The organism is Lentzea albidocapillata subsp. violacea (assembly GCF_900100275.1).
GTDB lineage: Bacteria > Actinomycetota > Actinomycetes > Mycobacteriales > Pseudonocardiaceae > Lentzea > Lentzea violacea.
Window position 1 is genome coordinate 1 of sequence record NZ_FNET01000005.1, and the last position, 54713, is coordinate 54713.

The 54713-nt window shown below is 68.1% G+C and carries 63 protein-coding genes, 2 rRNA genes and 3 pseudogenes (1 of these 68 running past the window's edge); 42 read left to right on the plus strand and 26 right to left on the minus strand.

Features of this window, described 5'->3' with window-relative positions; translation table 11 throughout:
* From BLR21_RS12780 to BLR21_RS12790, 3 genes are all read left to right on the plus strand, one after another.
* A 23S ribosomal RNA gene (locus tag BLR21_RS12780) occupies positions 1–89 on the plus strand; the annotation flags it as partial.
* 108 nt (positions 90–197) lie between these two features.
* Positions 198–314 (plus strand): 5S ribosomal RNA (gene rrf, locus BLR21_RS12785).
* A gap of 96 nt (positions 315–410) precedes the next feature.
* Entirely contained in the window at positions 411–1127 is a 717-nt protein-coding gene (locus tag BLR21_RS12790) for a hypothetical protein (protein WP_090006080.1), read from the plus strand.
* Between the two features lie 54 nt (positions 1128–1181).
* On the opposite strand, the gene BLR21_RS12795 is transcribed toward BLR21_RS12790, so the two are convergent.
* Positions 1182–3344: a P-loop NTPase fold protein gene (locus BLR21_RS12795; protein WP_143027696.1), complete on the minus strand. Its 2163-nt coding sequence runs from the start codon at positions 3342–3344 to the stop codon at positions 1182–1184.
* An 89-nt stretch (positions 3345–3433) separates the two neighbouring features.
* Here BLR21_RS12795 and BLR21_RS12800 point away from each other — a divergent pair, with 89 nt between their 5' ends.
* Genes BLR21_RS12800 through BLR21_RS12820 form a run of 5 tightly spaced genes read left to right on the plus strand, consistent with a single transcriptional unit; the run spans position 3434 to position 7927 of the window.
* Positions 3434–5065 carry a circularly permuted type 2 ATP-grasp protein gene (locus BLR21_RS12800; protein ID WP_256334658.1) on the plus strand — a complete coding sequence of 544 codons (1632 nt, stop codon included), beginning with the start codon at positions 3434–3436 and terminating at the stop codon, positions 5063–5065.
* 13 nt (positions 5066–5078) lie between these two features.
* Positions 5079–6026 carry an alpha-E domain-containing protein gene (locus BLR21_RS12805; protein ID WP_090006082.1) on the plus strand — a complete coding sequence of 316 codons (948 nt, stop codon included), beginning with the start codon at positions 5079–5081 and terminating at the stop codon, positions 6024–6026.
* Positions 6027–6028: 2 nt separating this feature from the next.
* Entirely contained in the window at positions 6029–6871 is an 843-nt protein-coding gene (locus BLR21_RS12810) for a transglutaminase family protein (protein WP_030474382.1), read from the plus strand.
* A gap of 59 nt (positions 6872–6930) precedes the next feature.
* Complete coding sequence (locus BLR21_RS12815; protein ID WP_090006083.1) at positions 6931–7776, plus strand: helix-turn-helix domain-containing protein; 846 nt, start codon at positions 6931–6933, stop codon at positions 7774–7776.
* Positions 7751–7927 carry a DUF397 domain-containing protein gene (locus BLR21_RS12820; RefSeq protein ID WP_090006084.1) on the plus strand — a complete coding sequence of 59 codons (177 nt, stop codon included), beginning with the start codon at positions 7751–7753 and terminating at the stop codon, positions 7925–7927. The genes BLR21_RS12815 and BLR21_RS12820 overlap by 26 nt, the downstream gene beginning before the upstream one ends.
* Here the strand turns inward: BLR21_RS12820 and BLR21_RS12825 are convergent.
* A complete protein-coding gene (locus tag BLR21_RS12825; protein WP_090006085.1) occupies positions 7912–8340 on the minus strand; it encodes a type II toxin-antitoxin system PemK/MazF family toxin in 429 nt (142 codons plus the stop codon). The genes BLR21_RS12820 and BLR21_RS12825 overlap by 16 nt on opposite strands.
* A gap of 83 nt (positions 8341–8423) precedes the next feature.
* Between BLR21_RS12825 and lepA the strand changes: the two genes are divergently transcribed.
* From lepA to BLR21_RS12840, 3 genes are all read left to right on the plus strand, one after another.
* Positions 8424–10259, plus strand: a complete 1836-nt coding sequence (gene lepA / locus BLR21_RS12830; protein ID WP_090006086.1) for a translation elongation factor 4 — start codon at positions 8424–8426, stop codon at positions 10257–10259.
* Positions 10260–10291: 32 nt separating this feature from the next.
* Positions 10292–11116 carry a DUF72 domain-containing protein gene (locus tag BLR21_RS12835; protein ID WP_090006087.1) on the plus strand — a complete coding sequence of 275 codons (825 nt, stop codon included), beginning with the start codon at positions 10292–10294 and terminating at the stop codon, positions 11114–11116.
* Positions 11117–11184: 68 nt separating this feature from the next.
* Positions 11185–11796: a class I SAM-dependent methyltransferase gene (locus tag BLR21_RS12840; RefSeq protein ID WP_090006088.1), complete on the plus strand. Its 612-nt coding sequence runs from the start codon at positions 11185–11187 to the stop codon at positions 11794–11796.
* Positions 11797–11849: 53 nt separating this feature from the next.
* Here the strand turns inward: BLR21_RS12840 and BLR21_RS12845 are convergent, their stop codons facing one another.
* On the minus strand, positions 11850–12077 hold the full coding sequence (locus BLR21_RS12845; RefSeq protein ID WP_030474388.1) for a hypothetical protein: 228 nt from the start codon (positions 12075–12077) through the stop codon (positions 11850–11852).
* A 73-nt stretch (positions 12078–12150) separates the two neighbouring features.
* A complete protein-coding gene (locus tag BLR21_RS12850) occupies positions 12151–12582 on the minus strand; it encodes a phosphohydrolase (RefSeq protein WP_256334659.1) in 432 nt (143 codons plus the stop codon).
* 98 nt (positions 12583–12680) lie between these two features.
* On the opposite strand from BLR21_RS12850, the gene BLR21_RS12855 reads away from it, so the two are divergent.
* The 4 genes from BLR21_RS12855 (at position 12681) to BLR21_RS12870 (ending at position 18333) form a co-directional block, all read left to right on the plus strand.
* The gene (locus BLR21_RS12855; RefSeq protein WP_090006090.1) at positions 12681–14150 is read left to right on the plus strand and encodes a chitinase; all 1470 of its coding nucleotides are present in this window, start codon (positions 12681–12683) and stop codon (positions 14148–14150) included.
* A 73-nt stretch (positions 14151–14223) separates the two neighbouring features.
* Complete coding sequence (locus BLR21_RS12860; RefSeq protein WP_090006091.1) at positions 14224–15270, plus strand: NAD(P)H-dependent flavin oxidoreductase; 1047 nt, start codon at positions 14224–14226, stop codon at positions 15268–15270.
* A 10-nt stretch (positions 15271–15280) separates the two neighbouring features.
* Positions 15281–16804, plus strand: a complete 1524-nt coding sequence (locus tag BLR21_RS12865) for a DUF885 domain-containing protein (protein WP_338061043.1) — start codon at positions 15281–15283, stop codon at positions 16802–16804.
* Complete coding sequence (locus BLR21_RS12870) at positions 16804–18333, plus strand: DUF885 domain-containing protein (RefSeq protein ID WP_090006092.1); 1530 nt, start codon at positions 16804–16806, stop codon at positions 18331–18333. Before BLR21_RS12865 ends, BLR21_RS12870 begins: the two co-directional genes overlap by 1 nt.
* Here the strand turns inward: BLR21_RS12870 and BLR21_RS12875 are convergent.
* Together BLR21_RS12875 and BLR21_RS12880 are read right to left on the minus strand one after the other, a co-directional pair.
* Positions 18308–19726: an amino acid permease gene (locus tag BLR21_RS12875; RefSeq protein WP_090006093.1), complete on the minus strand. Its 1419-nt coding sequence runs from the start codon at positions 19724–19726 to the stop codon at positions 18308–18310. The two genes, BLR21_RS12870 and BLR21_RS12875, sit on opposite strands and share 26 nt — an antisense overlap.
* Positions 19727–19836: 110 nt before the next feature.
* The gene (locus BLR21_RS12880; protein ID WP_090006094.1) at positions 19837–20805 is read right to left on the minus strand and encodes a zinc-binding dehydrogenase; all 969 of its coding nucleotides are present in this window, start codon (positions 20803–20805) and stop codon (positions 19837–19839) included.
* Between the two features lie 70 nt (positions 20806–20875).
* Here BLR21_RS12880 and BLR21_RS12885 point away from each other — a divergent pair, with 70 nt between their 5' ends.
* The 4 genes from BLR21_RS12885 to BLR21_RS12900 are packed head-to-tail and all read left to right on the plus strand — an operon-like array spanning position 20876 to position 22254.
* Positions 20876–21088, plus strand: a complete 213-nt coding sequence (locus BLR21_RS12885) for a hypothetical protein (protein ID WP_036013137.1) — start codon at positions 20876–20878, stop codon at positions 21086–21088.
* Positions 21085–21534, plus strand: coding sequence for a guanyl-specific ribonuclease (locus BLR21_RS12890; RefSeq protein ID WP_090006095.1), 450 nt, complete (start codon positions 21085–21087; stop codon positions 21532–21534). Before BLR21_RS12885 ends, BLR21_RS12890 begins: the two co-directional genes overlap by 4 nt.
* On the plus strand, positions 21531–21794 hold the full coding sequence (locus tag BLR21_RS12895) for a barstar family protein (protein WP_051768526.1): 264 nt from the start codon (positions 21531–21533) through the stop codon (positions 21792–21794). The genes BLR21_RS12890 and BLR21_RS12895 overlap by 4 nt, the downstream gene beginning before the upstream one ends.
* A 43-nt stretch (positions 21795–21837) precedes the next feature.
* Positions 21838–22254 (plus strand): hypothetical protein, encoded by a 417-nt coding sequence (locus BLR21_RS12900; RefSeq protein ID WP_143027697.1) that lies wholly within the window; start codon positions 21838–21840, stop codon positions 22252–22254.
* Here the strand turns inward: BLR21_RS12900 and BLR21_RS12905 are convergent.
* Positions 22251–23012 (minus strand): enoyl-CoA hydratase family protein, encoded by a 762-nt coding sequence (locus tag BLR21_RS12905; protein ID WP_090006097.1) that lies wholly within the window; start codon positions 23010–23012, stop codon positions 22251–22253. The two genes, BLR21_RS12900 and BLR21_RS12905, sit on opposite strands and share 4 nt — an antisense overlap.
* A 62-nt stretch (positions 23013–23074) precedes the next feature.
* Here BLR21_RS12905 and BLR21_RS12910 point away from each other — a divergent pair, with 62 nt between their 5' ends.
* The gene (locus BLR21_RS12910; RefSeq protein WP_218130864.1) at positions 23075–23689 is read left to right on the plus strand and encodes a DJ-1/PfpI family protein; all 615 of its coding nucleotides are present in this window, start codon (positions 23075–23077) and stop codon (positions 23687–23689) included.
* 46 nt (positions 23690–23735) lie between these two features.
* Entirely contained in the window at positions 23736–24128 is a 393-nt protein-coding gene (locus tag BLR21_RS12915) for a MarR family winged helix-turn-helix transcriptional regulator (protein WP_090006450.1), read from the plus strand.
* Between the two features lie 30 nt (positions 24129–24158).
* Here the strand turns inward: BLR21_RS12915 and BLR21_RS42440 are convergent, their stop codons facing one another.
* The 12 genes from BLR21_RS42440 to BLR21_RS12975 all read right to left on the minus strand — a co-directional run bounded on the left by BLR21_RS42440 (position 24159) and on the right by BLR21_RS12975 (position 34575).
* On the minus strand, positions 24159–24770 hold the full coding sequence (locus tag BLR21_RS42440) for a hypothetical protein (protein ID WP_090006098.1): 612 nt from the start codon (positions 24768–24770) through the stop codon (positions 24159–24161).
* A 264-nt stretch (positions 24771–25034) separates the two neighbouring features.
* The gene (locus BLR21_RS12925) at positions 25035–25541 is read right to left on the minus strand and encodes a hypothetical protein (protein ID WP_143027699.1); all 507 of its coding nucleotides are present in this window, start codon (positions 25539–25541) and stop codon (positions 25035–25037) included.
* Positions 25542–25797: 256 nt separating this feature from the next.
* Positions 25798–26319: a hypothetical protein gene (locus BLR21_RS12930; RefSeq protein WP_143027700.1), complete on the minus strand. Its 522-nt coding sequence runs from the start codon at positions 26317–26319 to the stop codon at positions 25798–25800.
* A 79-nt stretch (positions 26320–26398) separates the two neighbouring features.
* Entirely contained in the window at positions 26399–27094 is a 696-nt protein-coding gene (locus BLR21_RS12935) for a sirohydrochlorin chelatase (RefSeq protein ID WP_090006101.1), read from the minus strand.
* Positions 27091–27963 (minus strand): ABC transporter permease, encoded by an 873-nt coding sequence (locus BLR21_RS12940; RefSeq protein ID WP_090006102.1) that lies wholly within the window; start codon positions 27961–27963, stop codon positions 27091–27093. The genes BLR21_RS12935 and BLR21_RS12940 overlap by 4 nt, the downstream gene beginning before the upstream one ends.
* On the minus strand, positions 27947–28723 hold the full coding sequence (locus BLR21_RS12945) for an ABC transporter ATP-binding protein (RefSeq protein WP_090006103.1): 777 nt from the start codon (positions 28721–28723) through the stop codon (positions 27947–27949). The genes BLR21_RS12940 and BLR21_RS12945 overlap by 17 nt, the downstream gene beginning before the upstream one ends.
* Before the next feature lie 20 nt (positions 28724–28743).
* Positions 28744–29787, minus strand: a complete 1044-nt coding sequence (locus tag BLR21_RS12950; protein ID WP_090006104.1) for an ABC transporter substrate-binding protein — start codon at positions 29785–29787, stop codon at positions 28744–28746.
* Positions 29784–31112 carry a sulfate adenylyltransferase subunit 1 gene (locus BLR21_RS12955; protein WP_090006105.1) on the minus strand — a complete coding sequence of 443 codons (1329 nt, stop codon included), beginning with the start codon at positions 31110–31112 and terminating at the stop codon, positions 29784–29786. The genes BLR21_RS12950 and BLR21_RS12955 overlap by 4 nt, the downstream gene beginning before the upstream one ends.
* A complete protein-coding gene (gene cysD / locus BLR21_RS12960; protein WP_176929612.1) occupies positions 31113–32012 on the minus strand; it encodes a sulfate adenylyltransferase subunit CysD in 900 nt (299 codons plus the stop codon).
* Positions 32009–32704, minus strand: a complete 696-nt coding sequence (locus BLR21_RS12965; protein ID WP_090006107.1) for a phosphoadenylyl-sulfate reductase — start codon at positions 32702–32704, stop codon at positions 32009–32011. Before BLR21_RS12965 ends, cysD begins: the two co-directional genes overlap by 4 nt.
* Positions 32701–32859 carry an Insertion element protein gene (locus BLR21_RS12970; RefSeq protein ID WP_090006108.1) on the minus strand — a complete coding sequence of 53 codons (159 nt, stop codon included), beginning with the start codon at positions 32857–32859 and terminating at the stop codon, positions 32701–32703. The genes BLR21_RS12965 and BLR21_RS12970 overlap by 4 nt, the downstream gene beginning before the upstream one ends.
* A gap of 36 nt (positions 32860–32895) precedes the next feature.
* Positions 32896–34575 (minus strand): nitrite/sulfite reductase, encoded by a 1680-nt coding sequence (locus tag BLR21_RS12975; protein WP_090006109.1) that lies wholly within the window; start codon positions 34573–34575, stop codon positions 32896–32898.
* Positions 34576–34943: 368 nt separating this feature from the next.
* On the opposite strand from BLR21_RS12975, the gene hemW reads away from it, so the two are divergent.
* Positions 34944–36152, plus strand: a complete 1209-nt coding sequence (hemW, locus tag BLR21_RS12985; RefSeq protein WP_090006111.1) for a radical SAM family heme chaperone HemW — start codon at positions 34944–34946, stop codon at positions 36150–36152.
* Here the strand turns inward: hemW and BLR21_RS12990 are convergent, their stop codons facing one another.
* Complete coding sequence (locus BLR21_RS12990) at positions 36153–36347, minus strand: hypothetical protein (protein WP_090006112.1); 195 nt, start codon at positions 36345–36347, stop codon at positions 36153–36155.
* A 125-nt stretch (positions 36348–36472) separates the two neighbouring features.
* Between BLR21_RS12990 and hrcA the strand changes: the two genes are divergently transcribed.
* The 6 genes from hrcA to BLR21_RS13020 all read left to right on the plus strand — a co-directional run bounded on the left by hrcA (position 36473) and on the right by BLR21_RS13020 (position 41510).
* Positions 36473–37495 (plus strand): heat-inducible transcriptional repressor HrcA, encoded by a 1023-nt coding sequence (gene hrcA, locus BLR21_RS12995; RefSeq protein WP_030474414.1) that lies wholly within the window; start codon positions 36473–36475, stop codon positions 37493–37495.
* Positions 37496–37538: 43 nt separating this feature from the next.
* Positions 37539–38687, plus strand: a complete 1149-nt coding sequence (dnaJ, locus tag BLR21_RS13000) for a molecular chaperone DnaJ (RefSeq protein ID WP_090006452.1) — start codon at positions 37539–37541, stop codon at positions 38685–38687.
* A complete protein-coding gene (locus BLR21_RS13005; RefSeq protein ID WP_090006113.1) occupies positions 38684–39415 on the plus strand; it encodes a 16S rRNA (uracil(1498)-N(3))-methyltransferase in 732 nt (243 codons plus the stop codon). Before dnaJ ends, BLR21_RS13005 begins: the two co-directional genes overlap by 4 nt.
* Positions 39416–39762: 347 nt before the next feature.
* Positions 39763–40419 carry an alpha/beta hydrolase family protein gene (locus tag BLR21_RS13010; protein WP_090006114.1) on the plus strand — a complete coding sequence of 219 codons (657 nt, stop codon included), beginning with the start codon at positions 39763–39765 and terminating at the stop codon, positions 40417–40419.
* A 9-nt stretch (positions 40420–40428) separates the two neighbouring features.
* Entirely contained in the window at positions 40429–41028 is a 600-nt protein-coding gene (locus BLR21_RS13015) for a TetR/AcrR family transcriptional regulator (RefSeq protein WP_090006115.1), read from the plus strand.
* 164 nt (positions 41029–41192) lie between these two features.
* Positions 41193–41510 (plus strand): histidine triad nucleotide-binding protein, encoded by a 318-nt coding sequence (locus BLR21_RS13020; protein WP_090006116.1) that lies wholly within the window; start codon positions 41193–41195, stop codon positions 41508–41510.
* Here BLR21_RS13020 and BLR21_RS13025 read toward each other — a convergent pair.
* Both BLR21_RS13025 and BLR21_RS13030 read right to left on the minus strand, forming a co-directional pair.
* On the minus strand, positions 41507–42289 hold the full coding sequence (locus BLR21_RS13025; RefSeq protein ID WP_176929613.1) for a GNAT family N-acetyltransferase: 783 nt from the start codon (positions 42287–42289) through the stop codon (positions 41507–41509). The genes BLR21_RS13020 and BLR21_RS13025 overlap by 4 nt on opposite strands.
* Positions 42290–42300: 11 nt before the next feature.
* Complete coding sequence (locus BLR21_RS13030) at positions 42301–43047, minus strand: GNAT family N-acetyltransferase (RefSeq protein WP_143027701.1); 747 nt, start codon at positions 43045–43047, stop codon at positions 42301–42303.
* Positions 43048–43192: 145 nt separating this feature from the next.
* Between BLR21_RS13030 and BLR21_RS44535 the strand changes: the two are divergent.
* The 13 genes and pseudogenes from BLR21_RS44535 to BLR21_RS13085 form a co-directional block, all read left to right on the plus strand.
* Positions 43193–43885: pseudogene (locus tag BLR21_RS44535) on the plus strand (PhoH family protein); the annotation flags it as partial.
* Positions 43886–44455: 570 nt separating this feature from the next.
* Positions 44456–44638, plus strand: a pseudogene (locus BLR21_RS44540) (hypothetical protein); the annotation flags it as partial.
* A 330-nt stretch (positions 44639–44968) separates the two neighbouring features.
* A pseudogene (locus BLR21_RS43760) lies at positions 44969–45325 on the plus strand (PhoH family protein); the annotation flags it as partial.
* A gap of 5 nt (positions 45326–45330) precedes the next feature.
* The gene (ybeY, locus tag BLR21_RS13040; protein WP_030474423.1) at positions 45331–45876 is read left to right on the plus strand and encodes an rRNA maturation RNase YbeY; all 546 of its coding nucleotides are present in this window, start codon (positions 45331–45333) and stop codon (positions 45874–45876) included.
* 4 nt (positions 45877–45880) lie between these two features.
* Positions 45881–47170, plus strand: a complete 1290-nt coding sequence (locus BLR21_RS13045; protein ID WP_090006120.1) for a hemolysin family protein — start codon at positions 45881–45883, stop codon at positions 47168–47170.
* A complete protein-coding gene (locus BLR21_RS13050; protein WP_090006453.1) occupies positions 47163–47495 on the plus strand; it encodes a cytidine deaminase in 333 nt (110 codons plus the stop codon). The genes BLR21_RS13045 and BLR21_RS13050 overlap by 8 nt, the downstream gene beginning before the upstream one ends.
* Before the next feature lie 53 nt (positions 47496–47548).
* The gene (era, locus tag BLR21_RS13055; protein WP_090006121.1) at positions 47549–48445 is read left to right on the plus strand and encodes a GTPase Era; all 897 of its coding nucleotides are present in this window, start codon (positions 47549–47551) and stop codon (positions 48443–48445) included.
* A 163-nt stretch (positions 48446–48608) separates the two neighbouring features.
* On the plus strand, positions 48609–49361 hold the full coding sequence (gene recO / locus BLR21_RS13060) for a DNA repair protein RecO (RefSeq protein ID WP_030474427.1): 753 nt from the start codon (positions 48609–48611) through the stop codon (positions 49359–49361).
* 49 nt (positions 49362–49410) lie between these two features.
* Positions 49411–50235, plus strand: coding sequence for an isoprenyl transferase (locus tag BLR21_RS13065; protein ID WP_090006122.1), 825 nt, complete (start codon positions 49411–49413; stop codon positions 50233–50235).
* Complete coding sequence (locus tag BLR21_RS13070; protein ID WP_086667743.1) at positions 50232–50630, plus strand: YbjN domain-containing protein; 399 nt, start codon at positions 50232–50234, stop codon at positions 50628–50630. The genes BLR21_RS13065 and BLR21_RS13070 overlap by 4 nt, the downstream gene beginning before the upstream one ends.
* A 23-nt stretch (positions 50631–50653) precedes the next feature.
* Positions 50654–51091, plus strand: coding sequence for a hypothetical protein (locus tag BLR21_RS42445; RefSeq protein WP_176929614.1), 438 nt, complete (start codon positions 50654–50656; stop codon positions 51089–51091).
* A complete protein-coding gene (locus tag BLR21_RS13080; protein WP_090006123.1) occupies positions 51088–52098 on the plus strand; it encodes a permease in 1011 nt (336 codons plus the stop codon). Before BLR21_RS42445 ends, BLR21_RS13080 begins: the two co-directional genes overlap by 4 nt.
* Positions 52095–52799 carry a TIGR03943 family putative permease subunit gene (locus BLR21_RS13085; RefSeq protein WP_090006124.1) on the plus strand — a complete coding sequence of 235 codons (705 nt, stop codon included), beginning with the start codon at positions 52095–52097 and terminating at the stop codon, positions 52797–52799. The genes BLR21_RS13080 and BLR21_RS13085 overlap by 4 nt, the downstream gene beginning before the upstream one ends.
* A 3-nt stretch (positions 52800–52802) precedes the next feature.
* Here BLR21_RS13085 and BLR21_RS13090 read toward each other — a convergent pair whose 3' ends face one another.
* From BLR21_RS13090 to BLR21_RS13100, 3 genes are read right to left on the minus strand one after another with little or no spacing between them, the layout of a single operon-like run.
* Positions 52803–53201: a Fur family transcriptional regulator gene (locus BLR21_RS13090; RefSeq protein ID WP_030474433.1), complete on the minus strand. Its 399-nt coding sequence runs from the start codon at positions 53199–53201 to the stop codon at positions 52803–52805.
* A complete protein-coding gene (locus BLR21_RS13095; RefSeq protein ID WP_051768539.1) occupies positions 53198–53548 on the minus strand; it encodes an ArsR/SmtB family transcription factor in 351 nt (116 codons plus the stop codon). The genes BLR21_RS13090 and BLR21_RS13095 overlap by 4 nt, the downstream gene beginning before the upstream one ends.
* Before the next feature lie 11 nt (positions 53549–53559).
* Positions 53560–53838 (minus strand): hypothetical protein, encoded by a 279-nt coding sequence (locus BLR21_RS13100; protein WP_090006125.1) that lies wholly within the window; start codon positions 53836–53838, stop codon positions 53560–53562.
* Between the two features lie 17 nt (positions 53839–53855).
* On the opposite strand from BLR21_RS13100, the gene BLR21_RS13105 reads away from it, so the two are divergent.
* Entirely contained in the window at positions 53856–54233 is a 378-nt protein-coding gene (locus BLR21_RS13105) for an antibiotic biosynthesis monooxygenase (RefSeq protein ID WP_090006126.1), read from the plus strand.
* Here the strand turns inward: BLR21_RS13105 and BLR21_RS13110 are convergent.
* Positions 54214–54713, minus strand: the 3' portion of a protein-coding gene (locus BLR21_RS13110; protein ID WP_051768541.1) for a tetratricopeptide repeat protein. 178 nt of this gene lie beyond the right edge of the window; the window shows 500 of its 678 coding nt (coding positions 179–678); the start codon falls outside the window, past its right edge; the stop codon is at positions 54214–54216. The genes BLR21_RS13105 and BLR21_RS13110 overlap by 20 nt on opposite strands.

Here is a 54713-nt window from a genome sequence, read left to right on the forward strand (position 1 = left end):
CCAGCTAGACCACTGGGTTGATAGGCCAGAGGTGGAAGACCGGTAACGGTTGGAGCTGACTGGTACTAATAGGCCGAGGACTTGTTACAAAGACGCTACGCATCCACTGTGCGGTTCTGGAAGAACAACCAGGACCGGTCGAACCCGCCGGCAGGTTGTTTCTGCTGGTTCGGGGTTCAGGTTGAATTCCATAGTGTTTCGGTGGTTATAGCGTTGGGGAAACACCCGGTCCCATTCCGAACCCGGTAGTTAAGCCCTTCTGCGCCGATGGTACTGCACTGGTTACGGTGTGGGAGAGTAGGTCGCCGCCGAACTTAATTTGCCCTGCGGGTTGAGCGCCACAAGCGCTCCCCGCAGGGCTTTTTTTGCGTACAGAACAACGTGCTTGATCAGCCTGGGATGCTGGCCCCGTGAAGTGGTTCGGACTGCTGGGACTCGCCGCCGTCACCGCCCTCGTGGCCGTCACCCATCGGGACATCGGGACGGTCCTGGCCATCTGGTTCTCCGGCAAGCAGACGTCAGGCGCGACACTGTGGGGCCTGTCCATGGTGTGGTGGGGCCGCGCCGGCAAGCTTATGCAGTTCATGGCGGGCTGCGTGGTGATCCTCGACCTGGTCGGGCCGGACCGGCTGCGTGCGATCGGCGCACGGGCCACCGCCAAGGTCAGCGACTTCCGGGCTTGGCGCTCGCGGATGCACGAGGCCGGCCAGCTTCTGGAACTACAAAGAGCTATCTCGGAATGGCTCATCACCAGGATCGGATCCATCAGCAAGGTCAACGGGGACACCCGCCGGTGGCAGCTGGTGCGCCACGGCAGCCGGTACTTGCCGGACCAGCCGTGGTTCACCGGACCCATGATCGAGGACCTGCGGAACACGGTGCTGAGTGACCTGCCGCGAGCGCACGCCTGCACCGACGCCCACGCGGAGGAGCCATGCGCGAAGCAGGTCGGCTACGTATTCGACCGGGTCAAGGAGTTCGTGCGCGACGGCCTGCCGCCTCGTGAGCGGAAGCTCGTCGACCAGCGCGAGGCCGTGTTCCGTGTGGAGAACCACGGCTGCACGGCCATCAGCTGCGCTGGCTCGGGTTCCTCCTGTTCGTCACCGGCTTCGGGCTGGACCTGCTGAGCAGCTAGGGGGCTCGTCATGCATCGTTGGTCGGGTAGTGGGTCCGGTCAACGTTCAGAACAACTTGCTTGCCAGCCTCGCAACCGCTTGCGCATCGCAGTCGAGCAGCAGCTCGCGCAGATTCGCAGCGGCCTCGCGATCGGAATAGGCGAACCCGAGCTTGGCGATCGTTGCGCCCCACTGGACGTCGTCGTCGACCGCGTCTGCCAGGTCCTGCCATCCACCTCGCAGGCGGTGCAGGTAGGCCGGCCACCGGACCGCGATCTCAGCGACGGCGACGAGATGACCTGCCTGCGTGACGTCCACGGTGCTGAGAACGCGCAGATAGAACTGCCACACGTTCAGCAGCCGCTTCTCCTCGCGCACCGAGTGTTCGGGCTGAGCGCTCAGACGGCGACGCAGGTGGTCGCGCACCTCGGTGTGCCGCTCGATGGCGACGATCTCCTGCTCGATCTCGGGCAGCGAAGGGAGGCCGCCGAGGGTGCCGCCGCTACTGTGCTCGGGTTGGGTCAATGTCCGCTCGTCCCTGCGCACCGGCCCGAGCTGGGAGAGCAGGACCTGGCCGATGTCGTCCGCGGTCGTGCGAGGCAGGCGCACCGGGAGCTGGACGAGCTTGCGCAGGAACGTCCAGCCAGGACTCGGGTCGTCCGGGTGCGTCACGATCTTCGCGTCGGCGAGCTCCTTGTAGGCGTGGTCCACGTGCGATGCGACGACGGTGGTGTCGAGGCCGAGCACGAACCTCGTGGCGGGGAAGTCGTCCGACAGGAACACGTTGATCGCCTCGAACACCTGCGCAGTCGTGCGGGGCGTGCACCGGTCCAGGTCGTCGATCAGCTGGATCGGCTGGTAGCCATGCACGTTGAGGTCCTCCAGCAACGCCTGGACGTCGTGCTGCACCAGGTACAGATAGCCGGCACGCGCGTTGTAGTAAGGGTCGCGGATCAACGGATCCGTTGTGGTACCTGCGAAAGCGTTGCTAACGACCGGTCCGGCGAACAGTTCACCCGGCAGGAACGCCGACGCACGCCCGAACAGGTACCTCAGGCCCGTGTGCAGCAATCCGGCCGAGGCCAGACCGACGGTCACCCACCATGCCCAGCCGAGCTTCAGGTTGGTCAACGCGTTCAGCACCGACAGCCCGAAAGCCAGCCCCGCCAACGACAGCAGCGGTGAGAAGATCCGCTTCCACAGCTGGCGCTGGAGGTGCCGGCGGTCGACGCGTTCGGCGTTGCGGGTGAACCAGTACCGCTCGCGTGCGTTCTGATGCGGCATGATCGCCGTTTCCGCCGCTTCGGTCACGGCCTTCGCGAGCCCCGCCCACACCTGTTCACTCGACTGGTGCCGCCACGGGTTGAAAGACACGACCAACGGCTTCGGCTTCGGCTTCGTCGCCACCGGCTGCCGATGCCACCACCGCCACAACCTGCGATCTGCGCCGGCCACCGTCAGTCGTCGTCCTTTCGGAGCCTCGGCAGGCGGCGTGGCCAGTTCACCCTTGACCATGTCCAGCAGGGTGCTCTTGCCCGAACCCCACGCGCCCTCGACCGTGATCACGGTGGGTGGATCGTCGTCCCTCGGGTCGAGCATCTGCTTGAGCGCCTGCACCAGCGCACCGCGGTCGAGCAGGTCCTGGCGCGCCACGCGGTCGCTGAACCCGCGCGTCGACACGAGTCCGGTACGAGGAGGTGCCGCCAGCTGAGGGTCCCAGATGCGCAGCCTGCCGGTGTTGCCACCGGAGGCGATGCGAGTCCGCCCGTCCGGGCCAGGAAACGTGGCCAGTACCGAGACCCTGGTCGACCTGCTCCGGCCGACCTCCTGTCCGGTCCGAGGGTTCCAGATCCGCACCGATCCGCCCTCACTGCCGGACGCCACCAGCGGTCCGCCCGCAGCTGGGAACACGTCCAGCGAGATGACCGGCGTGGTGTGGCCGGTCAGCTCGGTGATCACTTCCCGGCCGCGGAACACGACGATCGCGGTGCCTTCGGCCCGGACGGTCAGTTCCTCGATCCGCACCGACCGCACCGCGCTGCCCGAACGTCGCCTGAACTCGGACGGCGTGTGCTCGCCCGTGAGGGGATCCACGATTTCCGCCCCGCCTTCAGCGAGCTGGACCACGAGCTGCGGCTGCGCCGGATCGAGGACGGTGATGCCGGTGATGGGGGCTCCGAAGCGGATCGTGTGCACGAGTTCCATGTCTGGCGCGTCGGCTGAGATCACGCCTGGAAAGTACCGAGTTTCGTTTCCGGCAGGTTTCTGTCCGGTCGGACTAGTGCGAAATCGGCCTGAACAGGGTGAAGATGTGGACCATGGAGCACCGAGCCCGCACCTCAGGACTGCGCCGCAGCCGCACGGTCACCACGCCGAGGCTCGGTGAGCTTTTCAACGGCTATCTGAATCCCGAACGGCCACATGCCGGCGCCTACGACGAGATGTTCTCCACGGACAACGGGGTGCGGAGTGCGTACCGCGCGCTGTACGAGTCGGTGGCTCCGTCGCAGGTCAACGAGCTGAACGCGCGAAGCGAAGCCCTTGGCAGAGCCTTCGTTGACCAAGGGATCACGTTCTCGCTCAGTGGTCAGGAGCGGCCGTTTCCGCTCGACCTGATACCGCGGATCATCACCGCGACTGAGTGGTCGAAGCTCGAGAAGGGCATCGTTCAGCGGGTGCGCGCGATGGAGATGTTCCTCGCGGACATCTACGGTGACGCGCAGATCGTCCGGGATGGAGTGTTGCCCCGGCGTCTCATCACGAGCTGCGAGCACTTCCATCGGGAGGCGGCCGGCATCAGTCCGCCCAACGGGGTGCGCATCCACGTCTCGGGTGTGGACCTGGTGCGGGACGAGCAGGGGACGTTCCGGGTGCTCGAAGACAATCTTCGGTGCCCGTCCGGCGTCTCCTACGTCATGGAGAACCGGCGGACGATGGCGCGGGTCTTTCCTGATCTGTTCGCACGGCACCGTGTGCGCGCTGTGGGTGACTACGCGGTTCACCTGCTCAGGGCTCTGAGGAACGCTGCCGCGCCCAACGCCGTGGACCCGAACGTTGTTGTGCTTACGCCTGGCCTTGCCAACAGCGCCTACTTCGAGCACTCGCTGCTTGCGCGGCAGATGGGTGTGGAGCTGGTCGAGGGGCGGGATCTGTTCTGCCGCGACAACTTCGTGTACCTCCGGACGACCGAGGGGGAGCGGCAGGTCGATGTCATCTACCGGCGCATCGACGACGACTTCCTCGATCCCGTGCACTTCCGGCCTGACTCGGTGCTGGGCATCGCGGGGCTGTTGAACGCGGCGCGGGCGGGCAACGTCGTTGTCGCCAACGCTGTGGGTAACGGGGTGGCGGACGACAAGCTCGTCTACACCTACCTGCCGGAGATCGTGCAGTACTACCTCGGCGAGAAGCCGTTGCTGCCCAACGTGGACACGTTCCGGTGCTGGCTTTCCGAGGAACGGTCGCACGTGTTCGACCACCTCGACGAGCTGGTGGTGAAGCCCGTCGAGGGGTCTGGCGGGTACGGGATCGTGTTCGGGCCGGACGCTACGGTTCGGGAGTTGAACTCGCTGCGGAAGCGGATCAAGAGCAACCCGCGCGGGTGGATCGCGCAGCCCGTGGTGCAGTTGAGCACGGTGCCGACCAAGGTGGGCGACAGGCTGGCGCCCCGGCACGTGGACCTGCGGCCGTTCGCGGTGAACGACGGCAACTTCATCTTCGTGTTGCCCGGTGGGTTGACGCGGGTCGCGTTGCCGGAGGGCAGTTTGATCGTGAACTCGTCACAGGGCGGCGGGTCCAAGGACACCTGGGTGCTGGCGGCCAAGTCGTCCACGCAGGAACGGGAGCTGGCGCAGCCTGGGCTCGCCGGTCCGTCCGAAATGGAGGCTGCGGCGGCTGAGCAGGGGCCGGAGCTGACCACTTCCCAGCAACAGCAACAACAGCAGCAGTAGGGAGGCGCGCGAAATGCTGGCACGCAACGCTGAGTCGCTGTACTGGATCGGCCGCTACGTCGAACGGGCGGACGACACGGCGCGCATCCTGGACGTTTCGGTCCATCAGCTGTTGGAGGACGCGACCGTCGACCCGGACGCCACGTCACGGCAGTTGCTGACGGTTCTGGGCATCACACCGCCTGAGGGTGCCGACCAGTTCGACGTGTGGTCGTTGACGGAACTGGTGGCGTACAACAAGGACAACCCCAGTTCGATCGTGTCGTCGGTCAACAGCGCGCGCGAGAACACGCGTGGTGCTCGTGAGGTCGTGTCGACCGAAATGTGGGAGTGCCTCAACGCGATGTGGAACGCCGTTGCCGAACGGGAGACCTACGCGCGCACGATGGGGCCGCACGCGTTCTTCAGCTTTGTGGAGGAGCGGGCGGCGATGTTCGCCGGGCTCGCGGACTCCACGATGTCACGGGACGACGGGTGGCGGTTCCTCGTGCTGGGACGCTCTGTCGAGCGCGTCGACATGATCGTGCGGCTGCTGTTGGCTCGTGTGGGCGACAAGGCGTCTTCGCCGGGATGGGTCACGGTGCTGAGGTCGGCCGGTGCGCACGACACGTACCTGAGGACGTACCGCGGCGCGTTGGACGCGTCGAGAGTGGTGCAGTTCTTGTTGTTGGACAGGCTGTTCCCGCGGTCGGTGTTCCACGCGCTGAGGCAGGCGGAGTCGTGTCTGGAACAGCTGGAGAACCAACCGTCCGTGCGCGTCGGTGCGCGCGCTGAGGCGTTGCGGTTGCTCGGCAAGGCACGGAGCGACCTGGAGTTCTTGAGGCCGCACGATCTGCTGCCTGACCTGCCGAAACGTCTTTCTGCGTTGCAGAAGACCGTACGTGACGTCGGTGAGGCCGTGTCGACGCAGTACTTCCACGTGTCCCCGTGGGTCGCCTGGACGAACACCGAGGTGGGCTGACCATGAGCTGGCGAGTGCGTGTCGTGCACACGACGGGCTATCAGTACGAGGCACCGGTCATGCAGTCGTACAACGAGGCACGGCTGACACCGCGCGGTGACCGCCGTCAGAACGTGGTCGTCTCACGCGTCGAGACCACGCCGGCGACTCGTGCGTACCGATACACGGACTACTGGGGCACGGAGGTCACGTCGTTCGACCTCCATGCGCCACACAAGGAACTGCAAGTCGTCGCGTCGTCGGTCGTCGAGACGAGTGCGGTGATCGAGCCGGTGACCACGGGGACGTGGGCGGACATGCGCGAGGAGAACCTCCTCGACCGGTACACGGAGTTTCTGGAACCGACGCGCTACACGCCGCGCAACCGTGAGTTGCTGGCGAAAGCGCGTGAGCTCAAGAAGGGCAAGACGCCGTCCGAGGCCGTGCTGGCTGCCTCGCAGTGGGTATGGGAGCAGCTGAAGTACCAGCCTGGTTCGACCGGCGTGCACAGCTCGGCCGTTGACGCGTGGCACGAACGTAAGGGCGTGTGTCAGGACTTCGCGCATCTGACGTTGGTGTTGTTGCGCGGTATGGGGATCCCGTCGCGGTACGTCTCCGGGTACCTGCACACGAAGAAGGACGGCGCGCTGCGAGAGACGGTGCGTGGCGAGTCGCACGCGTGGATCGAGGCATGGACCGGCGGGTGGTGGGGGTACGACCCGACCAACGCCATGCCGGTCGGGCCACGGCACATCTGGGTGGCGCTCGGGCGCGACTACGCGGATGTGGCTCCGTTGAAGGGGATCTACTCGGGTGGGGCGGCCACCGCGCTGGAGGTGACGGTCGACATCACGCGCCTTGCCTAGGACGTTTTCACCCGAATGAGCGCCTTCTTTGGACCAGGGTCAAAGCCTACTTTCGGGCTATGACTGTGATCACATCGACCGCGCACAGCAGGGAACTCGGCGACGAACTGCGTCGGTTGCGGGAGACCTGCACCGACCTGGGCGGCCGCGCGATGGCCATTCGGCTTGGCTGGGATCCGAGCAAGATGTCGACCATCGAGCACGGCAAAGCCCGTGCGAGCGAGGTCGACCTCGTGCAGTTCCTGACCGCGTGTGGCAAGGACGCCGACTACCTCGAGATGTTCCGGCGCCGCTACGAGAAGGCGTTCGACGAGTACGTCATTCAGATGCACGACGATCTGCGGACACTCGTGTTCGCGGAGTCCACCGCCAAGACCTTGACCAACTACACCTCGAACGGTCTGGCGGGGCTGATTCAGACTCCGGAGTACGCCGATGCCCTCTATCGGCTAGGCGGATTCGTGGCTGAGGAGCGGATCCCGGACCTCGTGCGGTTCCGTGGGGAACGCCAGGCGATCCTGCGGCGGCACAACGGGCCGAAGTGCTTGTTCTACGTCCATGAGCTGGCGTTGAGGCTGCAGATCGGGGACGCCTCGATCATGGCCGACCAGTACGCCCGGCTCCTCTTCGACGCGCATCTCATCCGCGTCGTGCCCGCGCACATCGTGATTCCGTCATCCGGCTGCGTTCTGTGGGAGTACGAGAAGGCGTACCCGGTCGCGTTCGGTGAGACCGACCTCGCAAAGTTGTTCGTGCAGGATCCGGGGGCCATCGCCCGGACCCGGCTCCTCTTCAACCACCTGGATCAGGTTGCCCTGGATGCGGGACAATCGCGGAGCAAGCTGGCGGAGTACGTCGGCCAACCGCGAGGAGATCTCGATGTCTCAGGACCGTACCTGGCGTAAGAGCAGCTACAGCGATGCGACGGAGAGCGGCGACTGCGTCGAAGTGGCGTTCGGTCACGACGTGCTGGTTCGTGACTCCAAGAACGCCGGCGCGGGCACGCTGACCTTCAGCGCACCCGCGTGGCGGGCGTTCGTTCAGCGCCAGCCGTGACGGTCGCGTAGGGCGTCCACGACCAGGCCGAAGGCGGCGGGTGCCAGCACGGCACCCTCACGCCGGATGTCGTCGTCCGAGTCGAGGGCGAAGACGCGGTCGAGGCGCAGGTACGACGGGCGGCCGTCGCGGTCCCAGGCGCCCGCGCCCAGGTCCAGGAAGTCGTCGCGCGGCTCCTTCGAGGAGAGCATCAGCGCCACGAGATCGCCGTTTGCATGCCCCACGACCAGCAGCGGACGGTCCTTGCCGCGGGTGGCGTCCTCCTCGAAGGGCACCCACGCCCACACGACCTCGCCGGGGTCGGCGTCGCCGTCCATGGTGGGGGAGTAGTCCAGCTTGGCGGCCCTTGCCGCGTCGAAAATCTCGCGAACCGCGCCCTTGGCCGGGCGGGGGTCTTCACCGTTCGTCTGCACGGACGCACCCTAGTGGTGCAGAGCACGTCAGCCTCTATGGGACCATAAGGGGACACCCGTCCGATTTCCTGTTGAGGACTGCCTTGACCTCGTTCGCCGACACGACCTTCACGCCGCCGGAGCTCATCCGGAACTTCTGCATCATCGCGCACATCGACCACGGCAAGTCGACGCTGGCCGACCGGATGTTGCAGCTCACCGGCGTGGTCGACGCGCGGGCGATGCGTGCGCAGTACCTGGACCGCATGGACATCGAGCGTGAGCGCGGCATCACCATCAAGGCGCAGAACGTGCGCCTGCCGTGGCAGCTCGACGGGCAGGACCACGTCCTGCACATGATCGACACGCCTGGCCACGTCGACTTCACCTACGAGGTGTCCCGCGCACTGGAGGCCTGCGAGGGCGCCGTGCTGCTGGTCGACGCCGCGCAGGGCATCGAGGCGCAGACGCTGGCGAACCTGTACCTGGCGATGGAGAACGACCTCACCATCATCCCGGTGCTGAACAAGATCGACCTGCCCGCCGCGGACCCGGACAAGTACGCGAAGGAGATCGCGCACATCACCGGCTGTGAGCCGGACGAGGTGCTGCGTGTCTCCGCCAAGACCGGTCTTGGTGTCGGCGCGCTGCTCGACGAGGTCGTGAAGAAGGTGCCGGCCCCGGTCGGCCAGGACGACGCCCCGGCCCGCGCGATGATCTTCGACTCGGTCTACGACACCTACCGCGGTGTCGTCACCTACATCCGCGTGGTCGACGGCAAGATCACGCCGCGCGAGCGCATCAAGATGATGTCGACGGGCGCGACCCACGAGATCCTCGAGGTCGGCATCGTCTCGCCGGAGCCCAAGCCGTCCCAGGGTCTCGGCGTCGGCGAGGTGGGCTACCTGATCACCGGCGTGAAGGACGTGCGCCAGTCCAAGGTCGGCGACACCGTCACGTCGGAGCGCAAGGGCGCCACGGAGCCGCTGGCCGGCTACCGCGAGCCGCGTCCGATGGTCTACTCAGGCCTGTACCCCGTCGACGGCTCGGACTACCCGGAGCTGCGCGAGGCGCTCGACAAGCTCCAGCTCAACGACGCCGCGCTCACCTACGAGCCGGAGACCTCCGCGGCGCTGGGCTTCGGTTTCCGCTGCGGCTTCCTCGGCCTGCTGCACCTGGAGATCACCCGCGACCGCCTGGAGCGCGAGTACGGTCTCGACCTCATCTCCACGGCCCCGAACGTCGTGTACCGCGTGGTGATGGAGGACGGCGCCGAGATCGTCGTGACGAACCCGTCCGACTGGCCGGAGGGCAAGCGCGCCGAGGTCTACGAGCCCATCACCAAGTGCACGATCATCGCTCCGTCCGACTACATCGGCCCCATCATGGAGCTCTGCCAGTCCAAGCGCGGCCAGCTCGGCGGCATGGACTACCTCTCCGAGGACCGGGTCGAGCTGCGCTACACGATGCCGCTCGGCGAGATCATCTTCGACTTCTTCGACTCGCTGAAGTCGCGCACCCGCGGCTACGCGTCGCTGGACTACGAGGAGTCCGGCGAGCAGGACGCGGAGCTCGTCAAGGTCGACATCCTGCTGCAGGGTGAGACGGTCGACGCGTTCAGCGCGATCGTGCACAAGGACTACGCCTACGCGTACGGCACGCGCATGGCGACCCGTCTGCGTGAGCTCATCCCCAGGCAGCAGTTCGAGGTGCCGATCCAGGCCGCGATCGGTGCCCGCGTGATCGCCCGCGAGACGATCCGCGCCATCCGCAAGGACGTGCTGGCCAAGTGCTACGGCGGTGACATCACCCGTAAGCGCAAGCTGCTCGAGAAGCAGAAGGAAGGCAAGAAGCGCATGAAGATGGTGGGGCGGGTGGAGGTGCCGCAGGAGGCCTTCGTCGCCGCGCTGTCCACGGATGAGCCGAAGGGCAAGAAGTAGGCGCGGTGGCACGTCTTCATGTCGGCTGCGCGATGTGGAACCACAAGGCGTGGCTCGGGCGGTTCCTGCCGCAGTCGCACCCTGCCGGGGAGCGACTGCGGGCCTACGCGGGCTGGTGCAACGCCGTCGAGGGCAACACCACGTTCTACGCGACGCCCGCCAGGAAGACCGTCACGACCTGGGCGGGGCAGACCGACCCAGGCTTCCGGTTCGTGGTCAAGCTGCCCAAGGTCGTCACGCACGAGCGACGCCTGGTCGGCGTCGAGGCCGAGATGCGGGCGTTCCTGGACGCGATCGAACCTCTCGGCGAGCGTGCGGTCCTGTGGACCCAGCTGCCCGGCTCGTTCGTCCCGGCGGAGGTCGACGCCCTGGCCCGCTTTCTGCGCAGGCTGCCCGCCGGCCTCCGGCGTGCCGTGGAGGTGCGTCACCCGCTGTTCTTCACCGACGGCGCAGCGACGTCGCTGCTGGAGGGGGCGCTCGCCGGCGCGGACGCCGAGTGGGTGCCGTTCGACACCACCGTCTTCTTCCAGAGCCCGCCGACCAGCGAGGCCGAGCGGGAGGCCTGGGGCAGGAAACCGCGGTTGCCGCGGCGAACGCAGGTGCTGACCGACCAGCCGATCGTCCGCTACCTGGGCCGGGACTCGGTCGAGGAGACGGTCGAGGGGTGGCGGGCGTGGACCGCGGTGGTCGCCGGCTGGCTGCGGGAGGGCAGGTCGCCGACGGTGTTCGTGCACACCCCCGACAACAACGACGCGCCCGCGCTCGCCCGCCGGTTCCACGACGAGGTGCGAGCGCTGGTGCCCAGCCTCGAAGCACTGCCCGAGCCCGAGCCGGTTGAGCCCGCGACCCTGTTCTGAGCGACCTGGCGTTGCTGAATCAGCAACGTTGATTGCCAGTTCGGCATGGTCTGCGGCACCTTGGAAGCATGACGACAGCGCAGGAGTTCTGGGAGACCTTCTACTCGGAGCGGGACCAGGTCTGGTCCGGGAAGCCGAATCCGTTGCTGGTGCGCGAGGCCGAACGGCTCACGCCCGGCAGCGCGCTCGACATCGGGTGCGCGGAGGGCGGTGACGCCGTCTGGCTGGCGAAGCGGGGCTGGCGGGTGCTGGGCGTCGACGTGTCGCAGGTCGCGCTCGACCGGGCGCTGAAGCACGCGTACGACGCCGGTGTCGAGATCTCGGTGGAGCAGCACGATCTCAAGGCCACGTTCCCCGAGGGCCGGTACGACCTCGTGAGCGCCCAGTTCCTGCACTCGCCGGTCGAGGAGGACGGGGAGCGCAACAGCATCCTCAAGAAGGCCTCACAGGCGGTGGCGCCGGGTGGCTACCTGATCATCGGCGGGCACGCGGGCGCGCCGTCGTGGTCCGAGCACCAGGACTACTACTTCCCGACGACGAAGGACGTGCTCGACCACCTCGCGCTCAAGGACAACTGGATCACCGTCACCGACGAGGTGGTGGAACGGCCGCTCACCGGGCCGGACGGTCAGCAGGAGACGCGCAAGGACAACGTCCTGACCCTCAAGCGGCTGTTCTAGAAACGCGAAGGCCACCCTCGGCAACGTTGCCGGGGTGGCCCAAGGGGTACTCGTCAGGCGGAACGGAGCAAACGGTCCATCGCCTGGCGGTTGATGATCGAGCGGAGCTCGCCGGTCTCCTCCGCGCTGTGGCGCGACAGGATGGCGTCCAGTTCGAGCCGGTCGCTCTCGGTGGTGTAGCTGGCCAACTGCCGTTCCAGGCTCTGGCGCTTCGTGCGAGCGGCACGGCGGGAAGCCAGGCTCGAGCGCAGGGACTTCACGGACAGGTCGTGGCGGGTCATCGTGTCCTTCCAATCTTGGTTACGATTCTATAATACACCCTGTTCAAGCGACCTGTACCGATGAAGAGGCGAGTTAGCTCACGTACTCGTCGAGCAACCTGAGCGCCCGCGCGTACTTGGCCTTCAGGCGATCCTGCGTCGCCTCGTCCAGCCGGGCCATGCGGGCGGGTGCGAGGTTGTCGCCGATGTCCGCGCGCTTCACGGAGAGTGTCAACGGGTTCGCGGCCACGCGCCGCAGGTAGTCCTCCTGCGGCTCCTCCGGCAGATGCGACAACGCCACGACGGCGTCGACCACGACGGCGGGACAGCCGCGGGCGAGCAGGTCGGAGGCCGTCACCGGGGTGTCCTCGATGACGTCGTGCAGGACGGCGGCCATCTGCTCGTGCTCTCCCGTCACGGCTGCCATGACCCGCAACGGGTGTCCGATGTACGGCCGGCCCGACTTGTCGACCTGGCCCTCGTGGGCGGCGGTGGCGATCGCGATGGCGTCTTCGAGGGTGAACACGGACATCAAGCTAAACCAGGGCTTGACCGGAGGCAGTGGTCTAGTCCATTTTTAGTCCACTCACAACATGGCCGCCGCATGATGTGTGGAGGTGGACCATGTCCAAGACCAGACGAGCAGCCATAGCGCTGTTGTCCGCGCTGTTAGCCTGCGCCGGTCTGGTGTTGGTGATCAACGGGAGCGCTGCCGCCGCGAACCTCGCGGCGAACAGCGGCTTCGAGGCCGGCAACCTGAGCGGTTGGACCTGCACCGAGGGCACGAGCGTCACCAACAGCACGAAGCGCACCGGCACGTACGCACTGCAGGGCGCTCCCGCCGGGCAGAGCAACGCACGGTGCCAGCAAACCGTGACGGTGCAACCGAACACGGCCTACAAGCTGTCCGCGTGGGTGCAGGGCAGCTACGTCTACCTCGGCGTCACCGGTGGCGTGGAGAAGAACACCTGGACGCCCGGTTCCAGCGGCTTCTCGCAGCTCACCGTCGACTTCAACTCCGGCAGTGCCAGCAGCGTCACGATCTACCTGCACGGCTGGTACGGCCAGCCCACGTACTACGCCGACGACGTCAACCTCGACGGCCCCGGCACCCCGCCGACGACCACGAGCACCACGACGTCGACCACCACCACTACGACGACCACGACAACCACCACCACGACGAGCAACCCGCCGAACACCGGTCTGCCCAAGCACGTCCTGACGGGCTACTGGCAGAACTTCTACAACGGTGCGCGCGCTCTGAAGCTGGCGGACGTCCCCACCACCTACGACATCATCGCGGTCTCGTTCGCCGACGCCACGGCGGTGCAGGGCCAGGTCGCGTTCAACCTCGACCCCGGTCTGAGCAGCCAGCTCGGCGGCTACACCGACGCGCAGTTCCGTGCCGACATCAGGACCGTGCAGAACCGCGGTCAGAAGGTGATCATCTCCGTCGGCGGTGAGAAGGGCACGATCAGCGTCGGCAACTCGACGGCGGCCACGAACTTCGCCAACAGCGTCAAGGGCCTGATCTCGAGCTACGGCTTCAACGGCGTCGACATCGACCTCGAGAACGGCGTCAACGCCCAGTACATGGGCCAGGCGCTGCGCAGCATCCACGCCGGTGGCGGCACCGTCATCACCATGGCGCCGCAGACGATCGACATGCAGAACGTCAACGCCGAGTACTTCAAGCTGGCGCTGGCCACCAAGGACATCCTGACGATCGTCAACATGCAGTACTACAACTCCGGCACGATGCTCGGCTGTGACCAGCAGGTCCACAGCCAGGGCACGGTCAACTTCCTGACCGCGCTCGCGTGCATCCAGCTGCAGTCCGGTCTGCGCGCCGACCAGGTGGGCCTCGGTCTGCCGGCGTCGCCGTCCGGTGCCGGTGGCGGTTACCAGTCGCCGTCCAACGTCAACAACGCGCTCAGCTGCCTCGCCCGTGGCACCAACTGCGGGACGTTCAAGCCGAGCACGACGTGGCCGTCCATCCGCGGCGCCATGACGTGGTCGATCAACTGGGACGCTTCCAACAACTGGCAGTTCGCGAACACGGTCGCCCCTCATCTGGACTCCCTGCCCTAGATGATGGAACCGGTCGGCGCCTCGTCCACAGTGGACGTGGCGCCGACCGTCCGATCCAACTAGGTTGTCCCTCATGTTCCACACGCTGGCCGTGCCTGTGATCGCCGCGCCGATGGCAGGTGGCCCCTCCACCCCCGAGCTGGTCGCCGCGGTGAGCGAAGCAGGCGGGTTCGGGTTCCTCGCGGCGGGGTACATCACCGTCGAGCAGCTCGCGGAGAAGATCACGCGCACCAGCGAGCTCACGAGCAAACCGTTCGGGGTCAACCTTTTCGTGCCCGGCACGCGGCCGACAGCGGACATCTCGTCGTACGTGCAACGCGTCACGTCCTATGCCGAGAAGGTCGGCGCGACACCCGGCGATCCCCGCTGGGACGACGACAACTACGCGGCGAAGCTCGAACTCGTCCTGGCCCTGCGGGTGCCCGTGGTGTCGTTCACGTTCGGCCTGCCCGACGTCGACGACGTGCACCGGCTCAAGGCGGCCGGTGCCACGATCGTCGTCACGGTCACCACCCCCAGCGAGGCACGGCAGGCCCAGCAGATCGGCGCCGACGTCGTGTGCGTGCAGGGCTCGGACGCGGGCGGCCACCGCGGCACGTTCGTCGACGACGGCGTCTCGCCCGGTGGCGGTGACCTGTACGGCACGCTTGCGGCGATCAGGCTGGTGCGCGGAGCCGTCGGCCTGCCGGTGATCGCGACCGGTGGCCTCGTCACCGGCGCCGACGTCGCCGCCGTGCTGGCGGCGGGTGCGGTCGCGGCCCAGCTCGGCACCGCGTTCCTCGGTTGCCCGGAGGCGGGAACCAATGCGGCACAACGGGAAGCGCTCGCCGAAGGGGCCAGGCGTACCGCGCTCACGAGGGCGTTCAGCGGACGGCCCGCGCGGGGACTGGTCAACCGGTTCCTGATCGAGCAGGGCCCGCACGCGCCCGCCGCGTACCCGAACGTGCACCACCTGACGAGGCCCGTGCGCGCGACCGGCGAGGTGGAGGTCATGTCGCTGTGGGCGGGCACCACGTACCCGCTCGCGACGGCCGAACCCGCGGGTGAGCTGGTGCGGCGGATCGGTGCCGAGCTGACGGAAACGATCAATTCCTTGGCAGAGCGGTTCCCGCGCGGCTAAGAAGGAGGGCGTGACCTCGCTCTCCGATGAGATGTTCCAGACGATGATGGACTGGAACCCGCTGTTCGCCACGCTCGTCGGTGTCCCCGGCTGGGACGACCGGCTCGACGACGTCAGCGTCGACGGTCATCAGGCGCTGCGGCAGCGGTTGACCGGTATCCTCGGCCGCCTCGACGGCAGTGACGAGGACCAGGTCTCGCGGGACGTGATCCGGCACCAGGCCGAGTCGATCATCACGTGCATCGACGCGCGACTGGTCGAGCACTCGGTGTCCAGGGGCACGAACGCGCCGGTCGTGAGCCTGCTCAGGTTCGCCTCCCAGCTGGACTTCTCACGGCGGCGGCACCTCGTTCCGCGCCTGCTGGAGCAGGCCGGGCGGCGGTTGCTCGACACCGACCGCAGGCCGTTGCGCCGGCACGTCGAGAACGGCGCGGCGTACGTCGAACGGTTCCTGGCCTCGCCGCGCCAGGAGTGGGAGGGCGACGCGGACCTGCGCCCGTCGTTTGCCCAGTACCGCGAGGTCCTGCTGGGCCTTCCGGGCCGTGACGACGAGCAGGCGGGCCTGTGCTGGCTGCCCGACGGCGAGGAGAACTACCGCAGGCTCGTCCGCGACTACACGACCGCCTCCTACAGCCCCGCCGAACTGCACCAGCTCGGGCTCGACCTGATCGCCGGGCTGCACGAGGAGTACGCGGAGATCGGTTCGCGGGTCTGGGGAATCTCGGACGTGCCGGAGATCTTCCGGCGGTTGCGCACGGATCTGTTGTGGGACAACGAGGACGAGATGCTCGTCAGCGCGGTCGAAGCCGTCGCGCGGGCCGAGGCCGAGGCGCCCAAGTGGTTCGGGCGGCTGCCGCTGGCGCGCTGTGAGATCAGGTTCGTGCCGGAGGTCGACCGCCACAACGCCGCGTTCGCGTACTACGAGGACGCGGCCCTCGACGGGTCCCGTCCCGGCACGTACTTCGTGAACCCGTTGAACGCCACCGGACGCAGCCGCACGGTGTCCGAGGTGACGGCGTTCCACGAAGCCATTCCCGGCCACCACTTCCAGCTCTCGATCGCCGCCGAGACGGAGCTGTCGAACGTGCGCAAGTTCGCGTTCATCGACTCCTACCTCGAAGGCTGGGGCCTCTACACCGAACGCCTGGCCGACGAGATGGGCCTGTACTCGTCGGACGAGGCACGCCTGGGCATGCTGGGCCTCGACGCCATGCGCGCCGGCCGGCTGGTGGTCGACACGGGCCTGCACGCGCTCGGATGGCCCCGGCAGCAGGCCCTCGACTACCTGAGCGAGAACACCGCGATGGACGAAGCGGAGATCTCGGCCGAGGTCGACCGGTACATCGAGGCGCCGGGGCAGGCGCTCGCCTACATGGTGGGGCGCCTGGAGATCCAGCGCGTGCGCGAGGAGGCCAGGGCGGCGATGGGCGACCGGTTCGACATCAGGGATTTCCACGACCTCGTGCTGCAGAACGGCATCGTGCCGTTGCCCACGCTCGGCAAACTCGTTTCCGACTGGTCCAGGAGGGCCTGATGTCGCTCGCTGATGACATGTTCCAGGCGATGATGGACTACTCGCCGTTGCAGGCCACGATGCTGGGGGTGCCGGGCTGGGAGGACGGGCTCGGTGACGTGAGCGTCGACGGCCAGCGGACCGACCGCGACCGGATCGCCGCCCTCCTGGGCAGGGCCGAGACGGACGACACCGAGGACGCCGTCACGCTCGCGGTGATCAGGCAGCAGGGCAGGGCGATCGTCGACCGCATCGACGCCAGGCTGGTCGAACACACCGTCGCGACCATGAGCGCGCCGGTGAACAGCCTGCTCATGATCTCCTCGAAGCTGGACGTGTCCCAGCGCCTCGACAAGTACCCGCGGTACATCGAGCAGGCCGGGGAACGGGTGCGCGACTCCGACCGCAGGCCGCTGAGCCGGCACCTCCAGACGGGCGTGCAACGCATGGACGCCTTCCTGGCCCTGCCGGCACAGGAGTGGGAAGGCGCGCACTCAGGCGACATCCGCACCGCCGTCGCCGGTTTCCGCGACGTGCTGGCGTCGATCGAGGACGGCCGCGGCGACGACAGGGCCGGGCTCTGCTGGCTGCCCGAGGGCGAGGCGAACTACGCGAACCTGGTCCGCAACTACACCACGACCTCCCGCACACCCGACGAGCTGCACCGGCTCGGGCTCGACATCATCGCGTCGCTGCGCGAGGAGTACGCGGAGATCGGCTCGCGGTTGTGGGGCACCAAGGACGTGCCGGAGATCTTCCACCGGCTGCGCACGGAAATGTTGTGGGACAACGAAGAGCAGATGATCGAGAACGCCGTCGCGGCGATCGCCCGCGCGGAGGCCGAGGCGCCGAAGTGGTTCGGCCGCATGCCGGGCGTCGGCTGCCAGGTGCGTGCCGTGCCCGAGGAGGAGCAGCGCACGTCGGCCATCGCGTTCTACCAGCCCGCGCCCGCCGACCGCAGCCGTCCCGGCACGTACTGGCTGAACCCGTTGGGCGCCACCGAACGCAGCCGCACGCTGTCCGAGGTGACGGCGTTCCACGAGGCCGTGCCGGGCCACCACTACCAGTTCTCGATCGCCGCCGAGACGGACCTGCCCAACCTGCGCAAGTACGCGTTCATCGAGGCGTACCTGGAGGGATGGGGCCTCTACACCGAGCGCCTCGCCGAGGAGATGGGCCTGTACTCGTCGGACGAGCAGCGCCTCGGGATGCTGGGACTCGACGCGATGCGCGCCGGCCGGCTCGTGGTGGACACCGGCATCCACGCGTTCGGCTGGTCGCGGCAGCAGGCCGTCGACTACCTGCGGGAGAACACCGTCATGACCGAGCCCGAGATCGACTCCGAGATCGACCGGTACATCGAGACGCCGGGCCAGGCGCTCGCGTACATGGTGGGGCGCCTGGAGATCCAGCGCATCCGGGCAGAGGCGGAGACGAAGCTGGGTGACCGCTTCGACGTCCGCGCGTTCCACGACCTGGTGGTGGGGAGCGGCGCGGTGCCGCTCTCCACCCTCGACCAGATCGTCACTTCCTGGACTGCTTCTCCATGACGGAGTTGCGCTTCGAGTAGGCGAAGTAGATGACCAGTCCGAGCACGAACCAGGCCGCGAACCGCAGCCAGGTCTCCGGGTTGAGGAACGTGATCAGCCAGATCGAGAAGATCACGCCGATGATCGGCACCACCGGCACGCCCGGCGTCCTGAACGTGCGCGGCAGGTCAGGCTGCTTGTAGCGCAACACGATCACGGCGATGCAGACCACGACGAACGCCAGCAGGATGCCGATGTTGGTGAGTTCGGCGGCCTCCGCGATCGGCAGGAAACCGGCGATGATCGCGGAGGCGATGCCCAGCACCCAGGTGATGCGCGACGGCACGTGCTTCACCGGGTGCGTCTTCGCGAACCACTGGGGCAGCAGCCCGTCGCGGCTCATCGAGTAGCCGACGCGGGCCGCTCCCATGAGGAACGTGAAGAGCACCGTGGTGATACCGAGGATGGCGCCGACGCTGATGATGATGCCCAGCGCGGGCAGGCCCACGTCCGCGAACGCCGTGGCGAACGCGGACTCCGCGTCGACGTCCTTGTAGTTCACCATGCCCGTGAGCACCAGGCAGGCCAGCACGTACAGCACCATGGAGATCGCGAGCGAGTAGATGATCGCCTTCGGCATGTGCCGCTGCGAGTCCTTCGACTCCTCGGCCGCCGTCGACATCGCGTCGTAGCCGAACACCGCGAAGAACACCGTCGCCGCACCTGTGAGCGCACCCGTGAGGCCGAACGGGAAGAACGGGTTGTAGTTGTCGGTGTTGATGTGGAACACGCCGACGCCGATCACCAGCAGCACCACGGCGACCTTCAGGTACACCAACGTGGTTTCGAACCGTGCGGCGTTCTTCATGCCCATGTTCAGCACGTACGCGATGAGCAGGCACAGCAGCACGGCGAACAGGTTCACCTTGTACGTGCCCGCGGCGACGGCGCCTGTCTCGGTGCCTGGTGCACCCAGCATCCATTGCGGTAGCTGGATGTTGAGCAGACTGAGGAGCTCGGTGAAGTAGCCGGAGATGCCGATCGCGACCACCGCCACGATCGCGGTGTACTCCAGCAGCAGGTCCCAGCCGATGAACCAGCCGACGATCTCGCCCAGCACCGCGTAGCCGTAGGTGTAGGCACTGCCCGCCTTGGGGATCAGGCCCGCGAACTCCGCGTACGAGAACGCCGCCGCCGCGCTCGCGATACCGGCGATGAGGAACGAGATCAGCACGGCCGGGCCTGCCGTCTTGTTCGCGACGGCACCCGCGAGCGAGAAGATGCCCGCGCCGATGATGCCGCCGATGCCGATCGCCGTGAGCTGCCACAGGCCCAGTGTTCTGGTGAGCCCGTCGCCCTTCTCCTCCGAGATCTGTTCGATGGGCTTGCGCCGGAACACGCCCTGCGTCGTCATGCCGTCAGCTCCCTGGTTGGTGGGGTCCGGGCGAACCTAATCGCGTCAACTGTTACGCGGTTTGTCCGAACCCACCAATCAGAGAACCGATTTTTGGCTTTTCGTGCTGTTTACGGCCTGCTGAACACGATCTTGCCGGCGGTGTCGCCGTCCAGCATCGAACGGAACCCCTGCTCGGCGTCCTCGAACTTGAGCTCGGCGCCGATCTGCGGCTTGAGGCCGTTGATCGCGCAGAACCGCATGAGGTCGCCCAGTTCCTCTCGGGTACCCATGGTCGAGCCGACCACGCGCAACTGCAGGAAGAACAGCCGCTGGAGCTCGGCCGCGGAGGCGTCACCGGACGTCGCGCCGGAGATCACCACGATGCCGCCGGGCTTGAGCGCCTTCATCGAGTGCGACCAGGTGGCCTTGCCGACGGTCTCGAACACCGCGTCGACCCGTTCGGGCAGCCGGGCACCGGACTCGAACACGTCGTGGGCACCGAGACTGGACGCGAGCGCGCGCTTCTCCTCCGTGCGGCCCGTGACCCACACACGGAACCCGGCGGCGCGTCCGAGCTGGATCAGCGCGGTCGACACACCACCCGACGCACCCTGCACGAGCATCGTCTGGCCGGGGCGCAGGCCGGACTTCACGAACAGCATCCGGTACGCGGTCAGCCACGCCGTGCCCATGCAGGCGGCCTCGGCGAACGAGAGGTCCGCGGGCTTGGGCAGCGCGTTGCGGGCCGGCACGACCACGTGGTCGGCGAACGTGCCCTGGTGCTTCTCGGTGAGCAGCGAGCGCTTCGGGTCGAGCGTCTCCTCGCCGGCCCAGTTCGGGTCGCCGATGACGGAGTGCAGCACCACCTCGGTGCCGTCGTCGAGGACACCGGCGCCGTCGCAGCCCAGGATCATCGGGAACTGCTCGGGCTTGATGCCGACACCGCGCAACGTCCACAGGTCGTGCATGTTGAGGCTGGCCGCCTTGACCGCGACGCGCACCCACCCGGCGGGAACCTCGGGATCGGGGCGCTCGCCGACGCGGAGCGACGCCAGCGGGTTCTCAGGACTGGGTTCTGCTGCGTAAACGGCGAACATGGTTCGCAACATACCCACCTGGATCGTGGCCAAATGCCGTGACACGGGTCACGCGACTACGCTCGGGGGCGTGGACTGGCTGGTGCAGTGGTGGGACGGGGTCGAGCTGTGGGTCGTGCAGCTGCCCGTCGCCGTGCAGTTCCCCGTCGTGATGGTCGTGGTGCTCCCGCTCTGCCTGGGCGTGGCGCGGCTGATCGACCGGGTTGCTGACTGGGGTGCGAAGAACCCGGCTTCCGGTTCCGAGCTGGAACCCGAGCCCGAGCCGGAGAAGGTCGCCGCGTGAGCCCTGGTCGTCGCCTGACCGTCGCACTGGTCGGGCTCCTCGCGCTGGTCGTCATCGGGTGGTTCGTCAAGGACAACACGTCGGGTGCGCCTCCCGAGACCACGAAGCCGGTGGTCACGAGCGCGGCGCAGGGCGAGACCGTGCCCGGCGCGAACTCACGACTGGACGTCGTGGCGCTGTCGAAGCTGCCCGCCGAGGCCGCCAAGACCTGGAAGCTGATCGAGGCGAAGGGGCCTTTCCCGTACCCGCGCAACGACGGCGTGACGTTCCAGAACCGCGAGAAGCGGCTGCCCGCCAAGGAGTCCGGGTACTACAAGGAGTACACCGTGCCGACGCCGGGAAGTCCTGACCGTGGCGCGCGGCGCATCGTCACCGGTTCGGAGAAGGAAGTCTTCTACACCGGTGACCACTATTCGTCGTTCGTCGTCGTGGACGTGAAAAAGTGAAACGGCACATTCTCGTTTCGGAAAAGTCCGCCGCGATCTCGGCTATTGCCGCAGCGCTGGACTTCCCCGAGTGGTTCGGGCAGAACCTGGACGCTTTGTACGACAGCCTGACCGACCTCTCGTGGCTGCCCGCGGGCGAGTATGTGCTGGTCGTACCCGCGAACCTGGACCCGTCGGTCTCGCAGGTCCTGCGTGACGCTGCGAAACTGACCGCCGAATCAGGTGACCGGAAAGTGCGCGTGATTCGCACGGAAAGGTGACTTGGGCTGCGGTTGTGGCGTCCGGAGTGGACAGTGCCATTCCATGGGAACGCATTTCCGCCGCTTGAGCTGTGCGCTCGGCGTCGTCGTGGTTGTTGGAGTGCTTTGCCCGGCGGTGTCGTTCGCCGGTGACCCCGACTGCTCGCAGGAGGGGCCTTTCACGCCGTTCGAGACGATCGACGGCGACAACCCCGTGACGATGCAGAACGGCCGGGTGGTCGAGCTGCGCGCGTCGAACAAGTCCAAGTGCGCCTGGGGCCGCATCTCCTACGGCACGGCCGGCGAGGAGATCTGGACGGATCGCAAGGAGCCCTCGGCCAACGGGCACGAGGGCTTCCTCGGCTACACCAGGATCGACTCGGGTTCGGCGAAGTACACCGACGCGTTCAAGAACGACGGCAAGGTGATGCGCGCCTGCGGTTCCTCGCAGGGCGTCATCGAGTGCACCGGCTGGTTCTAGGGCACCCAGGAGGGGTTGCGCTTCTCCTTGAACGCCGCGATGCCCTCCTGGCCCTCCGGGCCGCCGAAGTGCTGCGCTGACAGCTTGAGCATGTCCGCGAAGACCTCGCCGAGGTTCGTGGACCTCTCCTGCTGCAACATCTCCTTGGTGGCCGCGAGCGCGTTGGGGGCGCCGCGCGCGAGCATGTCCGTGTAGCGGCGGACCTCCGCATCGACGTCGTCCGTCGCGGAGTTCAGCAGGCCGATCTCGACCGCGCGCTTCGCGTCGAACGTCTCGCCGGTCAGGAACAGCTCGTGCGCCTGGCGGGGGAGCAGGCGCGGCAGCACGGTCACCGAGATGACGGCCGGCACGACGCCGATCCGGACCTCGCTGAACGCGAACGTGGCCGAGGTGGCGGCGATGGAGATGTCGCACGCCGCGACGATGCCGACGCCGCCCGCACGCGCCGGGCCCTTCAATGCGGCGACGACCGGCTTCGGGCTGGTCCAGAGCTGTTCGAGGATCGCGGGGAACTCGTTGACGCCCTGATCGCCCGCGCTCGCCCCGGCGGCCTCCTTGAGGTCCATGCCGGAACAGAACACGGAACCCGTGTGGGTCAGCACGACCACGCGCACCTGGTCGTCGCTCGCCGCGCTGCCGAGGTGCTCCTTGAGCTCCCGGCGCAGCTGCGAGGACAGCGCGTTGCGGTTGTGGGGGGAGTCCAGCGTGATCGTCGCGATGCCACGCTGCACCTCGTAGTGGACCAGCTCGTCTGCCATGTCGCTGACCTTAGCTTCCGGGTTGCTTGACAGCATGCTGTCAGATATGACAGTCTGCTGTCATGACACAGACGGTGTACCTCGTTCTGGCCGACCAGCTCGCCGACTGGGAGTACGGCCACGTGGCCGCGCAGGTGAGCCTGCAGCAGTTCCAGCAGCAGCCGGGGCGGTACGAGCTGCGGACGGTCGGGCTGACCACGGACCCGATCCGCACGATCGGCGGCGTGCGGATGCTGCCGGACATCGCTATCGAGGACGTCTCGGTGGAGGACGCGGCGATGCTCGTCATGCCAGGCGGAGACGGGTGGGAGTCCGGCTCGCTGGCGGCGTTCGGGAAGCTCGCACGGCGGTTCCGCGAGGCGGGCAAGCCGATCGCGGCGATCTGCGGGGCGACCGTCGCGCTGGCGGCCGAGGGACTGCTCGACGACGTGCCGCACACGTCGAACTTCCTTGAAGGACTTGGTTCTTACGGCGGCGCGGCTCTTTACCGCGACGAACGTGTGGTGCGTGCCGATGGTGTGATCACGGCGGGCGGTGCCTCGGCGCTGGAGTTCGCCCGCGAGGTGCTGGCGGAGCTGGAGACGTTCTCGCCGGGAACCCTGCGGGCCTGGTACGAGTTCAACCGCGACGACACGGTCGAGGCGTTCGGGAAGCTGGTGGCGAGTGTCCAGGACTGAGTCGGCGCCCAGGACTGAATCGGGCGATGTGCTGACCGACGTCGTGATGAGGACTTTCCGTCTGTACGGAGCGTTTCTCGACGCGGCAGAGGTGATGACGAAGCCCGTCGGGCTGACCGCGGCGTGGTGGCAGGTGCTCGGCGCGGTGCTGCGCGAGCCGTTGTCCGTCTCGGGCATCGCGCGGGAGATGGGGCTGGCGCGGCAGTCCGTGCAGCGGATCGCGGACCTGTTGGTGGACAAGGGTTTGGCGGAGTACCTGCCGAACCCGGCGCACGCCCGCGCGAAGCTGGTCCAGCCGACCCCGGAGGGTTTCGCTGCCATCGAACGGTTGCGGGACGCGCAGCACGAGTGGGCCAACCGCGTCAGTGCGCAGGTCTCACTGGAAGACCTGCGCACGACGCTCGCCACGATGACCGCTCTGGTCGCGGCTACGTCCTGATGCCCGGCAGGGGGTTGGGCATCAGGATCGCTAGCCGATCGTGGTCGTGGTCAGGACGGGACTCGGGTCCGGGTAGCCCTTCGCGGCGGCGTTGACCGGGAATCCGAAGACGGTGACGACGGCGGTGAAGGTGAGGCCCGGGGCGTCGTAGCTGGTGCCACCCAGCTTCGTGGTGATCGTCCCGGTGCCGCCCGCCTGGAGGTTGATCGTGACGGTGGGCAGCTCGAAGTCCGCGCCGCCCTTGATCGGCCCCGGCACGTTCAGCACGACATCGTTGCCCTGCAAGGCAACCGTCGGCGTGCCACCCAGCCCGGAGCCGCCGGACAGCGACGCGGACTGGAACGTCGAGTTGGCGGGCACCGGCAACTTCAGCGCGAGACCCTTGATCTCCCGCACCTGCCGCCCGCCGGCCTCGGCCGGGATCTTGTTGGGCGCGGGGTCGATCGTGACCACGACCGAGCCGCCGGGCGCGACGGTCGCGGGTGCCGACGCGTCGACACCCTGGTCGAGTGTGAAGTCCGACGACTGCCCGGCGGCACTCGCCCGGAGCTTGTAGGTGATGGTCTGCGGAGCTGCTGACGCGTTGACGGCGAACATCAGCATCGGTACCAGTGCGGCTGCTGCGATTCCGGCTAGCTTCATGGCCTCTCCCCGATGAGTGGACGAGGGACACTTCCAGCACACGGCGTAATCAATTGACTACTCATGAGTAGGTTTCACGTCAACAGTTCACAGTTCACATCGCCCGAACGGCGCTGTTGATTCGATCTTGTGGCGGCGGCTGAAAGTGGCGTGCGGAGCGGTTGGGCTCAAATGTGCTAGGCTGTGCGCATAGCCTCTGCCACTAGGTGGAGGAAGTGAGCCCAGGTGCGCTTCCGGACGGTTGCTGCCTGGGCTTCGCGCTTTTCAGGGCTCGATGCGGGTCACGACGGGGCTGATGCGCCGCACCCAGTCGCCACCGGCTCCCAGGCACCAGGCCACGGCGTCGCTCACCCACAACGCTGGTTCGGCGGACGACTGGATGTGTTCGTAGACGATGCCGGCATCGCGTGCCTTCGTGCGCGCAAGGACAACACGGTCGCGTCCGTTGCCCGCGTGGTCGCGGGAGTCGAGAACGAGCCGGCTCACTCCCCGGTCGACCGCCTCTGCCACCAGTCGTTCCAGAAGAACGGCCCATGCCGAATCGCCCTTCTCGCGGCTGGACACCACGACGACGTCGAAGGTCCGTTCAACGAGGCGGGACGCGATGAACTTGCGGCGGCTGTCCTTCTCGGACTTGAAGTGCACTCGCCGCTCGCCGGGCAGGAGCAGGCTCCGCATCAGCGACCGGGTCGAGTGCAGCGCGGCGGGAGCGACGAGCGTCGCGGCGAGCAGGTGACCGCCGCGTTCGGTCTCGTCGACGAACATATGCATCCAAACAGGATCGCAGGTGGCACTGACAATTCCCGCTCGGGTGCTTGGGCGTAAATCAAGGAATTGGTTGCGGCACAACAGCTCGGCAGCCACGCACTGGCGAGCTGTGGATTCGATCTTGTGGCGGCGGCTGAAAGTGGCGTGGGGAGCGGTTGGGCTCAAATGTGCTAGGCTGTGCGCATAGCCTTCGCCGCTAGGCGGAGGAAGTGAGCCCAGGTGCGCGTCCGGACGGTCGCTGCCTGGGCTTCGCGCTTTTCTAGAGCTGGCCCAGGTCGACCACGGTCCCGGTAATGGGCGCGATCCGCCGCTTCCAGTCGCTGCCGGCGCCGTGGCACCAAGCGAGCGCGTCGCTGACCCACAGTGCGGGTTCGGAGGACGACTGGATGTGCTCGTACACCAGTCCGGCATCGTGAGCCTTGGTCCTGGTACCGATCACCAGCCGGTCGCGACCGTTGGCCACGGGGTCGCGTGAATCGAGCACCAGGCGGGTGACGCCGGCGCCGACGGCGTCATCGACCAGCAGCGGGAGAAGCTTCGAGCGGACTTTTTCGCTCTTGCCGCGTGCGACGTAGATGTTGAGCACGAGGTCGCAGCACGCCAGCTTGTCGGCGATCAGCTTGCGCCGGGCGGGTTTCTCGGTCTTGAAGTGCACACGTCGGCAACCGGGGAGCAACAGTCCGCGCATCAACGAGCGGGTGGAGTGGAGTGCGTTCGGGGCGATCAGGACGGCTGCCATGAGGTAGCCGCTCCGCTCCGACTCGTCGACGAACATATGCATCCAAACAGGATCGCAGGTGACACCGACAATTCCCGCTCGGGTCGTTGAACGCGATCCAAGGATTTACTTGCAGCACAAGCTAAGCGGCCACCGTCTGACGCGCCACGGCGAAGTCGTAACGGTCGAGCACGAGCTGCGCGACCTCCACGTCGTCCCCCAACGGCTGCGCCACCACAGCATCCCCAGCCAGGGAAGCGACCTTGTCCGGCAGCAACCCCGGCGCCAGGAACCACGACGCCACCGCGATCCGAGTGGCACCCCTCATCCGCAGCTTCTCAACAGCCTCGGGCACGGTAGGCGACGCGATGGAGGCGAACGCCGCCTCAACCCCGGCCCACCCCGACTCGCGGGCCCACCGCCGGGCGACGCGGGCCACGGCCTCGTTCGCCGGAGCGTGCGAGGATCCGGCGCCGGCCAGCACCACGCCCAAAGAACCGTCCCCGAACGAGACCCCGGCCTCGGACAGCCGGCGCAGAGCCGCCGACTCCAGCCGGGGATCCGGTCCCAGCACGTCGGTCACCACAGCAGGCACGCGGGACTCCGCGACGGCGGCCGGAACGTCGACGCGGGCGTGATAAGCCTTGCCCAGCAACAAAGGCACGACCACGGCGGGTCCGCGCAGCACGTCGCTCAACCGAGGCGCGCACAGGTCCAGGAAGCACCCGCGGACGTCCAGCTCGGGCCGCAAAGACCGCACCACGTCCAACAACGCATGGATCGATGCGGCCGAACGGGGATCACGGCTGCCGTGGGCGACAGCGACAAGAGGAATCACAGCGCCCCCGTCAGTCCACGGGCCCGCAGCACAGCGCGTTCCAGCGGCCGGAACAGCAGCAGCTCGATTCCGATGCCCACCAACAGGATCAGGAAGATCGCCGCGATCACCATGTTGATGTCGTTCAACGACGACCCGTTGTGCAGGTACTGCCCGAGCCCGATGCCTAGCTGGGGTGAGGTCGCGATGATCTCCGCGGCCATCAGCGACCGCCACGAGAACGCCCAACCTTGTTTCAAACCGGCCAGATAACCGGGCAGGGCGGCGGGAAGCAGGATGTAGCGGGCCGAAGCGAGCCGGCCGGCACCCAGGGCGCGTCCGACGCGGGGGAGCAGCGGCGGGATCTGGTCGATGCCCGCCACCAGGCCGTTCGCGATCGACGGCACCGAACCCATCAGCACCACGAAGTAGATCGTGGACGGCGTCACGCCGAACCACAGGATCGCGGCCGGAACCCAGGCCACCGAGGGAAGTGACTGCAGGCCGGTCAGCAATGATCCGATCGCCGCGCGCACCACCCGCACCTTGGCGATCAGCAGACCCAGCGGCGTCGCGATCACGACCGCCGCGAGGAATCCGAGCACCGCGCGGTGCAGCGAGGTCCACAGGATGCCGAACGCGTCGCCGGTGGAGATCGAGCGGACGAGCTCGTCCCACACGGTGACCGGAGCGGGGAGCTGGAACTCGGGCAGCAGGGCCGAAGCCCACAACGCCTGCCACACGCCCAGAAGCAGGGCGAAGGCGATGAGGGGTGGCACGCCCGTCTTCAGGAAACGGCGCCAGACCGGCGGCCGGTGTGCCTCTACGGGCACATCGAGCGCGTCGAGGCCGGCGCCGACCTTGTCGAGCGTGTCAGGAGGCGTGGCCACTGATGACCTCTCGCAGATGGATGTTGATCTCGTCGAGGACCTCGTTCGAGGAGTCCGTGACGTCCCACTCGCGCACGACGCGGCCGGGACGTGAGGACAGCAGCACGACGCGCTGGCCGAGGCGGACGGCCTCGCGCACGTCGTGCGTCACGAAGATGATCGCGGTGTTCGTGGTCTCCCAGACGCGCAGCAGTTCGCTCTGCAGCACGTCGCGCGTGATGGCGTCGAGGGCCGCGAACGGCTCGTCCATCAGCAACAGGGCGGGAGCGCCGTCCGGGGAGACGGTGGTGGACGCCAGCGCGCGAGCCAGGGCCACGCGCTGACGCATACCACCGGAAAGCTCGTGCGGACGCTTGTCCGCGACGTCGCCGAGCCGCACCAGGTCCAGCAGCTCCAACGCGCGGCGCTTGCGTGCCAGGCGGCCGACACCGGCGAAGCGCAGCGCCAGTTCGACGTTGCGCGCGGCGGTGAGCCACGGCATCAGAGCGGGCTCCTGGAACATCACGGCCGGGCGGGACGTGTTGAGCTGCAACGAGCCCGACGTCGCGGCGTCGAGGCCCGCGACGATGTTGAGCAGCGTGCTCTTGCCGCAGCCGGACGCGCCCAGAAGGCACACGAACTCGCCCGGCTTGACCCGCAGGTCGACGCCGTCGAGCGCTACCACCGCCGAGTTGCCGTGGCCGAACACCTTGCGGACGCCGGCCAGTTCGACGGCAGTGTCCACAGTAGACAAGACAGTGGTCTCGAGCGTGGCGGTCATGGTGCGTGTCCCCTCAGAAGTTACTTCTGGTCCAGTCCGGCTGCTTGCACCTGCGGCTTGCCCTGTGCCTGGAGAACCTTGTTCAGCAACGCGAAGTCGGCGTACCCGGCGACGTTCGCGGCCTCCTTGGCCACGTCCGCCGTCACGGCGTCCTTCGCGAGCTGCGGGAAGTGGTTGGCCTGCGCGTCGGTCGTGAGCTCGATGTTGTCCCACGCGGCGTCGAGGACGTTGTCGCCGAGCTGCTTGGACGTGAGCTCTTCCAGCGCGGCGTTCACGGACTCCTTGGCCTCGTCCTTGTTGGCCTTCGCCCAGTCGATCGCGGCGACGTGACCCTTCAGCACCGCCTCGACCGTCTCCGGGTGCTCCTGCAGGAACTTCGTCCGCACGACGACCACCGTGGCCGGGAACGTCCCGCCGTCCCACAGCGCCTTCTCGTCCAGCAGCACCTTCGCGCCCGCCTCGGCGACCAGGCGCGCCGACCACGGCTGCGGTGCCCAGGCGGCCTGGATGTCGCCCCTCTTGAACAGGTCGAGCGACGCGGCGTTGTCCACGTTCTGCACGGTGACCTGGCCGGTCAGGTTCTTCTCCGCCAGGTACTTCTTCAGCGACACGTCCTGCGTGTTCGCGAGTTGCGGCGTGGCGACGATCTTGCCCTTGAGGTCCTCGATCGAGTTGATCTCGGGCTTCACCACGAGTTGCGCGCCACCGGACGTGGCACCCGCGATGAGCTTCACGGCCTTGCCCTTGGACTTCGCGTAGGCGTTGATCGCCGGGCCCGAACCGATGTAGGCGATGTCGAGGGACTCGCCCAGCAGCGCGTTCACCTCGTCGGGGCCCGCGTTGAACGTCTGCGTCGTCAGCTTGGTACTGCCGAGCTCCTTGGTGAACAAGCCCTTCTCGACGCCGATCAGCGCGGCGGCGTGGGTCACGTTCGGGAAGTACCCGAGGCGAACCTCGGTCGCGGCACCCTTCGCCTGAACGGGTGCGTCGTCGATGCTGCGCCGAGTGCATCCGCTGACCGCGGTCAGCAGCACGAGCGCGGCGACGACAGCGCGAAACGTCACGGTGTTCCTTCCGCCGCGACGAGCTCGTCGTCGAGACCGGTCAGTTCCGGCAGCGGAGCCCCGACCAGCCCGGCGGCGAGCGTGGAACCGTCGCTCGCGTCGATCACCAGGAAGGACCCGGTGCGCCTGCTGAAGCTGTAGTCGTCCAGCGGAACGGGCTCCGCGAGTCGAAGAGCCACCCGGCCGATCTCGTTGAGCTCCAGCGAGGCAGGGCTGTCCACACTGGACAGGTTCTGCTCGTCGAAGCGGTCGCGCAGCTCGGTGACCACCGCCTGCACGGTGCGCGTGCCGTGCTTGACGAGAACCCGGGCGCCGGGCCGCAGCGACTTCTCCGCGAGCCAGCACAGGGTCGCGTCGAGCTCGTCGGTGACGGTCGGCGCGTTGTCCGCGACGGCGATCAGGTCGCCGCGCGAGATGTCGATGTCGTCGGCCAGCAGCAGCGTGACGGACTGGCCGGCCGCCGCCTCGGTCAGTTCGCCGTCGGCCGTGTCGATCTTCGTGACCGTCGAGCGACGGCCCGACGGCAGCACGATGATCTCGTCGCCCGGCTTGACCGTGCCGGCCGCGACCAGACCGGCGTAACCCCGGTAGTCGAGGTGCTCGGCGGTGCGCGGGCGGATCACGTACTGCACCGGGAAGCGGAACGGGAGCCCAGATCCATCAGCGCGGCGGGTTCCGTCTTCTTCTACTGGCACGTTCTCCAGGTGCTCCAGCAGGGTCGGACCCTCGTACCAAGGCGTGTTCGCGGACTTGTCCACGACGTTGTCGCCTGCCAGCGCCGAAACGGGGATCTCGACGACCGCGTCCTCGGTGTAGCCGAGAGCCGTGGCGTGCGCCGTGAACTCCTTGGCGATGCGGGCGAACGTCACCTCGTCGTAGTCCACGAGGTCGATCTTGTTGACCGCCAGGACCAGCCGCGGCACGCCCAGCAGCGCCAGAACCGCCGCGTGGCGCCGGGTCTGCTCGATGACGCCCTTGCGCGCGTCGACGAGCAGGACCGCGAGCTGCGCGGTGGAGGCGCCGGTGACGGTGTTGCGGGTGTACTGGACGTGGCCAGGGGTGTCCGCGAGCACGAACGACCGTTTGGGCGTCGCGAAGTAGCGGTACGCCACGTCGATCGTGATGCCCTGCTCGCGTTCCGAACGCAGGCCGTCGACCAGCAGTGACAGGTCCGGCGTCGCGAGACCTCGGTCGGCGCTCGCGCGGTGCACGGCGTCGAGCGTGTCCGCGAGCACGGACTTGGTGTCGTAGAGCAACCTGCCGACGAGCGTGGACTTTCCGTCGTCCACGCTGCCTGCGGTAGCCAGCCTCAACAGGTCGCTCATTTAGAAGTAGCCCTCCCGCTTGCGGTCTTCCATGGCGGCCTCGGACAGCCGGTCGTCGGCCCGCGTGGCGCCGCGCTCGGTCAGTCGTGACGCGGCGACCTCGGCGATCACCGCGTGGATGTCGGCGGCGTCGGACTCGACGGCACCCGTGCAGGAGCCGTCACCGACCGTGCGGTAGCGAACTGTCTTGCGCTGCAACGCTTCGCCGTCGCGCACCGTGCCCCAGGGGCCTTCGGCGAGCCACATGCCGTCGCGCAGGAACACGTCGCGCTGGTGCGAGTAGTAGATGTCCGGCAGCTCGATGCCCTCGCGCTCGATGTAGTTCCACACGTCGAGCTCGGTCCAGTTGGACAGCGGGAACACGCGGACGTGCTCACCGGCGCGGTGCCGTCCGTTGTAGAGGTTCCACAGCTCCGGGCGCTGGCGCTTCGGGTCCCACTGGCCGAACGCCGTGCGCAGGCTGAAGATCCGCTCCTTGGCGCGCGCCCGTTCCTCGTCCCGGCGTCCACCGCCGAAGACCGCGTCGAACTTGTGCTGCGTGATGGAGTCCAGCAGCGGCACGGTCTGCAGCGGGTTGCGGGTGCCGTCCGGACGCTCTTCGAGGCGGCCGTCGTCGATCCAGTCCTGGACCTTCGCGACCTCCAGGCGCAGACCGTGTTGCGCGACAACGCGGTCGCGGAACTCGATGACCTCGTCGAAGTTGTGCCCGGTGTCGACGTGCAGCAACGGGAACGGCACCGGCGCCGGGTAGAACGCCTTGATCGCGAGGTGCAGCAGCAGCGTCGAGTCCTTGCCGCCGGAGAAGAGGATCACCGGCCGGTCGAACTCGCCAGCGACCTCGCGGAAGATGTGGATCGCCTCGGATTCGAGGCGTCCCAGGGTGTCCAGAGCCAGTGTCATCCGTGCAACCCACATTCAGTCTTGGACTGGCCCGCCCACCGGCCGCTGCGGGCGTCCTGCCCCGGCAACGGCTTGGCGGTGCACGGCAGGCAGCCGATGGAGGGATAACCCTCCTGCACCAACAGGTTCTCGAGGACGCCCTTCTCGCGGATGTAGGCGTTGAACTCGTCGTCGCTCCACGGCGCGATCGGGTTGATCTTCACCAGGCCGTTGCGCTCGTCCCACTGCACGATCGGCGTGTTGGCCCGCGTCGGGGCGTCCACGCGGCGCACGCCGGTGACCCACGCGTCGTACTTCGCGAGCTCGCGACGCAGGGGGATCACTTTCCGCAGGTTGCAGCACTTCGCCGGATCCGACTGGTACAGCAGGCCGAACTCCGCCTCCTGATCCGCGACGGACTGCTCGGCGGCGGCGTTGACGACGCGCACCTCCGGATAGACGACACCGACGGCGTCACGCACGCCGATGGTCTCCGGGAAGTGGTAGCCCGTCTCCAGGAACAGCACGTCGAAGTTCGGCTTCACCTTGGCGGCGAGGTCGATCAGCACGGCGTCCTGCATGTTGGAGGCGACGATGTAGTTGTCGCCGAACGTCCGCGCGACCCACTGCAGCGCTTCCTCGGGACTCGCGTCCCTCAGTTCCTGCTCGGCCGCGTCGGCGACGATCTTGAGGTCTTCCTTGAGATCGCTCACTTCTTCACCTCCTGCGGCAGGTTGAGCCCGACGAACGAGACCTTGAAGACGCGGCGGCACCCGGTGCACAGCCACGCGTAGCTGGGTTCCTCCTGCGGCCGGAGGTCCTCGTCACCGCAGTAGGGGCAGTAGAACGGCGTCGCCCTCTCAGTCATCGCAGCCTCCGCTGAGACACGTACGTCGGCTGGCCGTCATCGCAGCGAACCCTCTTCCGCCCGGCCGACCCACTGCGCGAACCGCTCGTCGGTCTCGCGCTGGGCGACGAAGTTCCGCACGACCCGCTCGACGTACTCGGGCAGCTCGGCCGAGGTCACCTTGTGGCCGCGCAACTTCCGGCCGAACCCGGCGTCGAGACCGAGGCCACCGCCGAGGTGCACCTGGAAGCCCTCGACCTGGTTGCCCTGCTCGTCCGTGACGATCTGGCCCTTGAGTCCGATGTCCGCGGTCTGGATGCGGGCACAGGAGTTGGGGCAGCCGTTGATGTGCACGGTGATCGGCGCCGTGACGCCGTCGACGATGTCCTTGAGGTTGGCTTCGAGCTGCGTGACGAGGTCGAGGGCGCGCGCCTTCGTCTCGACGATCGCGAGCTTGCAGAACTCGATGCCGGTGCACGCCATGATGCCCCGGCGCCACGGCGACGGGTCGACCTGCAGGCCCAGCTTGGCGAGATCGCTCTTGAGCGCCGGGATCTCGGACTCGGGCACGTCCAGCACGATGATCTTCTGCTGCGGCGTGAAACGGACGCGGCGGGAGCCGGCCCGTTCCGCGTACTTCGCGACCTCGACGAGGATCGAGCCCGACACACGGCCCGCGACGGGAGCGGCGCCGACGTAGAACAGGCCGTCCTTCTGCTTGTGCACGCCGATGTGGTCGAGCTGCTGGTCCAGGGTCTCCGGCGCCGGGCCGTCGATCATCTTGCGCTTGAGGTACTCGTCCTCGACGACCTGGCGGAACTTCTCCGGGCCCCAGTCGGCGACGAGGAACTTGATGCGCGCGCGGTGGCGCAGCCGGCGGTAGCCGTAGTCGCGGAAGACGCTGATGACGGCTTCCCACACGTCCGGCACCTCGTCGAGCGGCACCCAGGCGCCCAAACGCTTGCCCAGCATGGGGTTCGTGGACAGGCCGCCACCGACCCAGAGGTCGAAGCCCGGCCCGTGCTCGGGGTGGTGCACGCCGACGAACGCGATGTCGTGGATCTCGTGCGCGACGTCCTGCAGACCGGAGATGGCCGTCTTGAACTTGCGCGGCAGGTTGGAGAAGCGCGGGTCGCCGATGTAGCGCTCGAGGATCGTGTCGATCGCCGGCTGCCCGTCGATCACCTCGTCCTGCGAGATGCCCGCGACCGGCGAACCGAGGATGACGCGCGGGCTGTCGCCACACGCCTCCATCGTCGTCAGGCCGACGGCTTCGAGCTTCTGCCAGATCGTGGGAACGTCCTCGACCCGGATCCAGTGGTACTGGATGTTCTGCCGGTCGGTGATGTCCGCGGTGTCACGCGCGTAGGTCTGCGAGATCTCGCCGAGGACCGTCAACTGCTCCGTGGTGAGCGCACCGCCGTCGCTGCGGACGCGCATCATGAAGAACTCGTCGTCCAGCTCCTCCGGCTCCAGCGTGGCCGTGCGGCCGCCGTCGATGCCGGGCTTGCGCTGCGTGTACAGGCCGTACCAGCGGAACCGTCCGCGCAGGTCGGCCGGGTCGATCGAGTCGAAACCGCCGTGGGCGTAGATGTTCTCGATGCGGGCGCGGACGTTGAGCGGGTTGTCGTCCTTCTTGCTCCGCTCGTTGGGGTTCAGCGGCTCTCGGTAACCGAGTGCCCACTGCCCCTCGCCGCGACGCTGCTTGGCACGCGGTGACGTCTGCGGCGTGGCCATCGCCATCCTCCGGGTTTCGAGGCGCTCAGTGCGCGTGCGAGCCCGGAGGTGCTTGTGGTGGGGGCGTCGTCAGCGCGCCGAGCGCTGACGGGAACAAATCAGCGCGCGGTCATGCCGAACGACGGCACATCGCGCTGGAGACACGACGGAAGTCGACGTGGCGGCGGGCCACGAGGCGGACTCCAGTCGAATGCATGACCTCAGTGTGCATGCCGTCCAGTGCGTGGTCCACCGCCAACCGAATGCTGGGATTGCCGAGGGGGAGTTGACATCCCGGCCCGATCTCACTCCGTAGCATTTCTGTCACCGTCAGATACTCTCCCTGGTCGAACACCGCCATTCGGGCCGTGTAGGGGACACTGGGAGTCATGCCCTCCGCTTTGCCCGATGGCGAGCCCGCGCCCGCCGACGGTTCGCTTCCCCCTTCCGCTCTCGCCGGTGTCGGCTCGCGCCCCTTCGGCATCTACGTGCACGTGCCGTTCTGCGCGACCCGTTGCGGCTACTGCGACTTCAACACCTACACGCCCGGTGAGCTGGGTTCCTCCGCGTCACCGGAGTCGTGGCTGGAGGGCCTGCGCCGCGAACTGGACCTGGCCGCTTCCGTCCTCGGGACCGCTCCGCTGGCCGAAACCGTGTTCGTCGGCGGTGGCACGCCATCTCTGCTCGGTGCCTCGGGTCTGGGCGACGTCCTGGACGCGGTGCGGCAGTCGTTCGGCCTGGCTCCCGGCGCCGAGGTGACGACGGAGTCGAACCCCGAGTCGACGTCGGTGGAGTTCTTCTCCGGTATTCGTTCGGCCGGCTACACGCGCGTGTCGTTGGGCATGCAGTCCGCAGCCAGGCACGTTCTCGCCGTGCTGGACCGCAAGCACACGCCCGGCCGTCCCGGCGAGGCCGCGCTGGAGGCCCGCGCGGCCGGGTTCGAGCACGTGAACCTCGACCTGATCTACGGCACGCCGGGGGAACGCCCCTCGGACCTGGCTTCGTCCCTGGACGCCGTGCTGGCCGCGGGCGTCGACCACGTATCCGCCTACGCGCTGATCGTGGAGGACGGCACCGGCCTCGCCCGCCGCATCCGCCGCGGCGACCTGCCCATGCCGGACGACGACGTGCTGGCCTCGTCTTACGAGATGGTCGACTCGGTGCTGAGCGGCGCCGGCTTCTCCTGGTACGAGGTGTCGAACTGGGCGACCTCCGCCGAGGCGCAGTGCCGCCACAACGTCCTGTACTGGAAGGGCGCCGACTGGTGGGGCTTCGGTCCCGGCGCGCACAGCCACGTGGGCGGCGTGCGCTTCTGGAACGTGAAGCACCCGGCCCGCTACTCGGCCCTGCTGGCCGAGGGCAACTCACCCGCAGCCGGCCGCGAGACGCTGTCGGCCGAGGACCAGCGCGTCGAACGGGTCCTGCTGGAACTACGCCTCGCCGAAGGCCTGCCGATGGACGTGCTGGACGACGCCGGCCGTGAGGAGGCGAAGCAGGCGATCGCCGACGGGTTGCTCGAACCGCACGACGACCGCTGCGTGCTGACCGACCGCGGCCGCCTGCTGGCCGACGCCGTCGTCAGGCGCCTGCTGCCCTGATCAGCGGGCGCGCAGGTCGTGCTGACTGCGCACCTCGGTGATCTTCTGGCCTTCTTTGTCGTACGTCACCGTGCCCCACCAGAGCCCGTCCTCCCTGCGGGCCTCTTCCCAGACAACCGAGCCCCTCCACCACTCGTCGTCGCTGAGCACCAGGCATGGCTTCCCCGGTGGCCGCAGCCACACCACGTTGTCCACGTTTGGACCCTAGCGACGGGCACCGACAAAAACCGGAGCCCGGATCGAGCACGACTTCAGAGCGGGCACCGGGCAGGAACGGGGCTGGGTAAACTCGGAAGCAGTGGACACGGAGGTGAACAGCGGTGAACGCCGATGAGCGTCGGTTCGAGGTGCTGCGCGCCATCGTTGCCGACTACGTGTCCAACCAGGAGCCCGTGGGGTCGAAAGCGCTGGTCGACCGGCACAACCTGGGTGTCTCGAGCGCGACCGTGCGCAACGACATGGCCGCGCTGGAGGACGAGGGCTACATCGCCCAGCCGCACACCAGCGCGGGGCGCGTGCCGACGGACAAGGGCTACCGGCTCTTCGTCGACAAGCTGAGTGAGATCAAGCCGCTCTCGCAGGCCGAGAAGCGGGCTATCCGCAGCTTCCTCGACGGCGCGATCGACCTCGACGACGTGATGCGTCGCAGTGTGCGGTTGCTCGCGCAGCTGACCAGGCAGGTGGCGGTGATCCAGGTGCCGACGCTGTCCCGCGCGGCCGTGCGCCACCTGGAGGTGCTGCCGATCACGCCGTCGCGGCTGATGCTGGTGCTCATCACCGACACCGGCCGTGTCGACCAGCGCATCGTCGAGCTCGGGGACGTGATCAGCGAGGCGCACACGGCCCAGCTGCGCGGCGTGCTGAACCAGGCGATGGCGGGGCAGCGGCTGGCTGAGGCGAGTGCCAAGGTCGCCGAGCTGCCCGACGAGGTTCCGCCGAACCTGCGCGATCCGATGCTGCGAGTCGCTACTGTGCTCATCGAGACGCTGGTGGAGCACCCGGAGGAACGGCTGGTGCTCGGCGGTACCGCGAACCTCACGCGCAGCATCACCGACTTCCCGGGCTCGCTGCGGCAGGTGCTGGAAGCGCTGGAGGAGCAGGTCGTCGTGCTCAAGCTGCTCGCCGCCTCCCGCGACCCCGGTCGCGTGCTGGTGCGCATCGGCGAGGAGAACGAAGCCGCTGAGATGCGCAGCACTTCCGTGGTGTCCATCGGCTACGGCAGCCGTGACAATCCACTCGGGGGCCTCGGCGTCGTCGGACCGACGCGCATGGACTACCCCGGGACCATGGCCGCGGTGCGCGCGGTCGCCAACTATGTCGGTGAGATCCTGACCGGTCGTTGACCAGAAACGTCTTGCACTTGAGATGAACACGAAAGCGAACAAGGTGGCCAGGGATTACTACGGCATCCTCGGTGTCTCGCAGAACGCGACACAGGATGAGATCAAGCGCGCCTATCGCAAGCTCGCGAGGCAGCTGCACCCGGACGTCAATCCCAACGAGGAGGCCCGCTTCAAGGAGGTGACGGCCGCCTACGAGGTGTTGTCGAACCCGGAGAAGCGCCGCGTCGTCGACCTGGGAGGCGACCCGCTCGACTCGGGCGGCGGTGGCCGCGCGGGCGGTGACCCGTTCGCGGGCTTCGGCCTGGGCGACATCATGGACGCCTTCTTCGGCGCCACGCCCGGCGGTGGCCGCGGGCCGCGCAGCCGCGTGCAGCCCGGCTCCGACGCGCTGATCCGGCTCGACATGACGCTGGAGGAGTGCGCGGCGGGCGCCACCCGTGAGCTGACCGTCGACACGGCGATCCTGTGCGACCGCTGCCACGGCGCCGGCACCCAGAACAACTCCAAGCCCGTCCAGTGCGACACCTGCCACGGCCGCGGCGAGGTCCAGTCGGTGCAGCGCTCGTTCCTCGGGCAGGTCGTCACGTCTCGTCCGTGCCCGGTGTGCCGCGGCTACGGCGAGGTCATCCCCGACCCGTGCCAGCAGTGCGCCGGTGACGGCCGCACGCGGTCGCGCCGCACGATCTCCGTGAACATCCCCGCCGGTGTCGCCGAGGGCATGCGCGTGCGCCTCGCGGGCCAGGGCGAGGTCGGCCCCGGCGGTGGCCCGGCCGGCGACCTCTACGTCGAGGTCGAGGAGCACCCGCACGAGATCTTCGAACGCGACGGCGCCGACCTGCACTGCATCGTCCAGATCCCGATGACGACGGCCGCCCTGGGCGCCACGTTGCCGTTGAAGACCCTGGACGGCGAGGAAGAGCTGCAGATCGACCCCGGCACGCAGCCGGGCACGCAGCTCGTCATGACCGGCCGCGGCATGCCGAAGCTGCGTTCCACCGGCCGTGTCGACGGTCGCGGAGACCTGCACGTGCACCTTGAGGTGGTCGTGCCGACCAAGCTCGACGCCGCGCAGTCCTCGTTGCTGCGCGACCTGGCCGAGATGCGGGGCGAGAGCGAGCCCTCCCTGTCCCACAACGGCAAGGGCGGCGGCGGGCTGTTCGCCCGCCTGCGCTCCTCACGCGGCCACCGGTGACCCTGCCGGTCTTCCTCGTCGAGGCGTTGCCCTCCGGCGAGGAGTTCGTGCTCGACGGCCCGGAAGGCCGGCACGCCGCCACCGTGAAGCGGTTGCGCGCGGGCGAGGAGCTCGTGCTGTCGGACGGGTCCGGTGCCCAGGTGCGCTGTTCCGTGGTGGCGGTGGAGAAGGACGCCCTGGCGTTGCGTGTGGTCGAGCGCTGGGTGGAGCCCGAACCGGCCCCGCGCGTCGTGCTCGCCCAGGCCCTGGTGAAGGGCGACCGCGGTGAGCTGGCGGTCGAGCTGGCCACCGAGGCCGGCGTGGACGGCGTGGTGCCGTGGCGCGCGGCCCGGTGCGTGGCGAAGTGGGAAGACGGCCCGCGCGGTGCGAAAGCGTTGGGGCGTTGGCGATCCACGGTCCGTGAGGCGGCCAAGCAGGCCCGTCGCGCGCGAGTGCCGTTCGTCGACGAACCCGTGAGCACGAATCAGCTTTCTCATCGCGTGTCGTCGTCGGCGCTCACTCTCGTGTTGCACGAAAGCGCGACCGAACGACTTGCGGACGTCCCGTTGCCCGATTCGGGTGACGTGCTACTTGTAGTGGGTCCCGAGGGTGGAATCACGCCCGAGGAACTCGACGCGTTGCGATCTTCGGGGGCGCGGATCGTCCGATTGGGTCCAACCGTTCTGCGTGCATCTACCGCTGCGGCGGTTGCTCTTGGTGCCATTGGGGTACGTACCAGTAGGTGGTGACCCCGATCACTCCGAAGATGAACATCGGATGGATTGGCTTGACGCAAGTTGTAGCGAACCGCAGGCGGTTGGGGTTACCCTTGTTGCAGAGGGGCTGATTGGTCTATCCGGAAACGGAGTAGACGATTAGCCTTTCTGACCAAAAGACTCGCCGGACACCTCCCCCCTCGGTCCGGCGTCGGCGCCTCGCGGCGAAGCGACCCCCAGGCTTCGGACCGCGAGGCGCCCCTTTTGGTTTCAGGTGTCATTGTGCGCCCTGCGCTGGCCGTCTGGCCTGCGGGTTCGTCACCCCCTATCGAACCGGTGCGCTTCTCGGCGAATTCTTGTCGTTCACGTAAGTTCTGCGTGTGCAGCGAATTGCTTACGGTGACCATCCCAGTCAGTTCGGCGAGCTTTACGTTCCCCAGACCGCGACTCAGGGTGCCGTTGTCGTCATTCACGGTGGTTTTTGGCACCAGCGCTACGGCCTCGAACTCGGCCGCCCTCTCGCGGACGTGCTCGTCGCGGAAGGATTTGTCGTCTGGAACATCGAATACCGGCGGGTGAGCGGCGGCGGTGGGTGGCCGCAGACGGGTGAGGACGTGCTCGCCGCCATCGACGCCGTCGACATCGGGCCCGTCGTGACGCTCGGGCACAGCGCCGGAGGCCACCTCGCCGTGTGGGCGGCCAGGCACAGCGCGCGAGTGGTCGGGGCGGTCGCCCAGGCGGCGGTGCTGGACTTCACCAGGCACATCACGCCGCGGGCGCTGGAACTGTGCACCGAGGAACAGTTCGCGGAGGCCTCGCCGGCCGCGTTGATCCCCATCGGCAAGCCGGTGGTGTGCGTGCACGGTGACCAGGACGAGGACGTCCCGGTCGAGCAGTCGATCGAGTTCTGCGCCGCCGAGCCGCAGGCGGAACTCGTCGTGGTGCAGGGCGCAGGGCACATGGACATGATCACGCCGGGCACCGAGTCGTGGGAGAGGTGCCGCGCGGCTGTCGTTCGGCTCGCGCACGGCTGCTAGAAAGGGCCGGTGCCGAAGGTTGTCGACCATGAGCAACGCCGTCGCGAACTCGCTGAGGCAGTGTGGCGCATCGTGCGGCGGGACGGGATAGACCACGCGTCCGTGCGCGCCGTCGCCGCCGAGTCCGGCTGGTCGAGCGGGTCGCTGCGCCACTACTTCCCGACGCAGGACGCGCTGCTGGGGTTCGCGATGGAGCTCGCGTACCGGCGGTTCATCGCGCGGTTGGCCACGATCGACACCTCGGCCGGCAACCGGGAGGTGCTGCGGTCCTTCGCACACGAGATGCTGGCGATGGACGACGACCGCCGGGTCGAGGCCGCGGTGCTGCTGTCGTTCCTGCCGCGAGCGATGGTCGAGCCGTCGTTGCACGAGCTGGAACGCATCGGCACACGCGAGTTGTACGGCGAGATCGCGCGGGTTCTCGTTGCGGCGCAAGAAGCCGGTGAGCTGCGAAATGGCGTCGTGCCGATGAAGGCCGCACGGCGGTTCATCGTGCTGATCGACGGCCTCAACATCCACCACGGGCTCGGCCCCGACGAGCTCACGGTCGCCGACATGGTCGAGGCCGTCGACGAGCAGCTGGACCGGCTGTTCGTCCAGGGTCTGTAGTGAAGTCTGGTCCGATGAGGGTCGCGCTTGAGGTGGTTCCCGGTGGTGCGGCCGGGCGGCCCGCATACCGGTGTTGTATGTGGGTTGTCCGGCCGTGCCGCCAGGGGCCGCCGCGGGCTCGGCTGTCGCGGATCAGACTTCGATACAGACCCTAGGCTTGGGGCATGGCCTGTTTGTTCTGCCGGATCGCCGGCGGTGAGATTCCCGCGACGATCGTGCACGAGACCAAGACGACGCTCGCGTTCCGCGACATCCAGCCCAAGGCGCCCGTGCACGTGCTGCTCATCCCGCGCGAGCACGTGCCGAACGCCGTCGACCTGAACGGCGACCAGCTCGGCGACCTCTTCGCCGCCGCGAAGGAGGTCGCCGACGCCGAGGGCGTGGCCGAGTCGGGCTACCGGCTGCTCTTCAACACCGGGCCGGACAGCGGACAGGAGGTCTTCCACGCCCACCTGCACCTGCTGGGCGGCCGGCGCCTCTAGCCCAGCGCCTGCAGCAGGGGAGCGTGGTAGCGGGTGCGGTCACCGGGCAGGTGCTCGGCACCGCGGACCATCCAGGTGGCCTCGCCCCACGACTCCAGGCCGTGCTCGCGCACGAACGCGATGACCTCGGGATCGTGCACGTCGACGCGCACGCTGGGATCACCGGCGGCGCAGTCGGCGATGAGCGCGCACGCGTCGGCGGCGGAGTCCGCGATGACCGGGCCGATCAGCTTCCGGCCCTCGCGCACCTGCCACGAGCCCGCGACGCCGTGCTCGGAGATCCGGACCGTGCCCATCCTGAGCAGCGACTCCCACAGGTACGGCCGGGTGAGGCCGGTGACCTTGGTGTCGAGCGCGACGAGGTCGTCGAGGTCGGCGGCGGTCGCGATATGCGATATATCGGATGCCGGTCCGGTGAAGGTCCCAGCGTGGATGTCGGTGAAGCCGACGGCGCGGAAACCCATCTGCTCGTAAAGCGGGCGGCCCATCGACGTCGCGAACAACGTCGAGACATCCGTATCCAATACATGGGATACCAGTCGGCGGGCGTGGCCTTGGCGCGCGGCGCGTTCGGCGACCAGCACCATGCTGACCGACGCCAGCTCCGGATAACGCGTCACGATCGTCGTGCCGACGAGGCCCTGCTCGTCGAACAGTCCCCAGCCGTCGCCGTACGTGAGCAGGAACTCCCATTTGCTCTCCTCGCGCGGCCACGACCGGCTTTCCGCCAGGTCGGAGCACGCGGGGATGTCGTCCAAGGTCAGTCGTCGCAGTTCCACAGTTTCCCCAGTCATCCCAGCGCGAGCGACGCGGGCGCGAAGTACCGCCCACGGTCGCCGCCGACGTCATCGACGCCGTGCACCATCAGCGCGCAGCCTCCGCGCGCCTCGTAGCCCTTGCCCAACAGGAACGCCGCCACCTCCGGGTCGCTCACGTCGACGCGGGACGGCCCGGCGCCGGCGGCCACGTCAGCGATGATCTCGCACGCCGCCGCCGCGTTCGGTGCCACGAGCGGACCGATGACCAACGTCTCACCCATGCGTCGCGTGCAGACGAAGCCGTCCTCCGCGATGTGAGGCGTGTAGACCGATGACGGACCGAACACGTGCATCCAGAACGCCTCCCGCGTGAACCCGCTCGCCGCCCGGTCCAGCGCCACCACCGAGGGCAGGTCGCCCGACGTCGCCGGCCGCGTCACGCCGGCAGCCGCGCCGGTGATCTCGCCGTGGTACTCCAACGCACGCCCGACCGAGTGAAAGCCGAGCCGCTCGTACAGCGGCTCACCCATCGAGGTCGCGTACAGCACCGACGGACCCGTATCCAATATATTGGATATCAGAGCGCCCGCGATGCCCTTGCGCTCGGCCCACGAACCGACCAGCACGCCGCTGATCGCCTGCATCTCGGGATACGGCGTGACCAGGGTCGTGCCGAGCAGCCCGGTCTCGTCGAAGGCGCCGAAGCCCGGACCGAGGGCCAGCAGCATCTCCCACTGCGCTGGCGTCCAGCTCCAACCCCGGTCCGTCACGAGTTTCATGCACTCGGGTACGTCCTCGACACCAAGCCTGCGGATCTCCACGGTTCATGAGCACACACCGTGAGCAAAGCGGTAGCCACCCATTTTCGGCCGGACTAGCATCGACGGCACCAGATCCGAGCGACAGGAAGCAGGCCGGGGCCACGTGGCCGAAGAAAACCAGCAGAACAACAAGGAAGGTCAGTCCCGGTTCGCCGTGCCGGAAGGTGCGGTGCTCACGCTGCTCGGGTCGCGCGACGAGAACCTCCGGCTCGCGGAGGAACTGCTCGACGCCGACGTGCACGTGCGCGGGAACGAGATCACCTTGTCCGGCGACCCCGCCGACGTGGCCTTCGCCGAACGCGTCTTCTCCGAGCTCATCACCCTCGCGGGCCGCGGCCAGGCCATCGACCAGAACGCCGTCCGCCGCATCGTCGCGATGCTCAGCGCGAACGAGGCCGAGTCGCCCGCCGAGGTCCTGAGCCTCGACATCGTCAGCCGCCGCGGCCGCACCATCAGGCCGAAGACGCTGAACCAGAAGCACTACGTCGACGCGATCGACAAGAACACGATCGTCTTCGGCATCGGCCCCGCCGGCACCGGCAAGACGTACCTCGCCATGGCCAAGGCCGTGCAGGCGCTGCAGGCCAAGCAGGTCAACCGCATCATCCTCACCCGCCCGGCCGTCGAGGCCGGCGAGCGCCTGGGCTACCTGCCGGGCACGCTCTACGAGAAGATCGACCCGTATCTGCGGCCCCTCTACGACGCGCTGCACGACATGGTCGACCCGGAGTCGATCCCGCGCCTCACGCAGGCTGGCACGATCGAGGTCGCACCGCTGGCTTACATGCGTGGCCGCGCGCAGCCGATCTTCACGCCGGTGCTGACCCCGGAGGGCTATCGCCCGATCGGATCGCTGCAGGTCGGTGACCTGGTCATCGGCTCCAACGGCGAGCCGACCCCCGTGCTGGGCGTCTACCCGCAGGGTGAGAAGGACGTCTACCGCGTCACCGCGCAGGACGGTTCGTCGACGCTCGCGTGCGGTGAGCACCTCTGGACGGTCAGGACGGCGTCCGACCGCCGCCGGAACAAGCCGTGGCGGGTGCTCGAGACGCAGGAGATGATCGGCAACCTCCGTGCCGCTCACGCTCGCCGTTACGAGCTTCCGTTGCTGAGCGCGCCGGTGTGCCTGCCGGAACGCGAAGTGCCGATGGACGCCTACGCGCTGGGCCTGTTGCTGGGCGACGGGTGCATCACGGGCTCGACGACGCCGTCGTTCTCGACCGGTGACCCGGCCCTCGCCTTCGCACTCCAGATCGCGCTGGAGCCGGACATCGCGGTGATGAAGAAGAGCCGGGTCGACTACACGATGCGGCGCATCAGGACCCCTGGCGACGTGATCACGATCGCGAACCCGGTGACCGCTGTCATGCGTGAGCTGGAGCTGCTGGGCACGCGTTCGCACACCAAGTTCGTGCCGGAGCTCTACCTGCACAACAGCGCGGATGTGCGCCTCGCCGTCCTGCAGGGCCTGCTCGACTCGGACGGCGGCCCGGTCACCCAGCTCGGCCGCACCTGCCGCATCCAGTACACGACGACGTCGGAACGGCTGCGGGACGACGTGGTCGCGCTGGTCCGGTCGCTCGGCGGCGTCGCCTACTGGCGCTGCCGTCCGGCCGAGGGACGCAAGCCAGGCAGGGCGAAGGGCCGTGACGTCGGCTACCGCCACGACGCGTACGTCCTCGACATCAGGCTGCCCGAGGGCGTCGAGCCGTTCCGGCTCGAGCGCAAGCGGGAGAAGTACCACGCCGCCGGTGGCGGCGGGCGTCCGATGCGGTTCATCGACAGCATCGAGCCCGCGGGTCGTACGCAGACGGTGTGCATCCAGGTGGCGGCGCAGGACTCGCTGTACGTCACCGAGGACTACCTGCTGACGCACAACACGCTCAACGACGCGTTCATCATCCTCGACGAGGCGCAGAACACCACGCCCGAGCAGATGAAGATGTTCCTCACCCGTCTCGGCTTCGGCTCCAAGGTGGTCGTCACGGGTGACATCACCCAGGTCGACCTCCCCGGCGGCCAGCGCAGCGGCCTGCGCGTGGTCAGGGAGATCCTCGAGGGCGTCGAGGACGTGCACTTCTCGATCCTGACCAGCCAGGACGTGGTGCGCCACCGCCTGGTCGGCGACATCGTCGACGCGTACGACAAGTGGCAGGTCCAGCAGGACGCCGTCGACCAGAACGGGCAACACCACGGACCCGGTGCACGCCGGGGGAACCAGCGGCGAGGACGATAGGCGTCGTGAGTATCGAGATCGCCAACGAGTCGGGTGTCGGAGTCGACGAAGGGTCCATCGTCTCCGCCGCCCGCTTCGCGCTGGACCGCATGGGCGTGAGCCCGCTGGCCGAACTGTCCGTCCTGCTCGTGGAGCTGGACGTGATGGCAGACCTGCACGAGCGCTGGATGGACCTGCCGGGTCCGACGGACGTCATGGCCTTCCCCATGGACGAGCTGGACTCCGCGCGCCGCCCTGACGCCGCGGGTCTCGGGCCCGCGCTGCTCGGGGACATCGTGCTGTGTCCCGCGTTCGCCAAGGACCAGGCCAAGAAGGCGGGCCACGGCCTGCTGGACGAGCTGCACCTGCTGACCGTGCACGGCGTGCTGCACCTGCTCGGCTACGACCACGCCGAGCCCGCCGAGGAACGTGAGATGTTCACGTTGCAGAACCGCATCCTCGGCGACTTCCGCACCGCGCGGGACGAGGCCGAACGGGCCGCGCACCAGCGCAGCACCGACGACAAGGTGCTCGGCGCGGTCGGCCTGGACGAGAAGAACGAAGAAGCCTGACGCGATGAGCGCCAACCCTGCCAGTGTGATCGTGCTGGCCGTTCTGCTCGTGCTGGCCGCAGGCCTGTTCGCGTGTGTGGATGCCGCTCTCGGCACCGTGTCACGCGCACGGGTGGAGGCCCTGCAACGGCAGGGTCGCTGGGGCACCGGGCAGTTGCTGAACGTCCTCAACGACCGGCCACGGCACGTCAACCTGTTGTTGCTGCTGCGCCTGGCCTGCGAGATGTCGGCGGCGGTGCTGGTCACGACGGTGTTCCTCGACTACGTGGCACAGGACTGGCTCGCCGTCCTGTACTCGTGCCTGAGCATGCTCGTCGTGTCGTACGTCCTCGTCGGCGTCGGACCGCGCACCATCGGCCGTCAGCACTCGTACGGCGTGAGCCTGCTCGCCGCGGGCACCGTCCGGCAGCTCGGGCGCGTGCTCGGGCCGCTGTCCAAGCTGCTGATCCTCGTCGGTAACGCCATCACGCCCGGTAAGGGTTTCCGCGAGGGTCCGTTCAGCTCGGAGGTCGAGCTGCGTGAGCTCGTCGACATGGCGCAGGAACGTGGCGTCGTGGACGAGGGCGAGCGCGAGATGATCCACTCGGTGTTCGAGCTGGGCGACACCATCACGCGCGAGATCATGGTGCCGCGCACCGAGATCGTGTGGATCGAGCAGTCGAAGTCGCTGCGGCAGGCGCTCGCGCTGTCGTTGCGCACGGGCTACACCCGCATCCCGGTGATCGGCGAGAGCGTCGACGACGTGCTCGGCGTGGTGAACCTCAAGGACCTGATGCGGGCCACGCTCGCCGAGGACGAGGACCCGAAGAGCGTCGCCGAGCTGATGCGCCCGATGAGCTTCATCCCGGACTCGAAGCCCATCGCGGACCTGCTGCGCGAGATGCAGGTGTCGCGCCGGCACATGGCGATCGTCGTGGACGAGTACGGCGGCACCGCCGGCCTGCTGACCATCGAGGACATCCTCGAGGAGATCGTCGGCGAGATCACCGACGAGTCCGACACCGACGACCGCCCGCCGGTCGAGCACCTGGAGGACGGCGCGGTGCGGGTCAGCGCGCGCCTGCCGGTGGACGACCTAGACGCGTTGTTCGGCACCGAGCTCGACGACCATGAGGTGGAGACCGTCGGCGGCCTGCTCGCGCAACGGCTCGGGCGCGTGCCGCTGCCCGGCACCGAGGCGGAGATCGCCGGCCTGCGCATGCGGGCCGAGGGCGGCAAGGACGAACGCGGCCGCATTCGCGTCACCACCGTGCTCGTACGTCCCGTGCAGAAGGAGAACGATGACGATGCCTGACGTCGACCCCGAGAACGCCAAGCTCATCACGCTGGCGCGGTCCGTGCGAGCGCGCAACGGCGCCGAGGAGGGAGCGGCGGTGCGGGACCTCGACGGCCGCACCTACAACGCCTCCACCGTCTCGTTGCCGTCGCTGAAGCTCACCGCGCTGCAGGCGGCGATCGCGGCAGCCGTGTCGAGTGGTGCCGAGGGGCTGGAGGCGGCGGCGGTCGTCACCGAGTCGAACCGGGTGGACGGGGAGTCGCTGGCGGCCATGCGTGACCTCACGCCCTCCGGCCCGGTGCTTCTCGCGAACCTCTCGGGCGAGCTGCGCAAGCAGTTCTAGGTGGTCGGAAGGCCCCGCGAACGGCCAGAACGAGCTAGAGGGACAATGGACGGATGGATGGTTACCGCTCCGGGTTCGCGTGCTTCGTCGGCCGCCCGAACGCAGGGAAGTCGACGCTGACGAACGCGCTGGTGGGCACGAAGGTCGCCATCACGTCCAGCAAGCCGCAGACCACGCGGCACACGATCCGCGGCATCGTGCACCGCGAGGACGGCCAGCTCGTGCTGGTCGACACGCCCGGTCTGCACCGGCCGCGCACGTTGCTCGGCCAGCGGCTCAACGACCTGGTGCGCGAGACGTGGTCGGAGGTCGACGTCGTCGGCTTCTGCGTGCCCGCGGACCAGAAGGTCGGCCCCGGTGACAAGTTCATCGCCGCCGAGCTGGAGAAGGTCGCCAAGCGCACGCCCGTGCTCGGCATCGTCACCAAGACGGACCTGGTGTCGCAGCAGCAGGTGATGGAGCAGTTGCTCGCGCTGCAGAAGATCATGGAGTTCGCCGAGATCATCCCGGTGTCCGCGGTGGACGGCTTCCAGGTCGACACGCTGAGCGACCTGCTGCTGAAGAAGCTGCCGGAGGGCCCGCAGCTGTTCCCGGACGGCGACCTGACCGACGAGCCGGAGCAGACCCTGGTCGCCGAGCTGATCCGCGAGGCCGCGCTGGAGGGTGTGCGCGACGAGCTGCCGCACTCCATCGCCGTGGTGGTCGAGGAGATGGAGCCGCGGGAGGGTCGCAACGACCTGATCGACATCCACGCGTTCGTGTTCGTGGAACGGTCGTCGCAGAAGGCGATCATCCTGGGACATCGGGGCGAGCGGCTCAAGCAGGTCGGCATGGAGGCGCGCAAGCAGATCGAGCGTCTGCTGGGCAGCCGGGTGTACCTGAACCTGCACATCAAGATCGCCAAGGACTGGCAGCGGGACCCGAAGCAGTTGCGCCGCCTGGGATTTTAGTGCCGTGACCTCCAGTCTTCACCGCGTCTTCCGGCGCCCAGCAGGCCACCTCACGGCACCGGCCCCGCGCCCCCATATGCCCGATATGAGGGCGCGGGGCCGGCACCGCGATGCGACCGTCTGAACGTCGAAACACGAGGTAAAGACCGGAGGTCACGGCACTATGGCACATCTGTACGGCGACACCGGCATCGTGCTTCGCGTGCAGAAGCTCGGTGAAGCCGACCGGATCATCACCTTCCTGACCCAGAAGCACGGCAAGCTCCGCGCCGTGGCCAAGGGCGTGCGCCGCACGTCGTCGAAGTTCGGCGCGCGGCTGGAGCCGTTCTGCCACGTCGACGTGCAGTTCCACCCCGGCCGGTCGCTCGACATCATCACGCAGGTGCAGACGCTGGACGCGTTCGGCGTCGGCATCGTCACGGACTACCAGCGCTACACGGCCGCGTGCGCCATCTTGGAGACCGCTGACCGGCTCACGGCCGAAGAGGGCGAACCGGTCTTGCGGCTGTACATGCTCGTGGCCGGGGCGTTGCGGGCGTTGTCGAACGGTGAGCGGGACCCGTCGCTGCTGCTGGACGCGTTCCTCATGCGTGCGATGGCGTTCGCGGGATGGGCGCCCGCGGTGAACGAGTGTGCGAAGTGCGGCGATCCCGGTCCGCACCGGGCGTTCAGCATCCAGGCGGGCGGCTCGTGCTGCCCGAACTGCCGTCCCGCCGGCTCGTCGTCGCCGTCCCAGGACACGCTGACGTTGCTCTCGGCGTTGCTGCACGGCCGGTGGACCGTGGTCGACGAGATCCCGCACATCGCCCGTCGTGACGCGAGTGGCCTGGTCGCGGCGCATCTGCAGTGGCACCTCGAACGGCAGCTCAGGTCGTTGCCTTTGGTCGAGCGAAAGGCACAGCCGGCAGACGGCTAATGTGGCGGCTACCCGAAAACGGTTGTCGCCCGAGAGGATGCCGAGCCCCATGTTGCGTCGCCGCCGCTCTGAGCGTGAGAAGCGCGTACCGCGCCCGCCGGAGCCGCACGAGTCCGGTGCGACGCCCCCGGACATCCCCGCCGACTTGGTGCCCAAGCACATCGCGATCGTGATGGACGGCAACGGCCGTTGGGCGAACCAGCGCGGGCTGTCGCGGGTGGAGGGGCACAAGCGCGGTGAGCAGGTCGTGCTCGACGTCGCGAAGGGCTCCATCGAGCTGGGCGTGAAGTGGCTCTCGCTCTACGCCTTCTCCACGGAGAACTGGAAGCGCAGCCCCGAAGAGGTCCGCTTCCTGATGAACTTCAACCGCGACGTGATCGCGCGCCGCACCGACGAGCTGGACGAGATGGGTGTCCGCATCCACTGGGCCGGCCGCTCGCCGAAGCTGTGGGGCAGCGTCATCAAGCAGCTGCAGGAGGCCGAGGTCCGCACGGCCGAGAACGACGTGCTGAACCTCGTGATGTGCGTGAACTACGGCGGCCGCGCGGAGATCGGCGACGCCGCCCGCGAGGTCGCGCGCCTGGTCGCCGCCGGGAAGATCAACCCGGACAAGGTCGACGAGCGCACCCTCGCGAAGTACCTGTACAAGCCGGAGATGCCCGACGTCGACCTGTTCATCAGGCCGTCCGGTGAACAGCGCATCTCGAACTTCCTGCTGTGGCAGTCCGCGTACGCCGAGATGGTGTACCAGGACATCCTGTGGCCCGATTTCGACCGCCGCGACCTGTGGCGCGCTTGCGAGAAGTTCGCGGGCCGCGACCGCCGCTTCGGCGGTGCCGTCGACAAACCCGGCGAGGAGGCGGTGTCGTCGTGAACGCGAGTGGTGAGGCCCTGGAGGCCGCGCGCAAGGCGTTGGAGCTGTTCCACGACGTCTCCGTGGACGACGACGGCGCGTTGAGCTTCCGCCACGGCGACGTGCCGTGCGCGGTGCAGGGCATGGAACTGGCCGAAGGGCTGACGGTGCTCTCGCTGACGGTCGTCGTCGCGTGGGACCTGGTCGGCGACGTGGCCGTGTGGGTGGCCGAACGCGCTGGTCAGGGCCTGTTCGGGACGTTGGGTGTCATCGCGTCCGAACGAGGCACGGACGTGATGCTCCGGTACGCCTTCCCGGCGGACGGCCTCAAGCCCGAGCCGCTGAGCACGCTGCTCATGCTCGTCGTGTCGACCGCCTCGCAGGTGCGCGGCGAGCTCCTCTCCCGGTTTTCTTGAGAAAGGACCCTTCCATGGGTGGCGTGATCATTTACGAGCCGGAAGAGGACTCGGACGTCAACGAGTTCCCGTGGACCGTCACGTTCGAGCCCTCGGGCGGCGACGACTGGGACTCGTTCATCTGCGGCCCGTACGAGCGTGACCACGCCGTCGCGCTGGCCGAGGCCGTGGCGCTGGACGACGCCGAGGGCGGCGTGCTGGCCATCGTGAAGCCGATGCTGCCCGCGCTGTCGGCCGAGGACGTCTCCGCGACGATCGAGGAGCTCCGCGAGGCCGCCCTCGAAGAGGAGGCCGACGACGAGGAGACTGTCAACGGCACTCCGGTCGACTTCGACGACGACGACCTCGAAGAGGAGGAGGCGGAGTTCGACGAGCCGCCCTCGCCCGAGGAGATCCGTGAGGGCATGGCGCGCCAGTACCGCCGCCTGCTGGACCTGGACGCGGACGCGGACGCGGAATGACTATCACCGGCGAGATCCGCTCGTCGAAGCGGCGCTCGGGCCCGCATCGGCTGAAGATCACGTCGTTGGAGGTGCTGTGCGGGATCCTCGTTCTCGCACTGCTCTTCCAGTCCAGGCTCGTCGACCTGCTCGACGCGCCGAAGCTGCGGACGGCGTCGACGGTGTTCGTGGCGATCTGCGTGCAGGCGATGCCGTTCCTGGTGCTGGGCGTGCTGATCTCGGGCGCCATCGCGGCGTTCGTGCCGCCCTCGGCCCTGCGCCGGTTGCTGCCTTCGAAGACCGCGCTGGCCGTGCCCGTGGCCGGTGTCGCGGGCATCGCCCTGCCGGGCTGTGAGTGCGCCTCGGTGCCGGTCGCGAAGCGGTTGATGCAGCAGGGTGTCGCGCCGGCCGTGGCGCTGACGTTCCTGCTGGCCGCACCCGCGGTGAACCCGATCGTGCTGGTGTCGACCGCTGTGGCGTTCAACGACACCCCGATGATGGTCGTCGCGCGGTTCGCCGGCTCGTTGCTGACCGCGATGATCATGGGCTGGCTGTGGGTGCGCTTCGGCAAGATGGAGTGGATCGCCGAACGCGCGCTGGCACGCATGGCCGACCACTCCGGTAGGTCGAAGTGGGCCGTGTTCGCCGAGAGCGCGCGGCACGACCTGGTGGACGCCGGCGGGTTCCTGGTACTCGGCGGGCTGTTCGCGGCGGCGTTCAAGACGTTCGTGCCGACCGCGTGGATGCAGACGCTGGGCGGCCAGATCGTGCTGGGCGTGATCGTGATGGCCCTCCTGGCCGTCATCCTCGCGCTGTGCTCGGAGGCCGACGCCTTCGTGGCGGTGGCGTTCTCCGCGCTGCCCCTGCTGCCGCGCCTGGTGTTCCTCGTCGTCGGCCCGGCCGTCGACGTGAAGCTGATCGCGCTGCAGGCCGGTGCGTTCGGCAAGTCCTTCGCGTTCCGCTTCGCACCCGCTACCTTCGTGGTGGCGATCTTGTGTGCCGTGGTGAGTGGAGTGGTGCTGCTGTGAGACGGGAAACCCAGAACATCCTGCTGGTCCTGCTCGGCGGCGCGCTGCTGAAGATCAGCTTCTCGGGCCTGTACCTCAGGTACGTGCAGAAGAGCCTGCTGCCACTGCTGATCGCGGCCGGCGTGATCATGATCGGCCTGGCGCTGTTCGCGATCGTCCAGGACATCCGCCGCGGCAAGGCCGCCTCCGATGCCGACCACGAGCACTCGCACTCGTCGCGCTCGACGTGGCTGATGCTGCTGCCGGTGCTGGCGGTGTTCCTGATCTCGCCTCCCGCTCTGGGTGGCGACGTCGTGAACTCGGCCGCCGACACGAACCAGGCGCAGCGCTCCCGCAACCTGCTGGGCGAACTGCCGTCCGGGGACGTGATCCCGTTGTCCATGACGGAGTTCGTCACGCGCACGGCGTGGGACGAGTCCGGGACGCTCGACGGGCGCCGGGTGAAGCTGACCGGGTTCCTGCTGCGCGCGGAGGGCGACACGTTCGTCGCGCGGCTCGCGATCTCGTGCTGCGCCGCCGACGCCCGGCCGTTGAAGGTGCGGGTGACCGGGGACGTGCCCTCGCTGCCCGACGAGCAGTGGGTCGAGGTGACCGGGCAGGTCGTGCCGAAGTCGGCGAGCGAGAAGAACTCCTGGGTGCCGAGCTTCACCGTGGAGTCCTTCACGCCCGTGCCCGAGCCGGTCGAGCCCTACGAGTCCTAGGTCCTACTTGAGGCCCTTCGCCGTGCAGTCCGCGCACGTCCCGAAGATCTCGACGGTGTGGCTGACCTCGGAAAAGCCGTTCTCGGCCGCCACCCGGTCCGCCCACTTCTCGACGGCGGGACCCTCCACCTCGACCGTGCGGCCGCAGTGGCGGCACACGAGGTGATGGTGGTGGTGCGCCGAGCAACGGCGGTAGATCGCCTCGCCCGAGTCGGTGCGCAGGACGTCGACCTGGCCGGCGTCCGCGAGGGACTGCAGGGTGCGGTAGACCGTGGTCAGGCCGATGCCCTCGCCGCGGCGGCGTAGTTCCTCGTGTAGTTCCTGGGCGCTGCGGAAGTCGTCGAGCTGGTCGAGCAGGTTCGACACCGCGGTGCGCTGCTTGGTGGACCTCAGTCCGGTCACAACTTCTCCTCGACGTGCGTCACAGCGTCCACCACGATGTGCGCCAGATGTTCGTCCACCAGTCGGTACACGACCTCGCGGCCGTGTCTCTCGCCGTGCACCACGCCCGCCGACTTCAGCACGCGCAGGTGCTGGCTGATCAGCGGCTGCGCGACTCCCAGAGCCTCGACCAGTTCGTGCACGCAGCGGTCATGTTCCCGCAGTTGCAGCACGATGGCGATGCGGACCGGGGCGGCCAGTGCGCGCAGCAGGTCGCCGGCCTCGGCGAGGGTGTGCGCGGGGCGGGGTGGAGCGGGCGCGGGGGCCGCGCGTTCGGGGGAGTGCTCACCGTGCAGCTGGACGGTCATGGCGGCACACCTCACCTGGTAGGGATTTTCACAACCAATTCTACGGTGATGATGAGCAGTACCAGCAGGACCACCACGCGCAATGTGCGGTGAGCTGGGGAAAGAACCTTCCAAGTGGCCGCCAGGAGCACCGCTGCGCCCACGATCAGCACACCGAGGAGCACCGCGCCGAGGGTGCCGCCCACCAGAACGCCGGTGACGAACAGACCGAGCACGAGCACGAACGCAACGACGGGGCGCACACGCGCGAGTGGTCCGTCGCCGGGCAGGAGAGGGCGCTTGGAGGTCACCGTGCCATCCTTGCACCGTGCTGCTGGTGTGCCGATTCCGCGTGTCCGACCCCGAGACGTTCACTGTGCGCGTCGAAGAGGCGTTGAAGCTGCTGACGGCTCAGCCGGGGTGTCACAAGGGCACGCTGGCGCGGTCGACCGACGAGGACGACCGCTGGGTGCTGACCGTCGAGTTCGAGTCCGTGGTGGCTTATCGGCGCGCCATGTCGCCGTTCCCCGTGCGCGAACACGTCATCCCGCTGCTGTCCGAGGCGCTGACCGACGAGCCCGCGATGTACGAGCCGGCGCTGACCAGCACCGGCGGCGAGGTCGAGACGCACACGAGCGTGCTCGCCGAGGACGCGTTCACGGTGCGGCTCGGCGAGGCGGCAGGGCCTACGAACCCTCGGCGATAGCTTCCATCTCCTTGACCCACTCCTCCTGCGAGTCGTGGGGGAGGAGCTCCAACGCCCTGCGCGCGGCCTCGGCGGCCTCCGCGGACCGGCCCAGCGCGTGCAGCGTCTTGGCCTTGCCGCTCTCCGCGTACGCCTCCGGCGTCTTCTCGAACGCGTCGAGCGCCTCGTCGTAGCGGCCGTTCTCGAAGTAGAACCAGCCGAGGTTGTTGTGCAGCGGGCCGAGCCAGCGCACGAGTCCGGGGTTGGCCACGACCAGTTCGATGCCCTGCTTGGTCCACTTCTCCGGGTCGTCGACCAGCGACGCCATGTGCGCGGCGTCGACCGCGAGCGACAGGTCACCGCGCGTCTTGGCGAGGATGAACGCCGCCACGAACAACGGTTGCGCCGCCTCGGAGTCGCCGCCGGAGCGGTGCAGCCTGCCGCGTTCGAGCAGCGCGCGCACCCGGCCCGTCGAGTCGGGGGCGACCAGCACCTCCGCCT

Coding starts and splice junctions, on each gene's coding strand:
- hemW (WP_090006111.1), top strand. CDS start 34,944: ATGCCCTCCGCTTTGCCCGATGGCGAGCCCGCGCCCGCCGACGGTTCG.
- BLR21_RS12835 (WP_090006087.1), top strand. CDS start 10,292: ATGTGGAACCACAAGGCGTGGCTCGGGCGGTTCCTGCCGCAGTCGCAC.
- BLR21_RS12970 (WP_090006108.1), bottom strand. CDS start 32,859: ATGACTGAGAGGGCGACGCCGTTCTACTGCCCCTACTGCGGTGACGAG.
- BLR21_RS12855 (WP_090006090.1), top strand. CDS start 12,681: ATGTCCAAGACCAGACGAGCAGCCATAGCGCTGTTGTCCGCGCTGTTA.
- BLR21_RS12860 (WP_090006091.1), top strand. CDS start 14,224: ATGTTCCACACGCTGGCCGTGCCTGTGATCGCCGCGCCGATGGCAGGT.
- BLR21_RS12845 (WP_030474388.1), bottom strand. CDS start 12,077: ATGACCCGCCACGACCTGTCCGTGAAGTCCCTGCGCTCGAGCCTGGCT.
- BLR21_RS12905 (WP_090006097.1), bottom strand. CDS start 23,012: ATGGCAGACGAGCTGGTCCACTACGAGGTGCAGCGTGGCATCGCGACG.
- BLR21_RS12820 (WP_090006084.1), top strand. CDS start 7,751: ATGTCTCAGGACCGTACCTGGCGTAAGAGCAGCTACAGCGATGCGACG.
- BLR21_RS12810 (WP_030474382.1), top strand. CDS start 6,029: ATGAGCTGGCGAGTGCGTGTCGTGCACACGACGGGCTATCAGTACGAG.
- BLR21_RS12975 (WP_090006109.1), bottom strand. CDS start 34,575: ATGGCCACGCCGCAGACGTCACCGCGTGCCAAGCAGCGTCGCGGCGAG.
- BLR21_RS12815 (WP_090006083.1), top strand. CDS start 6,931: ATGACTGTGATCACATCGACCGCGCACAGCAGGGAACTCGGCGACGAA.
- BLR21_RS12915 (WP_090006450.1), top strand. CDS start 23,736: ATGAGGACTTTCCGTCTGTACGGAGCGTTTCTCGACGCGGCAGAGGTG.
- cysD (WP_176929612.1), bottom strand. CDS start 32,012: ATGACACTGGCTCTGGACACCCTGGGACGCCTCGAATCCGAGGCGATC.
- BLR21_RS12870 (WP_090006092.1), top strand. CDS start 16,804: ATGTCGCTCGCTGATGACATGTTCCAGGCGATGATGGACTACTCGCCG.
- BLR21_RS13080 (WP_090006123.1), top strand. CDS start 51,088: ATGACTATCACCGGCGAGATCCGCTCGTCGAAGCGGCGCTCGGGCCCG.
- BLR21_RS12880 (WP_090006094.1), bottom strand. CDS start 20,805: ATGTTCGCCGTTTACGCAGCAGAACCCAGTCCTGAGAACCCGCTGGCG.
- BLR21_RS13045 (WP_090006120.1), top strand. CDS start 45,881: ATGAGCGCCAACCCTGCCAGTGTGATCGTGCTGGCCGTTCTGCTCGTG.
- BLR21_RS12925 (WP_143027699.1), bottom strand. CDS start 25,541: ATGCATATGTTCGTCGACGAGACCGAACGCGGCGGTCACCTGCTCGCC.
- BLR21_RS12910 (WP_218130864.1), top strand. CDS start 23,075: ATGACACAGACGGTGTACCTCGTTCTGGCCGACCAGCTCGCCGACTGG.
- BLR21_RS12900 (WP_143027697.1), top strand. CDS start 21,838: ATGGGAACGCATTTCCGCCGCTTGAGCTGTGCGCTCGGCGTCGTCGTG.
- BLR21_RS42440 (WP_090006098.1), bottom strand. CDS start 24,770: ATGAAGCTAGCCGGAATCGCAGCAGCCGCACTGGTACCGATGCTGATG.
- BLR21_RS12945 (WP_090006103.1), bottom strand. CDS start 28,723: ATGACCGCCACGCTCGAGACCACTGTCTTGTCTACTGTGGACACTGCC.
- BLR21_RS13020 (WP_090006116.1), top strand. CDS start 41,193: ATGGCCTGTTTGTTCTGCCGGATCGCCGGCGGTGAGATTCCCGCGACG.
- recO (WP_030474427.1), top strand. CDS start 48,609: ATGGCACATCTGTACGGCGACACCGGCATCGTGCTTCGCGTGCAGAAG.
- BLR21_RS12930 (WP_143027700.1), bottom strand. CDS start 26,319: ATGCATATGTTCGTCGACGAGTCGGAGCGGAGCGGCTACCTCATGGCA.
- BLR21_RS12955 (WP_090006105.1), bottom strand. CDS start 31,112: ATGAGCGACCTGTTGAGGCTGGCTACCGCAGGCAGCGTGGACGACGGA.
- BLR21_RS12875 (WP_090006093.1), bottom strand. CDS start 19,726: ATGACGACGCAGGGCGTGTTCCGGCGCAAGCCCATCGAACAGATCTCG.
- BLR21_RS12800 (WP_256334658.1), top strand. CDS start 3,434: ATGGAGCACCGAGCCCGCACCTCAGGACTGCGCCGCAGCCGCACGGTC.
- BLR21_RS13065 (WP_090006122.1), top strand. CDS start 49,411: ATGTTGCGTCGCCGCCGCTCTGAGCGTGAGAAGCGCGTACCGCGCCCG.
- BLR21_RS13050 (WP_090006453.1), top strand. CDS start 47,163: ATGCCTGACGTCGACCCCGAGAACGCCAAGCTCATCACGCTGGCGCGG.
- BLR21_RS13030 (WP_143027701.1), bottom strand. CDS start 43,047: ATGAAACTCGTGACGGACCGGGGTTGGAGCTGGACGCCAGCGCAGTGG.
- era (WP_090006121.1), top strand. CDS start 47,549: ATGGATGGTTACCGCTCCGGGTTCGCGTGCTTCGTCGGCCGCCCGAAC.
- BLR21_RS12840 (WP_090006088.1), top strand. CDS start 11,185: ATGACGACAGCGCAGGAGTTCTGGGAGACCTTCTACTCGGAGCGGGAC.
- BLR21_RS13095 (WP_051768539.1), bottom strand. CDS start 53,548: ATGACCGTCCAGCTGCACGGTGAGCACTCCCCCGAACGCGCGGCCCCC.
- BLR21_RS12805 (WP_090006082.1), top strand. CDS start 5,079: ATGCTGGCACGCAACGCTGAGTCGCTGTACTGGATCGGCCGCTACGTC.